Raw genomic sequence first — 54,356 nt, 5'->3', positions numbered from 1 at the left:
CCGACTGAACTACAGAGGAATCGTGTGAACGAGGCGAATAGTAGCGAGCCCGATCCCGCTTGTCAAAGCCGTACTGCACACTTCTGGTTTAAGTGCGCGCAAAAGCACCATTCTGCTGCTTTTCTGCCTGATATGGTGGCAAAGCAAACTGCCAACAGGATCTCACTTCAGAGGCATTTCCGCTGAGATGTTAGAGGCGTGTCAAATTTTTGCGGTTTGCTGATTTTAAAACAACCGTTTCAGTGCTTTTATGATGAAAATTTCATATGAAGCAAGTATGAAACAAATGAACTGCTTATCATCACGCCGGAAACTATTTTTTACCCGGCGGCGGTGACAGCAAAATTAACCTGTTGATAAGGAGCGCGTTCTTCAGAACAACATCAGCTGGCTTCAGCGCGAAAAGTGCAACTATCCAAAATCTGTACCCATAAATAACGCCAGCCGCGGTGCGCAAAGGCAAAAAATTTTTTTCATTTACCTGATGCATCATGCTGTGCGTGCGTTAACCAACAATAAGAAGGTAGAAGGTGCCCTATGAAATTTAAAAAAGCGTTAGTCACTTCCCTGTTGGCCTGCATGTTGCCCGCTGCGGTTATGGCGAAAGATCTGCAGGTTGGCGTCTCAATGGCGCTGTTTGACGACAATTTCCTGACCATTCTGCGCACGGCCATGCAGAAAGAGATGCAGAAAGATAACGTAAAAGGCCAGCTGGAAGATGCCAAAGGGGATGTGTCACAGCAGCTGCAGCAGGTACAGAACTTTATCGGACAGGGCGTGGACGCCATCATCGTCAACCCGGTGGATACCAACGCCGTGAAACCGATTATGGACGCGGCGAAAAAAGCCAACATTCCGCTGATCTTCGTTAACCGTAAACCTGCCGGTGAACTCACGGACAAGATGGCGTATGTCGGCTCAGACTCCGAGCTGGCGGGTCGCCTGCAGATGGAAGCGCTGGCTAAAGCGATGAACGGCAAAGGCAACGTGGCGATCCTGATGGGCGATTTAGCGAACGAATCAACGCGCGACCGCACCAAAGGGGTGGAAGCGGTGGTCGCGAAATATCCCGATATCAAAGTGGTGCAGAAACAGACCGCAAAATTCACCCGTAACGACGCGGTGGATGTGGTCAGCAACTGGATGACCGCCGGCGATGACATCCAGGCTATCGCCTCTAACAACGATGAAATGGCGATTGGCGCACTGCAGGCGCTGGGTAAAAACCCGAACCATATCCTGATCGCCGGCGTGGATGGCACCCCGGATGCGCTGCAGATGCTGAAAAACGGCAAAATGGTCGCCACGGTTTTCCAGGATGCCAGCGGGCAGGGTGCAGGCGCGGTGCGGGCTGCGGTGAGCCTCGCAAAAGGGGAGAAAGTTGAGAAAGTGATCAACATCCCTTACCAGCTGATCACCAAAGAGAACATGGCGCAGTTTGAGAATCGCAACCAGAAATAACCGCTCTCCCCTTAAGCCGTATGGAGGTGATGTATGACCGCTTTTGCGCTTGAAGCCGAAGGCATCAGCAAGTTCTTCCCCGGAGTGAAGGCGCTCGATAACGTCTCACTGCGAATCAGGCCGGGGTCGGTACATGCCCTGATGGGCGAGAATGGCGCAGGCAAATCCACGCTGATGAAATGCCTTATCGGGATTTACCGTCCCGATAAGGGCACTATTCGCATCAAAGGGGAACCCGTGCAGTTTCAGGACACCATGGACGCGCTGCGTTCCGGCATCTCGATGATCCATCAGGAGCTGAACCTGGTGCCGCATATGACCGTGGCGGAGAACATCTGGCTCGGGCGTGAACCGATGAAGTTTGGCTTCGTCGATCACGCCCTGCTAAACCGCCAGACGCAGGAGTTGCTCAACAAACTCAATATTCGCCTCAAAGCGGATCGCATGGTGGGCGAGCTGAGCATTGCGGCACAGCAGATGGTGGAGATTGCCAAAGCGGTATCGTGGAACTCTGACGTGGTGATCATGGATGAACCCACCTCCGCGCTGACCGAAACTGAAGTGGCGCACCTGTTCACTATCATTCGCGACCTGCGGGCGCAGGGCAAGGCGATTATCTATATCAGCCATAAGATGGATGAGATTTTTACCATTACCGATGAGATCAGCATCTTCCGCGACGGCACCTGGGTCGGCAGCAACGATACCAGCGCGTTTACGCGGCAGTCGCTGATCACCCAGATGGTAGGGCGTGAGCTGACCCAGCTGTTCCCTAAATTCAACGGCACCATCGGCGACGATGTGCTGACGGTGCGCGGCCTGAGCAGCAAAGAGCGCTTTAGCGATATCAGCTTCAGCGTGCGCAGGGGAGAAATTCTGGGCGTGGCCGGGCTGGTGGGCGCAGGGCGCAGTGAGGTGATGGAGAGCCTGTTTGGCATGGAGAGCTACGACAGCGGTGAAGTGCTGATTGACGGCGTGCCGGTCAGCATCGATTCGCCCTCCACGGCCATCGAGAAAGGCATGGCGTTTCTGACTGAGGATCGCAAGAAGTCAGGGCTGTTTCTGGTTCTCTCAGTAATGGAGAACATGAGCATCGTTAACATGCCCGGTTACACCGGCAAAAGCGGCTTTGTCAGCCATGTGAAAATGGCGCAGGACTGTATGGAGCAGATCCGCAAGCTCAATATCAAAACCCCGACCATGGATCAGATCATCAATAACCTCAGCGGCGGTAACCAGCAGAAAGTGCTGATTGCGCGCTGGCTGCTGGCACAGCCGAAGATCCTGATTCTGGACGAACCGACCCGCGGCATCGATGTGGGAGCCAAAGCAGAGATCTACCGCCTGATCAGCGAACTCGCTAATCGCGGCGTCGCTATCATCATGGTCTCCTCTGAGCTGCCGGAAATTCTCGGCATGAGTGACCGCATCATGGTGATGCACGGCGGGCGCATAACCGGCATCCTCAGTAAAGAAGAGGCCGATCAGGAAACCATTTTGTCGCTGGCATCTGAGTGAGGCTTGAGATCCCTATGAATAATGTAAAAGCTACGGCCCCGCAGGCCACTGAACAAAGCTCCTTCTTCAGTAATCTGCGCCACAAGCTGCCGAAAGATACCGGCATTTTTGTGGTGATGTTAGGCATTGCGCTGATCTTTGAAATTGCCGGCTGGTACGTACGCGACCAGTCTTTTCTGCTCAACACCAACCGTTTAGTTCTGATTGTGCTGCAGGTCGCCATCATCGGTATTATCGCGGTCGGCGTTACGCAGGTCATTATCACCACCGGTATCGATCTCTCCTCCGGCTCCGTTATCGCCCTGACGGCGGTGGTGGCGGCAAGCCTGGCGCAAACCTCAGAAAGCCTGTCGCCGATGTTTCCCTCGCTGGTTAACCTGCCTGCGGCTATCCCTATCGGCGCCGGTATTGGCGTCGGGCTGCTGTGCGGCGTCATCAACGGCGTGCTGATCACCCGCACCGGTATTCCGCCCTTTATCGCCACGCTGGGGATGATGGTGTCCGCGCGCGGTCTGGCGCAGTACTATACGCAGGGTAATCCGATCAGCTTTCTGTCAGACAGCTTTACCTCGATTGGTCAGGGCGCCATGCCGGTTATCATCTTCCTGGTGGTGGCGTTCCTGTTCCACATCGCGCTGAAACATACCCGCTACGGCAAATATGTCTATGCGATTGGCGGCAACATGACGTCAGCTAAAGTGTCCGGCATCAACGTTAACAAGTATCTGATCATTGTCTACACCATCGCCGGCGCGCTCTCGGGCCTGGCAGGCGTCGTACTGGCAGCACGCGTCAGCAGCGGCCAGTCAAGCATGGGGATGGCGTATGAGCTGGATGCTATCGCCGCAGCGGTTATCGGCGGCAGCAGCCTGATGGGTGGCGTGGGGCGTATCACCGGCACGCTGATCGGCGCCGTGATCCTGGGACTTATCAAAAGCGGCTTTACCTTCGTGGGCGTGGACGCCTATATACAGGACATCATCAAAGGCATGATCATTGTGGCTGCGGTTTCCATTGATATGCATCGCAACCGCAAAAAACGCTGAGTCACCTCGCTCTGCGACACGGCTGACCCCGGCATAACCGGGGTCAGGCCGGAGGCGGCACGGGACGCTACCACCTCTCCGTCATCACTTTTTTGCACGTCTGCCTTGCAGGTGTTGCACCAGCAGAGTGCATGCTATCCTCCGCTTTACCCGCCCGCTGCGGCATCAGCACGCTCTGTTTCCTTTCAGGTAATCACAAAAGCTTATTTTCCAGTCTCTTAATTACCACTGCCCGCCGTTTTTTTCCGCGATGAAATAACTGGCCTGCTTATTGCAAAACTCTGTTTATCGGCCAGCAGGCTAAGCGCCCTTCAGGGGTTAACCGGATTGACGGAGGCAACATGAACTTAAGACGGCTGAAATATTTTGTGAACATCGTCGATATCGGCAGCCTGACCCGCGCCGCCGAAGTGCTGCACATTGCGCAACCGGCGCTCAGTCAGCAGGTGGCAACGCTGGAGAGCGAGCTGGATCAGCAGCTGCTGATCCGCACCAAGCGCGGCGTAACGCCCACCGACGCGGGTAAAATCCTCTATGCGCATGCCCGCACTATATTGCGCCAGTGTGAACAGGCGCAGGCCGCCGTCAGCAAAGCGGGCCAGACGCTGAGCGGACAGGTTTCTATTGGTCTCGCACCCGGCACGGCCGCCTCTTCTCTGACCATGCCGCTGCTGCAGACCGTGCGCGAGCAGTATCCGGACGTGCTGGTGTATCTGCATGAAAACAGCGGCAGTTCGCTGAATGATAAAGTGCTGAACGGTCAGCTCGATATGGCCGTGCTCTACGATCGCTCGCCTGCGGCTGGCGTGACCAGCCTGCCGCTGCTGAAAGAGGAGCTCTATCTGGTCGGCGCCACCGCCTGTCCGGGATCGGCGGTGGATCTGGCCGACGTGGCGCAGATGAACCTGTTCCTGCCGCGCGACTACAGCGCGGTACGCAAGCGGGTAGACGAAGCGTTTTCACTGCGCCGCCTGAGCGCGCGCATCATCGGCGAAATTGAATCGATCGCCACCCTGACCGCCGCGGTCTCCAGCGGGCTGGGCGTAACCGTGCTGCCTGAATCCGCGGCCCGGGCGCTGGTCAGCTCAACGCACGCCTGGATGGCGCGCATTACCTCACCGTCGCTGACGCTGCCGCTGTCGCTGAATATGTCTGCGCAGCTGCCGCTCTCACCTGCGGCGCAGGCGGTCAAAACCATACTGCTGTCGCTGCTGAATAAGCCAGCGGTTGCCGATCGCGAGCTGATGCTGGTGGGCTAAAAACCACAGCATCGCGATAACGCTCCTTATTACTAAACCGCATAACAGGCGGTTTTTTATTATTTGTTGTATTGACGCCTGCTCCCTACCATGGCGAAAACCGTGCCAGAAGGGAGAGAGGGTGTGAATTTCCAGCAACTTAAAATTATTCGGGAAGCCGCCCGCTGCGACTTCAATCTGACTGAAGTCGCCAACACGCTGTTTACCTCGCAGTCCGGGGTCAGCCGGCATATCCGCGATCTGGAAGATGAGCTGGGCGTAGAGATATTTATCCGGCGCGGAAAACGTTTGCTGGGCATGACGGAGCCGGGCAAAGCGCTGCTGACCATAGCCGAACGCATTCTCGATGAGGCCGGCAAGGTGCGGCGTCTGGCCGATGTGTTTACCAATGAGACCAGCGGCGTGCTGACGATTGCCACCACCCATACCCAGGCGCGTTACAGCCTGCCGCGCGTCATCAAAGCGTTCCGTCAGCTCTATCCCAACGTGCGGCTGGAGCTGAATCAGGGCTCGCCGCAGGAGATTGTCGCCATGCTGCTGGCCGGCGAGGCGGATGTCGGTATCGCCTCCGAACAGCTGGTTAACCATGCCAGCCTGGCGGCTTTCCCCTGGTTCAGCTGGCATCACTCGCTGCTGGTGCCGCCCGGGCATGAACTGCTGCAGCAGCAGCCGGTGTCGCTTGAAAACCTGAGCGCCTGGCCGTTAATCACCTACCGGCAGGGGATCACCGGTCGTTCACGCGTGGATCGGGCGTTTCAGGCGGCCAGCCTGCGGCCCGATATTGTGCTGAGCGCGCAGGATTCTGACGTGGTGAAAACCTATGTTGAGCTGGGGCTGGGCGTTGGCGTACTCGCCGATCAGGCGTGTGATATCTATCAGGGCGAAAACCTGGTCAAGATTGATGCCCGTCACCTGTTTGAAGCTAACACCGTCTGGCTTGGTCTGAAGCGCGGACAGCTGCAGCGCAACTATGTCTGGCAGTTTCTGGAGCTCTGCAACGCTAATTTGTCGCTGGAGGAGATCAAACGACAGGCGCTCTCCTATGAGAGTGAAGAAGAGCCGGCGCTCGATTTTCAGATCTGAGGCTGTCAGGCGCGGCAGCGGTGTGGCACTCTTCTTCTGCATTCACTAAGGGAGAACCGCATGAGCATGACGTTGCGTGATATTACGGCGGCCGACGCCGCGGCGGGCCATGCCCTGACGCAGCAGGCGGGCTGGCCACACCGTCCTGAGGACTGGCAGCAGCTGATTGCGCTGGGTGAAGGCGTGGTGATGGAGGAGGCGGGACGACTCTCCGGCTGCGCGCTTGGCTGGCGCTGGGGAAGCAGCGCAGCCACCATCGGCCTGGTGGTGGTGGATCAGCAGGCGCGCGGACGCGGTATCGGCCGCAAGTTAATGCAGGCGCTGATTACGCGCTTCGCCGGCTGCACGCTGCGCCTGCATGCAACGGAAATGGGTAAAGGGCTTTATGCACAGCTGGGATTCAGGGAGTGCGGTCAGGTATGGCAGTACCAGACGGCGGCATTAGCCGCGCCTCCCGCTATAGCGCTGCCGCCTGCGCTAAGCCTGGAGCCGGCATGCAGCGCAGCCTGTGCGGAACTCTGCACGCCCGACTGGCAGGCGACCGGCCTGCAGCGTGCGCGTCTGCTGCAGCAGTTGCTGCCCGGTAGCGTGCTGGCACGCGATGCGCAGGGGATACAGGGTTTTGCCAGCCTGCGTCGCTTTGGTCGCGGCTGGACCATCGGCCCGGTTATCGCCCGGGACGGCAGCGTGGCGCAGGCGCTCGTTGCCACGCTGCTGCAGACGCTGACCGGTCAGTTTGTCCGGCTGGATACGCCCGACGCCGGGCTGGCGGAGTGGCTGGCAACGCTGGGTCTGCAGCAGGTCGATGCGCCGCACATTATGGTGCACGGCACCCCCTGGCGCCCGACAGAGGAGATGCACTGTTTTGCGCTGGTCTCCCCGGCGCTGGGTTAGGCAGCCAGCGGGCGCAGTCAGGCCATAATCCGGCAGATCCTCTGCACGCCCGTTTCTGTCAGCTACCCTTAAAAGCTGACAACAGCCTTTAAGGGAGCAGCGGGATGAGTAAAAAAACCAGCGATTTTTTTGTCGAGCGCCTGCAGGCGTGGGGCGTCACGCGCATTTATGGCTATCCGGGCGATGGCATCAACGGCGTGCTGGGCGCTATCCAGCGCGCCAATAAAGCGGGTGCCGGCATTGAGTTTATCCAGGTGCGGCATGAAGAGATGGCAGCATTTATGGCTGCCGGCCACGCCAAATTTACCGGTGAGCTTGGCGTCTGCCTCTCCACCGGCGGGCCGGGTGCCACCCACCTGCTGACCGGTCTTTACGATGCCAAAATGGATCATGCACCGGTGCTGGCGATCGCCGGACAGGCTGAAGTGACCGCGCGCGGCGCCAGCTATCAGCAGGAGATGAACCTCGATCGCGTGTTTGCTGATGTCGCTAATTTTGTTCAGGAAGCGGCCGCACCGGCGCAGATCCAGCATCTGGTCGATCGCGGCGTACGCATTGCGAAAGCGCAGAACGGCGTAGCGGTGCTGATCCTGCCAAAAGATATTCAGGATGAAACCTGGCAGCCACCGCAGCACGCACACGGCTTTACCCACTCCGGTCCTGGCTATCAGCGTCCGAAAATCGTGCCGTATGAGGCAGATCTGCAGCGTGCGGCAGAGGTTCTCAATGCCGGCAGCAAGGTGGCGATCCTGATTGGCGCAGGTGCGCGCGGCGCGGCAGTGGAAGTGGTGCAGGTCGCGAACCTGCTCGGCGCGGGCGTCGCCAAAGCGCTGCTGGGTAAAGATGTGCTGCCGGACGATGCGCCGTTTGTCACCGGATCAATCGGCCTGCTCGGCACTAAACCGTCGTGGGATCTGATGCAGGAGTGCGACACGCTGCTGATGATCGGCACCGGCTTCCCGTGGACCGAGTTTTTACCTGCCGAGGGCAAAGTGCGGGCGGTACAGATTGATATCGATCCGGCGATGCTGGGCCTGCGCTACCCCTGTGAAGTCAACCTGCACGGAGATAGCGCCGAAACGCTGCGGGCGCTGATCCCGCTGCTGCAGCACAAAAGCGATCGCCACTGGCAGGAGCAGATTGCGCTGCAGGTGCGCGACTGGTGGCAGCTGATGGAGGAGCGGGCGCTGGCGCCGGCTAATCCGGTTAATCCACAGCGGGTAGTGTGGGAGATGTCGCCGCAGCTGCCGGATAACGCTATTGTCACCTCAGATTCCGGCTCCTGCGCCAACTGGTTTGCGCGCGACTATCGCGTGAAGCAGGGGCAGCGCGCCACGCTCTCCGGCGGTCTTGCCTGTATGGGTGCCGCCGTACCGTTCGCTATCGCCGCTAAATTTGCTTATCCCGATAAACCGGTTGTGGCGCTGGTCGGAGACGGGGCGATGCAGATGAATAATATGGCTGAGCTGATCACTATTCAGAAATACTGGCAGCAGTGGGACGATCCACGGCTGATCGTCTGCGTGTTTAACAATCAGGATCTTAATCAGGTGACCTGGGAGCAGCGCGTGATGGAAGGCAATCCGCGCTTCGAGGCGTCACAGCAGCTGCCCGATGTACCCTACGCGCGTTTTGCCGAGAGTCTTGGCCTGCAGGGGATCGTGGTGGATAATCCGGATGAGTTAGCCGCCGCGTGGCAGCAGGCGCTGAGCGCAAACCGCCCGGTGGTGCTGGAGGTGAAAACCGATCCGGAAGTCGCACCGCTGCCGCCGCATATCACCTTTAAGCAGGCGAAATCCTTTATGGCCTCCATGGTTAAAGGCGATCGCGGCGTGGCACAGATTATCGGTGACACCGCCAGTCAGCTTATCCGCCCCAAACGCTGATTCCGTCGTAGGGGATGCATTCATGCGTCCCTGGCGTCATTTATGCGCCGTGCCCGATTGTTACCAGGGCGCCATAAATGGCGCCCCTACAGATTTATATTAGGGTACGATAAATAACGCATCCCCGTTGCCGCTGTAGGGGGCGCATTTATGCGCCCCTGACGTCATTAATGCGTCCCTGGCATCGTTTATGCGCCCCTGACATCATCTATTCACCCCCGCATCCTTTAAATGTCTCGTCTCTCCTCGTACAAACAACCGGTCCAGCTCCCACTTCAATGGATTCTCTGCAATATAACGGCGAACTGCAGACAGCTCCTGTTCCGAGCGGATAACGCGGTCATAAAAGCCACGCTGCCAGACAGGCGTTCCGAGCTGGCGGGAAATACCCGCTTTAAAGTGATTAATAATGGCTGATAAACAACAGATATTACCCGGCTGAAGCCAGATGATGCCGTGCAGGTGATTGGGCATCACAATAAATGTATCGGTTGCCAGCGTGTTATAACGGGCAGAAAGGCGCTCCCACTCTTCGGCAACACAAAGGCCGGACGGCGAAGCGTGCATACTGCCGGACAGGATCTCACCCAGCAGCAGCGCACGCTGTCGGGTGACCAGGGTAACGAAATAAGCGCCGGGCGTACGATAATCAAATTGCGTCAGGCGCGGATTTTTTCGGTTTCGCATTGTGCCTCCTTGCGCCTTTATTCTCTCTTTTCAGCGCAGAAAGGCGAGTCAGCCACGTTAACGATGCGAGATGTCGCGAAAAAGAAAACGGTGCCGGTTGTTACCAGGGCGCCATAAATGGCGCCCCTACAAAGTTGTGTTCGGGCGCGATAAATAACGCAGCCCCGGTGCCGGTAGGGGACGCATTTATGCGTCCCTGGATTCGTTTATGTGGACCTAACGTCGTTTATGTGCCGTGCCCGGTTGTTGCCAGGGCGCCATAAATGGCGCCCCTACGGGGTTTTATCCTGTCGTTTCCTATACCATTTTTTCAATCTCGGTCAGCGGGACGGCGTGGCTGAACAGATAGCCCTGCAGCTGGTTACAGCCGGCGTTGGCGAGGGCGTGCATCTGTCCTTCGGTTTCTACGCCTTCGGCGGTGACGGTCAGGCCCATGGCGTGCCCCAGCCGAACGACGGATTCAATAATCGCGGTTGAGTTATCTGCCACGCCGAGCGACTGGGTAAAAGAACGGTCGATTTTTATCTTATCGACCGGGAAACTGCTCAGATAGTTAAGGCTGGAGTAGCCGGTGCCAAAATCATCCAGCGCGATACGGAAGCCCGCTTCGCGCAGCGCAATGATAGAGCTGCGGGCCGCATGCTCATCCTCAATCAGCACGCCTTCGGTGATCTCCAGCTCCAGGCGCTGCGGATCGGCGCCTTCGCTCGCAACAATCTCCAGCAGCCGGGAGACAAAGCCGCTGCTGCGAAACTGCACCGGTGAAACGTTCACCGCCACCACCACCTGCGGCAGCTTCAGCGACGTCTTACACGCTTCGCGCAGCACCCACTCGCCCAGCGGCAGGATCAGCCCGGTCTCTTCGGCGATAGCGATAAAGTCAGCCGGTGAGATATCACCACGGGTCGGATGGTGCCAGCGCAGCAGCGCCTCAACGCCAACCACGCGTTCACCGTTAATCTCCATCAGCGGCTGATACCAGACGGCCAGCCCGGTAAAATTAACCAGCGCCTGACGCAGCTCTGCCGCCAGCTCCTGCCGGGTACGCAGCGACTCATCCATCGCTTTTTCGAACTGGCGAAACTGACCGCGCCCGTGATTTTTGGCGTCATACAGCGCGATATCCGCCTTACGCATCAGCTCCAGCCGGTCCACGCCATCTTTCGGTGCCAGCGCCAGGCCGATACTGACGCCAACCCACAGCTCATTGCCCAGCAGATGATAAGGAGCGCTGAGCGCGCTGATAATGCGCTGCGCCAGCGTATGCACCTGGCCGATAGTCTCCGTATCCGGCATCACGATAATAAACTCATCGCCGCCGATGCGTCCCACGGTATCGCTGGTGCGCACAATCTCGCTCAGGCGCCGCGCCACTTCGCGGATCAGTTCATCGCCAGCGTGATGGCCCCAGGTGTCATTGATATTTTTAAACCGATCAAGATCGAGCAGCAGCAGCGCCACGCGGCGATCGTGCCGCAGCGCCGCGGCCAGCGCCTGGGTCAGGCGATCTTCCACCAGCGCGCGGTTGGGCAGGCCGGTCAGCACGTCATGAAACGCAAGGTGCTGCGCCTGCGCCTCGCTGGCGCCCAGCCGGACCAGCGACTGCGACAGGCTGAGCGAGGAGGTCCAGATGCGCCGTACCATAAACAGGCAGAGCAGGGTGATAATCAGCACCGACAGCAGCGTTGAGGGCACGATCGTGCGCAGCATCTGCGCGCCGGGCTTATCGGGTTGCCAGCTCAGATAGCCTACCCGCTGGCCGCTCTGCGATGAGAGGGGCCAGAAAGCCATCTCCTTATCAGTGGGTGGCGCGTTGCTAAAGTGCAGCTGCGCCAGCTGGCTGCGATCGGAAAGGTGACGCAGATAGCCATCGTCAAGAAACGCGACGCTCACCAGGCTAAACCGGTTTGTCATGTCAGGCGCGCTAATTTCACCCACGGCCAGCGCGGCAGCGCGACCGGCAATGCGCACAAAATCGGCCCGATCTACTGCGCCAGCCGCGCTGGCTACCAGCGGCGTGGCGAGCAGATCGCGCAGCCACGGACCGACTACCTGCAGGCTGACCGGCTCACCGTTGCGCCAGGCGGCAACCGGCTGCTGCCTGCTGTCCAGCAGCAGAATCAGCTGATGGGCAAACATCTCATAAAGCCAGCTGCCGACGTTCTGATCCAGCCACGCCCGGTCGGCGTCACGCAGCGTCAGGTGGCTGGCGAGCGGCGACCAGCGCGTCAGGCTGCGCAGCTGGCGCAAATGCTCGCTGAGGCTCTGGTCGAATGAGGCGGCAATCATCCGCTGCTGCTGCTCACGCGCTTCACTGTTGGTCACGGATGTCCCCCAGTAAAGTCCGCTGCCGGCCCCGGCAAACGACAGCACCAGAATCGCGATCAGCGGCGCGACCACCTGACGCAAAAAACTGTGCCGGAATTGACGGGATGTTCTGATTGAATTCATTATTTTTTCTTCATATAAAAAGGCGGCCGTATTGAATAAGTTAGCAGAAAGACGGGTTTGTGCCTGGCGGAGAGCGGCGCGGCGCGAGATGCACTTATTAATCATCCTGATGCGTTAGCTGCTCATTGGCCGCGGCTGATTCATCGCGCCGTCACGCCATCGTCACCGCACTGTCATCTGCTGCGCGCATCCTGAGCGTTCATTAAAACGGGCGGGGCAGCCGGACACGGCGCTGAAAGCGCCCGGCTATTTATTGTTTATTCCGGTATCCGGAGAGGACCCATGACTTTACTGGCCAGTTTTCATTATTCCGTCGCGGATGCTCAGCAGGCGTCCCGCCGCGTCCGCAAAGCTATAAGCGAGCCAGGCGTTATCGTGTCGCTGCCGCTGATGCCAGGCCAGCGCGAACTCTCCTCTGCTGCCAGCGCGCTGCTGCTGACGCGGGAAGAGGGGGCAGATACGCTGTGGCTCGATCCGCAGATTGACAGTGCGGCGCTGCGCAGCACGCTGCATTTTTGTACCGGCATACCGCTTGTCTCCGCCTGCAACGCCTCGCTGGCCCTGAGTCACGCCCGTGCGAATCCCGATCCCGCTACTTTGATGGCCCGGCAGGCTGCCGCCGGGCATAACCGCACGCTGATTATTGAGCTGCCAGGTCTGAACGGCGGCCTGACGCTGCGTCTCAGCGGCGACGGGCTGCGTGAAACGCGCGCGGTTGCACCGCAGCTGCCGCCGGCGGTGCTCGCTTATCTGCGTGAGCATCCGCATCCCGGCCGGCAGCGGTCAGATCTCATTTTTACCTGCGGTGAAACGCTCATGGCGCTGCCGCATACTGTCCGGGTGGCGGTGTGCTGAGCGCAGGCTATCAGCGGGAAAGCGGTGTGGCAGCAGCCTGCCGCGCGCGGTTAAGCCGTGCGCTGCGCTGCCAGGCCCGCTCCAGCGCCTGAACCAGCTGCGCCTGCTGCCACGGCTTCGCCAGCCGTTCACACAGCGGTAACGTCACCTGCGACCGGCGCAGATCCTGCCCGCTGACCAGCAGCGTGGCGAGCTGCGGCCACTGCTGCTGCGCCTGGCGTATCACATCGGCGCCGTTGAGCGCACCGGGCAGCATCAGATCGCTGATCAGCAGATCGATATCGGGTGTCTGCTGCAGCAGCGCCAGCGCGCTGGCACCGTCGGCGCACTCCAGCGTCAGATAGCCAAGCTGATGCAGATGGTCACACAGCGTCTGCCGTACGGCGGGTTCATCATCCAGCACCAGCACCAGCCGATCGCGGCTCGTACCGGGCTGCGCGGGTGGAGGAGCCGCCACCGGCTGTACCGCCTCCGCCGCGCGCGGCAGCAGCAGGCGTACCGTGGTACCCTGGCCCGGTGCGGTCTCCAGCGCAATTTCACCGCCCGACTGCCGCACAAAGCCATACACCATCGATAGCCCCAGACCGCTGCCGCTGCCGGTGGGCTTGGTGGTGAAGAAGGGTTCAAACACCTGCTGACGCACCTCCGCTGACATGCCGCAGCCGCGATCGATCACCTCCACCACGACCCACTCGCGTTTACCCGCCGCGGACGCTTTGCGCTGGTTCCAGACGCGCAGCACTATCTCACCGGGCTGCTGCTGCAGCGCGTCGCGCGCGTTAACCACCAGGTTCATCAGCGCATTTTCAAGCTGACCGGCATCGATCCATGCCGGCCAGCCCGGGCGTGCTGCTTCTGTTACCAGCTGCTGACCGGGCAGCAGGGCGTGCTGCAGCAGCGAATGCAGATCCTCTACCAGATCCACGACCGCGACCGCCCGTGGATAGAGCGCCTGTTTACGGGAAAACGCGAGCAGTCGCTGGGTGAGCTGCGCGGCGCGGTCCGCCGCCTGGCGGGCGCGTTCGATACGGGTTGCCAGCGTGCCAGCCGGCAGCTGATCGGCGGTGAGCGCCAGGCTGCCGATGATCACCGCCAGCAGATTATTAAAATCGTGCGCCAGTCCGCCGGTCAGCTGGCCCACCGCTTTCATTTTCTGGCTGTGCAGCAGCGCCTCCTCCAGCGCTTTTCGCGAGGTGCGCTCCAGCACGGTGTTGACCATGCCGCGACGCGGCACCGGACTGAAGCGCAGCTCCAGCGTCCGCCCGTCCGGCAGCCGCACTTCCTGCGCATCCTGCAGGCTGAGCAGCTGCAGATCCAGCCGTGCCAGCAGCTGCTGATAGTGCAGGCCACGCTGCAGCTCATGCGGCGCAATACCGAGCAGCTGCGCATACTGCGCGTTCCAGACCACCAGCTGACCGCTGTTATCAAACAGCGCAAAGCCGTCGCGCATGGCGAGAAAGGTTGACTCCAGCTGGGTACTTTTCTCTTTCAGCAGTGAAGAGGTGTGCGCCAGTGAGGCGGTGTTGCGGGCAAAAACGTTAAACGCCCGCGCCAGATCGCCCAGTTCGTCGCGCCGCGTCTGGCCGGGTACGCTGACGCCTTTCTCCCCCTGCGCCAGCTGCGTCATCGCGCGGGCGATAGCGGTAAGGCCGGAGCCGAGATTGCGGTAGATGTAGTAGCCGGCGTAACCGGTGATCAGCAGCGCCAGCAGCATAAACAGCGCGATAAAACCAATGACCGAGTTGAGTTCACGGTGGGTGCTGGCGCTGCGCGCATCGCTCTGCTGCGCCACCTGCTGTACATAGCGGGTGATATCCTCATTGAGCATTGCCACCAGCGCCTTGATACGGTAGGTCGCGTAGGCGATGCCGGTATCGCTCTCCTCAAGCCCGGCGGCGACCGGCTCCAGCGCACGGAGGGCATGGACAAAGCGCGCCCGCTGCAGCGCCAGCACGCCTTCCAGCGGCAGGGCTGACCAGACCGGAAGAATGGATGAGAGCTGCTGCACCGCAGCCTGCGGCGCGGCAGAGCGGATCGCTACCGCCAGCAGGCTCTCGCTCTGCTGGCGCAGCGGCAGAAAAGCGGCGTCGCTCGCAAGCGCTGAGATCCGGTTCAGCAGCAGCTGCGCCTGCCACAGCCCGCTCAGCATGGTGTTGCGCTGCAGGTGGCGCTGATGCCCCCGCTGCAGCAGCAGCGTGATGCTCTGCTCCAGCATCTGGCTGCGCTCACGAATACGGCTGAGCAGGGCGGGCTGCTGCCTGGCCACGGGGGCCGCCGCCAGCTGCGTCAGCGCCTGCTGCAGCGCCTGCTGCGTCTGCTGCAGGCGGGCCGACTCACTCTGATACTCCAGCGCACCCACCACCTGCGACAGGCGTACCGCCGCCGTCGCCACGTTGGCCGTATCACGCGCCAGCGCCAGGCTGCCATTCATATCGGCCAGCGTCTGCGCCTGCGCCTGTTCCTGAATCGTGCCGGCGTGGCGGAATCCGGTAATCGCCACCAGGCTGACCGCCAGCGTCACGCCGACCACCAGCAGATTAAACAGCAGCAGGCGTCCACGGGCACCGGCATACCACGGCAGAGTCTGACTCATGCGCCACCCCTCGCAATGCGGAACGTCAGCCGAGTATAAAAGTGGCGCGCAGAGGCAATATGACAAATATGAACGGGCGCTGACATTTTCCATTTATGTTGCGCGGCGACACTGCTCAGCACTATCCGGCAGCAGGAGCGCGGCAATGACAGCACCGATACTGGAGATGCGCGGTATTACCCGGCGCTTCGGCAGCTTTTACGCCCTGAAGGGCGTGGATCTCACTATCTGGCCGGGCGAAGTACACGCGCTGATGGGCGAAAACGGGGCCGGTAAGAGCACCCTGATGAAAATCCTGGCCGGTGCCTACAGCGCCAGCAGCGGGGAGATCCTGATTGAGGGCAAGCCGTACGCCATCCGCGGCCCTAAAGAGGCGCTGGCGGCGGGCATTACGCTGATCTATCAGGAGATCAATCTGGCACCCAACCTCACGGTGGCAGAGAACATTTTTCTCGGCAGTGAGATTGCGCGCGGCGGGCTGGTGAAACGCCGGCAGATGGCGGAAGAGGCGCAGCAGGTGATTGCGCGGCTTGGCGCGCGCTTCAGCGCCACCGATCTGGTCGGCCGTCTGAGCATCGCCGAACAGCAGCAGGTGGAGATCGCCCGCGCGCTGCACCGCAACAGCCGCATTCTGGTGATGGATGAACCTACCGCCGCGCTCTCCAGCCGGGAAACAGAGCAGCTGTTTGCGCTGATCAAGCGGCTGCGCAGCGAAGGCATGGCGATTATCTACATCAGTCACCGCATGGCTGAAGTGTATGAGCTGTCAGATCGCGTCAGCGTGCTGCGCGACGGTGAGTATGTCGGCAGCCTGACGCGTGAGCAGCTCAACGCCAGCGAACTGGTGCGCATGATGGTCGGGCGTCCGCTCAGCGATCTGTTTAACAAAGCGCGCGACATTCCGTTTGGTGCTATCCGCCTGGCGGTCAATCACCTGACTGACCGCAACAAGGTCCACCCCAGCAGCCTGGCGGTACGCGCGGGCGAAATTGTCGGCCTCGCCGGCCTGGTGGGCGCCGGACGCAGCGAGCTGGCGCAGCTGATATTTGGCGTGCAGCAGCCCGCCGGCGGCGAAATCTGGATTGACGGAGAAAAAGTGCACATCCGCTCCCCGCGCGAGGCGATCGCGCGCGGCATCGGCTTTCTCACTGAAAACCGCAAAGAGCAGGGGCTGTTTCTGGAACTGGCCGCCCGGGAAAACATTGTGATGGCGACGCTGGAGCGCGACGCCAGCTACGGCCTGCTGAACCGGCGTAAGGGGCAGAAGATCGCCACTGACGCTATCGCCTCGCTCAATATTCGCGTGCCGCATGCGCAGGTTCGCGCGGGCGGGCTATCGGGCGGCAACCAGCAGAAGCTGCTGATCTCCCGCTGGGTATCTATTGCGCCGCGCATTCTGATTCTGGACGAACCGACGCGCGGTGTGGACGTCGGTGCGAAGAGTGAAATTTACCGCATGATGAATCAGCTGGCGCAGCAGGGCGTGGCGATTCTGATGATCTCCAGCGAACTGCCGGAGGTGGTGGGCATGAGCGATCGCGTCTACGTCATGCGTGAAGGCACCATTGCCGGCGAGCTGAGCGGTGACGCCATCAGCCAGGAAAATATCATGACACTGGCCACCGGCGCTCAGCCGGTTACAGCCTGAGGAGAAAGGAATGACCAGCGAAACCGCACGCGTAACCAGCCCGACGCTGAAACGGGCGTTAATGAGCGATCTGCTGCAGACGATCGGGATCCTGCCGATTCTGATCCTGATTGTGGCGGTGTTTGGCTTTATCGCACCTAACTTCTTCACCGAGGCGAACCTGCTGAACATTACCCGGCAGGCCTCTATCAATATCGTGCTGGCGGCGGGGATGACGTTTGTCATTCTGACCGGCGGTATCGATCTGTCTGTGGGCTCCATGCTCGGCACCACGGCAGTGGTCGCGATGGTGGTGTCGCTCGATCCCGCCTTTGCCGGCCTGACGATCCCTGCTGCACTGGGTGCCGGGCTGATCATGGGACTGTTCAACGGCATCCTGGTCGCCTGGGCCGGGCTGCCGCCGTTTATCGTCACGCTTGGCACCTATACCGCCCTGCGCGGGGCCGCCTATCTGCTGGCTGACGGCACAACGGTCATTAACTCCAGCATCAATTTTGAGTGGATAGGCAACGGCTATCTCGGGCCGGTGCCGTGGCTGATCATCATCGCCTTTGCGGTTATCGCGCTCTGCTGGTTCATTCTGCGCCGTACCACTTTAGGCATCCATATCTATGCGGTGGGCGGCAATATGCAGGCGGCCCGTCTGACCGGGATCAAAGTCGGCGCGGTGCTGATTTTTGTCTACGCGATGAGCGGCCTGCTCTCCGGGCTGGGAGGGCTGATGAGCGCCTCACGACTCTACAGCGCCAACGGCAACCTTGGCGTGGGCTATGAGCTGGATGCGATTGCTGCGGTGATCCTCGGCGGCACCAGCTTTGTCGGCGGTATCGGCACCATCACCGGCACGCTGATTGGCGCACTGATTATCGCCACGCTCAACAACGGCATGACGCTGATGGGCGTCTCCTACTTCTGGCAGCTGGTGATCAAAGGCGGCGTGATCATCGTCGCCGTGTTAATCGATAAATACCGTACCCGTCATCACGTCAGCTGAAGGCCGGCAGAACATTTCCAGGTGGCGATCCCGCGGACCGCTGACAATAAAAAAAGCAGGAGAACATCAACTATGCGTTTTAATCCAATTGTAACCGGACTGCTGGCCGCCACGCTGCTGAGCGCGCCGCTGGTACAGGCAAAAGAGCTGAAATCGATAGGGGTGACCGTAGGCGATCTGGCCAACCCGTTCTTTGTGCAGATCACCAAAGGTGCCGAGCTGAAAGCCCGCGAGCTGGCAGGTGACAAGGTCAACGTGACGCTGGTCTCCAGCGGCTACGATCTCGGTCAGCAGGTGGGACAGATCGATAACTTTATCGCCGCCAAAGTCGATATGATCATTCTCAACGCCGCCGACTCCAAAGGCATTGCGCCAGCGGTGAAGCGGGCGCGCGACGCCGGCATCGTCGTGGTGGCGGTGGACGTGGCCGCAGATGGCGCTAACGCCACCATTACCTCGGATAACACCCAGGCAGGCGCGATGGCGTGTAAATATATCTCTGACCGGCTGAAGGCGAAGGGCAACGTGGTGATCATCAACGGACCGCCGGTTTCGGCGGTGCAGAACCGTGTCGAAGGCTGCATGAGCGAGCTGAAGACGCACCCCGATATTAAGCTGCTCTCTTACAACCAGAACGCTAAAGGCAGCCGCGAAGGCGGGCTGGAGGTAATGACCGGTCTGCTCTCCGCTAATCCGAAAATCGACGCCGTGTTTGCTATCAACGATCCGACCGCAATCGGCGCTGACCTGGCGGCCAAACAGGCGCAGCGCAGCGAATTCTTTATTGTAGGGGTCGATGGTTCACCGGACGGGGAAGAGGCGCTGAAGCGTAAAGGCTCGCTGTTTGTGGCGACCCCGGCGCAGGACCCGCAGGTGATGGCGGAGAAAGCGGTGGAAATTGGTTACAACATACTGCAAGGCAAGTCTGCTCCCGACAAACCGGTGCTGATTCCGGTGACGATGATCGATCGCGACAACGTGAGCAGTTACAAAGGCTGGACAGTGAAATAACGCGGCAGATTTTCCGGTCGTCATCCCTTTCCTGCCTGCAGGAGAGGGCTGCGGCGGCAGGTATGTTGCCTGGCCGCCGCAGCCTCCATTACCCCTCACGTGACGGGAGCACTTCATGGCACTGATATCTCTGGCGCAGGGGCTGGCCCATGCGCAGCAGCACGGCTACGCGCTGGGCGCATTTAACGTCCTCGATACCCACTTTCTGCGCGCGCTGTTTCAGGCAGCGGAGCAGCAGCGTTCACCCTTTATCATCAACCTTGCAGAGGTGCACTTTAAGTATGTCAGCCTCGATCACCTGGTCGCGGCGATTCGCTGCGAGGCGGCGCGGCACGCGATTCCGGTGGTGCTCAATCTCGATCATGGTCTGCATTTCGAGGCGGTGGTGCAGGCGGTGCGCCTGGGCTTTACCTCGGTGATGTTTGACGGCTCCGGGCTGAGCTATGACGAGAATGTGCGTCAAACGCAGGAGGTCGTAAAACTCTGTCATGCGGTGGGCGTCTCGGTCGAAGCGGAGCTAGGCGCGGTGGGAGGCGACGAGGGCGGGGCGCTGGCCGGTGAAGCGGACAGCGCAAAATTTACCGATCCGGCGCTGGCGGCTGACTTTGTGCAGAGTACCGGCATCGACTGCCTGGCGGTGGCGATCGGTAACGCACACGGTAAATATAAAGGCGAACCGCGCCTCGATTTTGACCGGCTGGCAGCGATCCGCAGCGCGGCAGATATTCCGCTGGTGCTGCACGGCGGCTCAGGGATTAGCGACGCCGATTTCCGCCGCGCCATTACGCTCGGCATTCATAAAATCAACTTCTACACCGGCATGTCCCAGGCGGCGCTGGACGCAATAGAAACGCAGATGGATCAGCGCGACGCCCGCTATGACAGCTTTGCTGAGCTGCTTATGGCGGTGGAGCGCAATATCAGCCGCGTGGTCGCGCAGCAGATGCAGATTTTCGGCAGCAGCGGACGCGCCTGAGATGACGGCACGCAGCGGCATTCTGGCCGCCGGTACTCTGCTGGTCGATCATGTCCAGCGCATTACGCACTGGCCGGATCAGGGCTGGCTGACCGAAATCGTGGCGCGCGAGCGCTGCAGCGGCGGCGCGGTGCCGAATGTGCTCCTGACGCTGGCGCGCATGCAGTCAGGTTTACCGCTGGCGGCTGCCGGTATCACGGGCGAGGATGCGGACGGTGACTATCTGCTGCAGCGACTGCGCGAGGAGGGGGTGGATTGCCGCGGCGTAACGCGCACCCGCGCGGCGGCCACTGCCATGACGCAGGTAATGACCGCGCCGGATGGTCAGCGCACCTTTTTTCACGCGCGCGGCGCCAGCGCGCTACTTGATGTGGCGCATTTCCGCGACCTCACTACTCCGCACCGCATTTTTCACCTCGGCTATCTGCTGCTGCTCGACCAGCTTGACCGGCCCGACGCGCAGTTCGGCACGCGCAGCGCGCGGCTGCTGGCGCAGATGCAGCAGCGCGGCTATCTGACCTCGCTCGATCTGGTCTCGCGCGCCGGCGATCACCGCAGCCTGGTGCTGCCGGCGCTGCGCTGGCTCGACTATTTAATCATTAATGAGCTGGAGGCGGCGGCGCTGACCGGTATCCCGCTGCGGCACGGCGCCGGGCTGGCATCGCCGGAGACGTTTGCTGCCGCGGGCGCGTGGCTGCTGCAGCAGGGGGTGCGTCAGCGCGTGGTGATCCACGCGCCGGAAGGGGCGTGGGGGACAGAAAGGGGCGGAGAGGCGTGCTGGCAGCCGGCGTGGCGGCTGAATGCCAGCGACATTGTCGGCAGCGTGGGAGCGGGTGACGCTTTCTGCGCCGGCGTGCTGTACGCCAGCCACGAGGGCTTTACGCTGTCAGCCACGCTGCAGCTGGCGCACACCTGCGCCTGCTTTAACCTGCGCGCGGCGAACGCGCTGGATGGGATCCGGCCGCTGCCGGAGATGCAGCGCTGGATGGATCAGGCGATCTGCGATACGCGCGCTGCCGGACGCATCACGTCAGCTGAAAATACATAGCCGAGGCCGCGAATGGTGCGGATAAGGTTTGGCTGATGCGGATTAGCTTCGATTTTGCGCCGCAGCCGCATGATCAGCACGTCGATAGTACGGTCAAAGACATCCAGCGTTTCGCTGTGCGTCAGCTCCAGCAGCTGGTCGCGGGTTAACACTTTGCGGGCGTGTGCGACCAGCGCGCGCAGCAGCGTATATTCCCCCTGCGTCAGCGGCACGCTTTCACGCTGCGGATTCAGCAGCTGGCAGCGCACCTCATCCAGCTGCCAGCCGTTGAACTGCCAGCCCGCAGGGATAACAGCGTCTGGTTCATCCTGCCTGCCGCTGCGGCGCAGTGCGGCGCGCGCCCGCGCCACGACCACGCGCGGATTAAAGGGTTTAGCGATATAGTCATCGGCACCCATTTCCAGGCCCACCACCATCTCCGCTTCCGAGCCCATTCCGGTCAGCATGATCACCAGCACATCCGGCCGCTCACGCTGGATCTGCTGCAGAACCAGCAGCCCGTTCGTATCCGGCAGCATCATATCGAGCATCACCAGCGAAATATCCGGATGCTGCGTCAGCAGCGCCTGAACATCGCGCCCGAGGTGGCAGCGATACACGGCGGAAACGTGCTCACTTAAGACATCGTGCAGCAGTTCGCAGATGGCACGATCATCGTCAACGATCAGTATCGCGGGCTTCATGGCGCGGCCTCGTTATCATGCAGAGAGTAAAGGCACTATAACCTGCTGTTTTTAGCTTGCTGAATCGTGCAGCAGAAACGTGAGCGATATCGCCAGGCAGAACGCGAAAGCGTGCGGCACCGCAAAATTATCGCGCTTTATAGGGCAGCAAGGAAAACGATTGCGCAGCAGCGGGGCAATGCACCATAATCGCGCCTCTTTCTGGTTCAGACTTTTCTTAACCGGATGCGCAACGGAAAACGTAAACGATTGCGCGGGAGATGGCACAGCAATTGCTATCAGGACAGGGGAAAGCGGAGGGGGCACCTCACGTCCGGCAGGCTCGCTTTCAGCAACAACGATCAGCTGTTAACCACTTTGGCCAGTGAGAACGCGCAGCCGCTGCGTCTCCGCTCATGAGAGAAAATGATGTTAGAGAAACTGTTTAAGCTTAAAGCGCACAACACCACCGTGCGCACGGAGATCGTGGCGGGGATCACCACTTTCCTCGCCATGGCCTATATCCTGTTTGTTAACCCCTCTATTCTGGGCGCGACCGGCATGGATAAAGGGGCGGTGTTTGTGGCGACCTGCCTGGCGGCGGCGATCGGCTCAATTCTGATGGGACTGATTGCTAACTATCCGATTGCGCTGGCACCCGGCATGGGGCTGAACGCGTTCTTTACCTACACCGTGGTGCTGCATATGGGCTACACCTGGCAGATTGCGCTGGGCGCGGTGTTTCTGTCGGCGGTGATCTTCTTTGCGCTCTCGATTTTTAAAATCCGCGAGTGGATTATTGCCAGCATCCCCCTGCCGCTGCGCGCCGGCATCGCCGCCGGTATCGGCCTGTTCCTGGCGCTGATTGCGCTGGAAGGGGCCGGCATTGTGGTGGATAACCCGGCGACGCTGGTCGGGCTGGGCGATCTGACCAAACCAGGGCCACTGCTGGCGCTGCTCGGCTTTTTTATCATCGTGGTACTGGAAGCGCGCCGCGTGACCGGCGCGGTGCTGATTGGCATACTGGTGGTGACCTTTATCTCTATGGGCATCGGCCTGACGCCGTTTGGCGGCGTCTTCTCCGCGCCGCCTTCAATCGCACCGACCTTTATGCAGCTCGATATTGCCGGCGCCTTTAATGTGGGGCTGGTAAGCGTAATTTTTGCCTTTCTGTTTGTTGATGTGTTTGATAATACCGGCACCCTGCTGGGCGTAACTAAGCGCGCAGGTCTGGCGGATGAGCAGGGCAACGTGCCAAAAATGGGACGTGCACTGATTGCTGACAGCGCGGCTGCGCTGTTTGGCTCACTGCTCGGTACCTCAACCACCACCAGCTATGTGGAATCTGCGGCTGGCGTCAGCGCCGGCGGACGCACCGGCCTGACGGCCATTGTGGTGGCCGCGCTGTTTCTGCTGAGCCTGTTCTTCTCGCCGCTGGCGGGTAGCGTACCGGTCTGGGCCACCGCCCCGGCGCTGCTGTTCGTCGCCGTGCTGATGGCATCGGGGCTGGCGGAAATCGACTGGAAAGATGTGACGACGGCGGCACCGGTAACGGTAACGGCGCTGACCATGCCGCTGACCTACTCAATTGCGAACGGCATCGCCTTCGGTTTCATTACCTGGACCGTTGTTAAGCTGCTGAGCGGCCGCGCCCGTGAAGTGAATAGCGCACTGGTGATCCTCTCGCTGCTGTTTGTCATCAAGCTGGGCTGGCTCAGCGCCTGATGAAAAAAGGGAAGCCCGGACGGGCTTCCCTGCTGATAATGGCTGGCCGGTGCGTTAGCGGAACGGCGGCTCATTAAAGGTGCGCAGCTTGCGGGAGTGCAGCTTATCGCCCTCGGCGCGCAGCAGCTCTACCGCACAGATGCCAATCTGCAGATGCTCAGAGATGGCCCCTTCATAAAAGCGATTCGCCTGACCCGGCAGCTTGATCTCACCGTGCAGCGGTTTATCTGATACGCACAGCAGCGTGCCGTAAGGCACGCGGAAACGGTAGCCCTGCGCCGCGATGGTCGCGCTCTCCATATCCACCGCCACGGCGCGGCTCAAATTAAAACGCAGCGCGGAAGCGGCGTAGCGCAGCTCCCAGTTACGATCGTCCGTGGTCACCACCGTACCGGTACGCAGCCGCTGTTTAACCTCTTCACCCGGCATACCGCTCACTGACTTGGTTGCGTCATAGAGCGCACGCTGCACTTCGGCGATGCTGGGTACCGGAATATCCGGCGGCAGCACGCTGTCGAGCACATGGTCATCACGCAGGTAGGCGTGCGCCAGCACATAGTCGCCGATATTCTGACTTTCGCGCAGGCCGCCGCAGTGGCCAATCATCAGCCAGGCGTGCGGACGCGTTACCGCCAGGTGATCGCAGATCGTTTTAGCATTGGAGGGGCCCACACCAATATTGACCAGCGTAATCCCGCGTCGGTTAGGCGAGGTAAGATGCCAGGCGGGCATCTGGTGCTTTTTCCACGCCAGATCGGACATCATCGCCGCCGGATCGGCCGTTTCCGCCGTGATCACGACATCGCCGGCGCAGGCGAGGCTGTCATACGGCGTGGCGGGATCCTGCACCTGTTCTATCGCCCAGCGCACAAACTCATCGACGTACCGGGTGTAGTTGGTAAACAGCACGAAAGGCTGGAAGTGTTCCACTGCCGTACCGGTGTAGTGGCGCAGACGCGCCAGCGAGAAGTCGGTGCGCAGCGCGTCAAAGTGGGAGAGCGGGAAGCGGGCATCGGCGTTGAACAGGCCATCAGCGGTTTCATCGCCAATCTGCGACAGCTCGGTAGTCGGAAAGTGGCGGGCAATACTGGCGCTCATTGAGCGGTCCAGCGACAGATCCGAGCCGTCAATCACGTAAGGGTAGGGGATCTCCTGCTGCGACGGCCCCACTTCAATCAGCACCTCATACTCTTTCTCAATCATCTGCAGCTGCTCGCTGAGATAGTGGCGCAGCAGCGCAGGACGGGTGATGGTGGTGCTGTAGCGGCCGGTATGGGTAAAGCGGCCCCAGGCGCGGGTGCGGTTCTGCTGCGGACCCTCTCCCTGCCAGGTCAGGCGCAGCTCCGGATAGACAAACAGCCCCTGCTGCCGCTGCTCTGCGTCGGGCAGCGTACCCTGTTCAGTGAAGTCGCGGATAGCGTTGCGCAGCGCCTCAACCGCCGCATCGTAGCAGCGCTCCAGTTCATCCAGTGCCTGATGGGCAGTCAATCCGTTCCGTTGTGTTTGCATAGATTCTCCTTCAGGAAAATGGATCAGGTTGAGCAGAGCATAGCGGATAAAGCGGCTGATATAATTAAGAATCTGTGACGCTCTGTCAGCGGAATGATTGCAGGCAGAAATTAACGCGGCTGCGCAAAGCGGGCAGAAATAAAAAGTTTGTAATAATGATTAAATGGCCGCTGCAAAGACTTTGCATAATCGCCGGGCGCCTATCATCATTACCTCTCCTCTCTTATCCAAAGTGATTTGGTACTCTCTTGCAAAATCCCGGTGTGGCAGTAATGCGGGCGGTGCGTAATACGGCGTGGTATCCGCAGCGCCGGATGTACCGCACGCTGTTGTGGCGTGAGATCGCGCCGCTGGCGATCCCTATCTTTATTGAAAACCTCTGCGTGATGCTGATGGGCGTGCTGAGCACGTTTCTGGTCAGCTGGCTGGGCAAAGAGGCGATGGCGGGTGTCGGGCTGGCAGACAGCTTCAACATGGTGATCATCTCCTTTTTTGCCGCTATCGATCTTGGCACCACGGTGGTGGTGGCGTTTAGCCTGGCGCGCCGTAACGGTAAACGCGCCCGCGCCGCCACCCGGCAGTCGCTGGGGCTGATGACCGTGCTGGCGCTGGTACTGGCGCTGGCGATAGAGTTCTGGGGACACCTGATTATCGACGTTATCGCCGGCAGCGCCGATCCGCAGGTCAAACAGCTGGCGCTGAGCTACCTGCAGACCTCCGCCTGGAGCTACCCGGCGGCGGCGATTGCGCTGATCGGCAGCGGCGCCCTGCGCGGGGCGGGCAACACCAAAATCCCGATGCTGATCAACGGCGGCATGAATATCCTGAACATCATGATCAGTAGCGTGCTGATTTATGGCGCGCTGGGCTGGGAAGGGATGGGCTTCGTCGGGGCGGGCCTCGGGCTGACGATTTCGCGCTATATCGGGGCGCTGGCGGTGCTCTATGCGCTCTGGCGCGGTATCAGCCCGGCGCTGAAGCTTACGCTCAGCAGCTACTTCCGCCGCTGGGATCGCGCCATTCTGATGGAGGTGCTGGGCATCGGGGTGCCGGCGAGTATTGAGTCCGTGCTGTTTAACGGCGGTAAGCTGCTGACGCAGATCTTTGTCGCCGGTATGGGCACCAATGAAATCGCCGGCAACTTTATCGCCTTTTCTATCGCCACGCTGATTAACCTGCCGGGCAACGCGCTGGGTTCGGCCTCTACCATTATTACCGGCAAGCGTCTGGGCCGGAATCAGGTGATGCAGGCGGAGCGGCAGATCAGGCATGTGTTCTGGCTGGCGATGATCGGGCTCTGTACGCTGGCGCTGATCACCGTGCCGCTGGCGGGTACGCTGGCGCGCTTCTATACCCGCGACCCGGAAGTGATTGAAGTCACGAAACATCTGATCTGGCTCAACGCCGCGTTTATGCCGATCTGGACCGCCTCCTGGGTGCTGCCTGCCGGACTGAAAGGCGCCCGCGATGCGCGCTATACCATGTTTGTATCAATGTTCAGCATGTGGGGCGCTCGCGTGGTGGCAGGCTACCTGCTGGGCATCGAACTGGGCATGGGGGTGATCGGCGTGTGGCTTGGCATGTTCCTGGACTGGACGGTGCGCGGTCTCTGCTTCTGGTGGCGGCTCAATAGCGGCAAGTGGCTGCATAACTACCGGCGTATGGTGGCAAAAGCGGCTGGCTCAGCACCATAACTCACGCAAAGGCGTCTGCGGCGGAAAATGGTGGGCACACTGCGCCTGCAGCAGCTCGGCACAGCCCAGCGCATCCGTCAGCGCGTTATGGGCCGGGTAGTGCGGCAGATGATAGCGCGCCCGGCTCTCCGGCAGGCAGAGCGAGGGGCGTGACCTGCCGCGCCAGAGTCTCTTCAGCCGGCTGAGCGGCGCGTGCTGACAGAGCAGCCCCTCCAGCGCCAGCGTGTCGATACAGGGGAAAATAATGCCCTCTCCGATGCGCCGCTGCAGCGCCGCGTTCAGAAAATGCTGCTCAATGCCGCGATGGTGCACCACCATGACGCGACCCGCCATCATCGTCAGCAGCTTCAGCAGCCGCTCGCTCAGGTCGGGCGCCTGCGCGACCGTCGCGTGGGTGATGCCGTGGATCACCACTGATTCATGGCGCAAGTCGGCCCGCGGGTTGAGGATCCAGTGTGCGCTTTCACTCAGCCGGATACGCGTCAGGCTGAAAGGGATAAGGCCGATACTGACAATATCGTCGCGCCGGGTATTCAGCCCGGTGGTTTCAAAATCCATTGCCAGCAGCGGCACCTCGCCGATCGGTGTCGCCGCGTCCGGTACGCCCGCCCGGTAGTAGTGCTGCAGCGCCGGATGGCGTGCCGTCGCGGCCTGCTGCGCCAGCAGCGCGGGCCACGCGGGCGCGACTCCCGCATGCGGCGCGGGCGCGGGGGCGGAACGCAGCAGCTGTTTACTGATGTGCAGCATGTTTACCTCACACTTTCCGGCCTGGCTGATAGCGGTATTTGAGAAATTTTTGTGCGTTGCTCAGGATCTGAAACGCATCTTTAAGATTTTTGCGTTCGAACTCAGAAAGATTAAGCGGTTCAATGCGGTTATCCGGCTCCTGACCGCTCTCCACGTCCTGCGCCTGATGGCGGATACGCACCATCGAGATAAACTCCAGCGCATCGCGCAGATCCTGACCGCGTCCGTGCGGCAGCAGGTCGGTTTGCATAATATCCTGCAGCCGATCAAACGAGTTGCGAGCGGCTGAACCGGCCGCCAGCGCGTGCACGCGGATCAGATCCGCCAGCGGCGCGGTGCCGCGCCGTTTCATATCGATAGACTGCGTATGCTGACCGGAAGGCTCCATGACAAAATTTTTAAAGAACCCCAGCGGCGGTTTGCGCAGCAGCGCGTTGCGCGCCATGCAGGCGAGAAAGCGCGAGTTGTGCCGGACTTTATGCGTAATGCGTTTATTCAGCTGTTCGCCCCACGCCAGCTGGCCCCAGACGGCATCAAGATCGAAGAAGATTGCGCTGTCGAGCAATGTCTGCGGGGAAGGGGTGTCGATCCACTCATCAAAGTATCCTTCCCAGACGGCCAGCGGCTGCCGCCAGCGGCCATTAGTGGCCATGATGTTGCCGCTGCAGTAGTGATAGCCGCACGCCGCCAGGCCGTCACAGACGCGGCGCGCCAGCGCCATAAAATAGGCTTCATGGCGGGATGCATCATACCGGTTGTCGAGGATCAGTGCGTTATCCTGGTCGGTGACCAGCAGCTGCTCCTGGCGCGCCATCGACCCCAGCGTGATAAAGCAGTAGGGCACCGGCGGCGGCCCCAGCTCCGCTTCAGCCAGCGCCAGCAGCCGCTGCGTAAAACTGCGTCCAATCACCGCCATGGCGCGGCCCGTCATCTGCGAATTGGCGTCTTCACGCACGATGCGGTTAAAGCAGGCGCGTACCTCATTTTTCAGCGTGCTCAGCTCACTGATGCTGTTGCAGTGAAAAATGCGGCTGACGAGAAACAGGCTGTTTTGTGACTCATAGCGGATAATATCTGACTGGGAAATCACTCCTACCGGCAGATCCTGCTTCAGCACCGGCAGATGATGTATGTTGTGCTGCATCATGATGAGCATCGCTTCAAACACCAGCTGGTGGTGACTGACGTGGGTCAGCTGCCCGGTCATAATTGTCGCGACTGGCGTATCGAAGCTCAGGCCGCGGGCAATTACCCGGTCGCGCAGATCTTTATCCGTGACGATCCCAGCCAGCGTTTGGGAACGCTCCCCATCCGCCTCCGGGGTCACAATCAGCAGGGATGAGACGCCCTCTTTACTCATTTTCTGTGCGGCTTCACACACCGTGGCGCGGCTGTCGATGGTCACCGGTGGCCGGCTGATTAGCGCCTCGATGCGCGACGTCATCAGGCCGCTCGCCTCTTCGGTACGCGCCACGGTCTGCCGCAGCCGGGTGCGATCTTCCACCTCTACCAGGTCGGCAAACTCTTCATATTTGCTGAACAGCTCATTAAAAATCGGGGCGGGAATCAGATAGGTCAGCGTATCTTCCAGGGCGGTAACCGGAAAGCGCACGCTGTTCTCGCGCAATAAGCCGAACTCACCAAAATAGCCGCCGGCGCTGAGGCGATTATAGAGGTCGCCGTTGCGGCGATAGATCTCCACTGCGCCGCTGCGGATGAGATACCAGGCGTCAACCTGCTGACCAAAGGTGAGGATCGGCGTGCCGGCTTTGTAATAGCTCACTTCAAGGGTGGCTGCGATCCGCGCCAGCGCCGTCAGCGGCAGGGTGTTAAACGGCGGGTAGCGCTGAATAAAATCGATGATTTCCTGATGTCCGGCCTGCATAGCGATCTCCCTTCCTGCACCTGCAGCGGCGGATAGCCTGGCCGGCTATCCGCCTGCGTGCGTGCTATTGATTGCGCACAGCGGGAGCCGGGCGCGTCGGGCGCGGCTCAGAGAGCAATCCCTTTACAACGGCGACCGATGCGACCAGCAGCACCAGTGCAAAAGGCAATCCGGTGGAGACCACCATTGCCTGCAGGGCATCCAGCCCGCCGCCGAGGATCAGTACGATGGCGACCAGCGCTTCAAACACGCACCAGAATACGCGCTGCGCAGTCGGGGATTCAATTTTACCGCCGGAGGCGATGATATCGATCACCAGCGTGCCGGAGTCAGCTGAGGTGACAAAGAACACCACCACCAGAATGATGGCGACCACGCAGGTGATTTTGGCCAGCGGCAGCGTGTCGAGCATGGTAAAGAGCTGCAGCGGCAGAATGGCATCAGCAATACTCTGATATCCCTCAGTAAAATATTGATGGATAGTGGTGCCGCCCAGTACCGTCATCCATAGTACACACGCCAGTGACGGGACCAGCAGCACGGAGATGATAAACTCCCGTACCGTGCGACCACGTGAAATACGCGCGATAAACATGCCGACAAACGGTGACCAGGAGATCCACCACGCCCAGTAGAAGGAGGTCCAGCCGGCGGCAAAATTGCTGTCTGGACGGGAGACCGGATTGGAGAGCGCGGGCAGGAACTCAATATAGGAGACGAGGTTAGAGAAAAAGCCGCTAAACAGCAGCATGGTCGGGCCGACCACGATAATAAACAGCAGCAGCAGACCGGCGAGGATCATGTTCGCTTCTGATAAGCGCCGGACCCCGGCGTCCAGCCCGGCGACCACAGAAAAGGTGGCGATAGCGGTAATCGCGATCACCAGTACAATCTGCGTGGTTTGTCCCAGCGGTACATCAAACAGGAAATTGAGTCCGGACGCCGCCTGCGAGGCACCCAGCCCGAGCGAGGTAGCGAGGCCAAACAGCGTGGCCAGCACGGCAAGGATATCGATCAGATGACCGGGCCAGCCCCATACGGCGTCACCCAGCAGCGGATAAAAGAGTGACCGGATAGTCAGCGGCAGGCCTTTGTTAAAGGTGAAGAGGGCCAGTCCCAGGGCAAGAACCGCATAGATCGCCCACGGATGGAGCGCCCAGTGGAAAATCGTAGCCGCCATGGCCAGCCGCGTAGCCTCTTCTGCTGATCCACTCGCACCGCCCAGCGGCGCCCAGTCGGTACGCACGCCATTTTCAGTGGCCGTGCCGCCTATCGCGCTGGAGAAATGCGACAGCGGCTCAGAGACGCCGTAAAACATCAGGCCGATGCCCATACCGGCGGCAAACAGCATCGAAAACCAGGTGACATAGTTGTAATCGGGTCGGGCGAGGGTGCCGCCGAGACGCACCTTGCCCAGCGGGGAGAAAACCAGACCCAGGCAGATGATCACGAAGACATTACCGGCAGAAAGAAAGAACCAGTCGAGTTTGCTGGTAAGCCAGTTAAGCATACCTTTAAACAGCGGGGCAACGTCACTCTGAAACACCAGCGTTAATATAACGAATACGATTACGGCAATGCCGGATATCGCAAATACCCGGTTGTGAATATCCAGACCAAATGGCCCGACGTTCACGATAATATTATCCTGGCCTACCTGATAGTCAGTATCATAGGGTGATACTTCGCCATCAGGCGTCATCGGATCTCTGGAATCCGCCATAGTGATTTCCTCGCGACTTACGTGTTGTTGTTAAAAACCTGCCGCTGATGTCAGGACAGGTTCTGTTTTATTTAACGCTGAAGGTCGTGATCAATCCCTGATTACCCTGTTTTCCGAAAAAAGATAAAAACGTGCAGCCTGCTGGTGCATGTGCTGCACATTTATATTCAACACTGCACCGGCTAACTAAATACCACCGTGCGCTTGCCGCTTAAAAATACGCGTTTCTCAACGTGATAACGCACCGCGTTAAATAGCGTGACGCGTTCAATATCCTGGCCGCGGCTGATAAGATCGTCGGGATAGAGCGCGTGATCCACGCTCTGAATACCCTGCGTAATAATCGGTCCCTCATCCAGATCATTATTAACGTAGTGCGCCGTGGCACCGACCATTTTGACTCCTTTCTCCCACGCCTGATGATAAGGACGCGCGCCTTTAAATCCCGGCAGCAGAGAGTGATGAATATTAATGGCTTTACCGTCGAGCTTTTCACACATCCGCGGTGAAAGAACTTGCATGTAACGTGCCAGAACCACCAGGTCGATATTATATTGTTCCAGCAGAGCGAGAATCTGCGCTTCCTGTTCTGCGCGATTCGCATTATTTACCGGCAGGTGGTACCAGGGGATGCCGTGCCATTCCGCCAGGGAGCAGAGATCGGGATGGTTGGAAATAATCAGCGGCACATCAATAGATAATTGTCCGGTGCGATGCCGGAATAACAGATCGTTCAGGCAGTGATCAAATTTAGAGACCAGAATAGCCACGCGTTCACGATGCTGCGGCGGGGTAAGCTGCCACTGCATCTCAAACGGAGTGACGCGCGGCGTAAAATTATCGCGAAATATATCGGTACTGAAGTGCGCGGCTGGTGAGAAAGCGACGCGGATAAAAAAGTGGTGGCTGACGCGGTCGTCGAACGAATGGATCTCATTAATATAGTGACCCGATTCCGCCATAAACCGGGTCACGACATCCACCGTGCCTAATTTACTCGGGCAGCTGGCGGTAAAAATCCATGAATCGGGCAGCACGCTCATGGGCGACTCCTGATAATAAGGGAAAGGCGTGCCGGCGGAGAGAGAGCCGGCACGGCCGGATATTACGCGGTGATCTTCAGCCCATATTCGCGGCTGGCATCCCGCAGCCAGAGCCAGATGTACTCTGCAAAGCTGCGGCGGATCACCAGCTCCCAGCTTTCCGGACCGGTGCGGCGGATCAGCGCGCTGCTCTTCGCAAACACCGATCCGGCAACTTTGCCGACCGGAAACTGTGACGGATGCAGGTCAAGCACCGTGCTCTTTTTCAGTACATCGACCGCGTGTTTACCGGAGAGCGCCAGAATGGTCTGTCCGCCGCTGACGTTCACCACCGAAAAGTGACCAGTAATTTCAGCGCGCAGCGCTTTCTCCACCGGGAACAGCTGATCCATCGGCAGTACCACCAGCCACTCATCGGGGCTCAGCCAGCGCACGGAGATATCGCCATCTTCGGCGGAGGTCAGCGGCGCGGTGGGCAGCGGCAGGCCTAATACCGTCAGGCAGCCCTGCATAAAGCTCGCGCTGTTTTGCGAACCGCGCAGCACCAGATGCCCGCGCAGCGCCAGCTCACGCAGTTCAAGGCCCGCCTGCTGCGACTGGCTGGCAGTGACGTTACCGCGATCGGCATGGTGCAGCGGCGATTCAGCGCGTACCTGCGGCGCACTCTGGTTCATTACCGCGACCTGTCTGACGGCCTCTGCGGGTTTGGTTTCAGGTAAGAGGGTTTCAGACATGTTGACGTTCTCCTTTCGGATCGATAAAGACCGGGCTGCAGATTTCCGCTTCCACCACGCGGCCATCTGCCAGCGGATAAAACACGGTTTCGCCCATACGCTGCAGTCCGCCTTTGATAAAGCCCATTGCGATACTGCGGTTCAGATTGGCGCTCCAGTAGCTGGAGCTGACGTGGCCCAGCAGATCCATCGGCACCGGCTGCTGCGGATTGGCTACCGCCTGCGCGCCTTCCGGCAGGACCACCAGCGGATCGCGCGTTTTCAGGCCGACCAGCTGTTTACGCTGCTCGCGCACGCAGTCTGCCCGCGCCATACCGCGCTTGCCGATATAGCTGAACGGCTTTGAATCGGCGACGCACCAGCCCATATTGAGATCGTGCGGCGTCACCGAGCCATCCGTATCCTGACCGGCAATAATAAAACCTTTCTCCGCCCGCAGAATGTGCATGGTCTCCGTGCCGTACGGCGTCAGATCATATTTCGCGCCGTGCTCAAACAGCTTCTCCCAGACCGCAAGGCCGTAGTTTGCCTGCACGTTGATCTCAAACGAGAGCTCACCGGTAAACGAGATGCGGAAGATACGCGCCGGTACGCCAGCGACCGTGCCTTCCTGCCAGTCCATGAACTTAAAGGTCTCTTTATCCAGCGACACATCGCTGCAGAGTTCCGCCAGCAGGTTGCGGCTCTCCGGACCGGAAATGGTCATGGTCGCCCAGTGATCGGTTACGCTGGTGAAGAACACCTCCAGCTCCGGCCACTCGGTCTGGTGGTAGAGTTCCAGCCACTCCATAACGTGCGCCGCGCCGCCGGTGGTGGTGGTCATCAGAAAGTGGTTCTCTGCGAGACAGGAGGTTACGCCGTCATCAAACACCATGCCGCTTTCACCGCACATCAGGCCGTAGCGGCACTTGCCGACGCCGAGTTTAGCCCAGGCGTTGGTATAGACGCGGCTGATGAATTCGCGCGCATCTTTACCCTGAATATCAATTTTACCGAGGGTAGAGGCATCGAGGATGCCGACGCCACAGCGCACCGCGCGGCATTCGCGATCCAGCGACTGCTGCATGGTTTCACCCGGACGCGGGTAGTACCACGGGCGCTTCCACTGGCCGACATCTTCAAATTTCGCCCCCTGCTGCACGTGCCACTTATGCATCGCGGTAAAGCGTTTGGGATCGAACAGCTCGCCGCAGTTACGCCCCGCGATAGCGCCAAAAGCGATCGGGGTATAGTTCGGACGGAACACCGTGGTCCCGGTCTCGGGAATGGTTTTGCCCGTTACTTTGGCGGCAATCGCCATACCGTTGATGTTGCCGAGCTTTCCCTGATCGGTACCAAACCCCATCGCCGTATAGCGCTTGATATGCTCAATCGCCTCAAATCCTTCGCGCGTTGCCAGCGCAATGCCGGCCGCCGTGACATCATTCTGATAGTCGACAAACTGCTTTGGCGCGCGGCTGATCGGTTTGGTGTGCGGAATATGAAACAGCGCGGCGGGCGGATGCTCAATCCACTTTTTCACCTCGGGCAGAGCGACCTCAACCGGCGTCAGGCCGAGTTGCAGTACGGCATCCTGACCCGCTTTGATCCCTTCCTGCAGCACATTGTCGAGCGCGTAGCGGCCGTTGATGCCGCCCGCCGTCAGCTGCTGCTGCGCGGTCGGGCCGGGCAGAAAGCCAATCACTTCATTGTTCCAGACCGGACGGCTGCCGGTATGTCCGGCGAGGTGGATCACCGGGCTCCAGCCACCGGAGCTGGCGACGGTATCGCAGGAGAGGGTAAAGGGTTTGCCGGTGAGGGCGTCGCCTTTTTTATCGATGGCGGCAATGGTGACGCCGCTGACGCGCTTTTTACCCTGCACGTCGATCACCGCGCTGCCGCTGATCACCCGAATGCCGCGGCGGCGCACGGCGGCGGCCAGCTCGCCTTTGGTGGCGGCACGGGTATCCACTACGGCCACCACTTCGCGCCCGGCATCGGCCCAGTCCAGCGCGGTCTGATAGGCGCTGTCGTTCGTGGTCATCAGCACCAGCTGATTGCCGGGCACCACGCCGTAGCGGTTGATATAGACGGAGATGGCGGAGGGGATCATGCAGCCGGGCACATCGTTATGGCTGAAGACCAGCGGGCGCTCCTGCGCGCCGGTGGCAAGCACCACCCAGTGCGCCCGCACGCGGTGCATTCGCTGGCGTACCTGTCCGGCCGCCGCGCGGTCGCCGTGGTAATCGGTGCGGTTCTCATTAATGGTGAGGAAATTATGATCGTGATAGCCGTTCACCGTCGCGCGCATCAGCAGCGTCACTTCCGGCATGGTGGCCAGCTCAGCCACCACCTCAGCCACCCAGTCGGCGGCCGGCTTGCCCTCGATCAATTCGCGGCTGGCGAGCAGGTGTCCGCCCGGTTCGCTTTGCTCATCCGCGAGGATCACGCGTGCGCCGCTGCGGCCGGCGGTCAGCGCCGCCATCAGGCCCGCCGGACCGGCGCCCACGATCATCACATCGCAGTGCTGATTCATGGCATCGTAAATGTCAGGGTCTTTTTCGCGCGGCGCGCGTCCCAGCCCGGCGGCCTTACGGATAAATTTCTCGTAAGTCGGCCACATTGACTGCGGATACATAAAGGTTTTGTAGTAAAAGCCGGGCGGCATCACTTTGCCGCCGAGGTTACCCACCAGCCCCATCAGGTCAGATTCCACATTAGGCCAGCCGTTGGTGGCCGAGCAGACCAGGCCCTCATAGAGCGTCTGCTGCGTGGCGCGCACGTTGGGCACCTGCGTCGCCTCTGAGGCGCCCAGCTGCAGCACCGCATTAGGCTCTTCCGCGCCCGCGGCAACGATGCCGCGCGGGCGGCTGTATTTAAAACTGCGTCCGACAATATCGATACCGTTGGCGAGCAGGGCAGAGGCGACGGTATCGCCTTCGTAGCCCTGATACTGACGGCCGTTCCAGGTAAAGTTCAGCGTGGTGGAACGGTTGATTCTGCCGCCGGACGGCAGGCGATTTTTCTGGCTCATGCTCTGCGCTCCTTACCCTTGCTCGCCGGCTTCAGGCTGTTCATCGAGGGTGTATACCCGTTTGATCTCATACGTCTGTGTGTCACGCGTCAGGTTGAAAAACTTGCGGCAACCGGCGCTGTGCACCCAGAGTTCGTTATGCATGCCGCGCGGGTTTTTACGAAAGTAGAGAAAGGTTCCCCACTCCTCGTCGCTGCAGGCATCCGGACTGGCGGGCCGGGCGATATGCGCCTGACCGCGCGGATGAAACTCTTCTTCTTCGCGATACTCACCGCAGTGAGGACAGTAAATGTGCAGCATGCTAAAAGTCCTTAGTGGGCCACGCCCGCAGCGCCATGTTCGTCAACCAGAGCCCCGGTATAAAAGCGGGAGAGGGCAAAAGGTTCAGCGATTGGATGCGGCGTGCCGTGCGCCAGCTGGTGGGCAAACAGGTTGCCGGAGCCGGGGGTGCCTTTGAAGCCGCCGGTGCCCCAGCCGCAGTTGAAAAACAGATTGCGTACCGGGGTCGCTGAAAGAATGGGGCTGGCGTCAGGACAGGTATCGACAATGCCGCCCCACTGACGGTTCATGCGTACGCGGCTGGTGCAGGGGAAAAGCTCAACAATCGCCTGGATCGTGTGCTCAATCACGCTGTAGGAGCCGCGCTGACCATAACCGACCCAGCCATCGATGCCGGCGCCAATCACCAGATCGCCTTTATCAGACTGGCTCATGTAGCCGTGTACGTGGTTGGACATCACAACCGTATCGAGAAAGGGTTTAATCGGCTCGGAGACCAGCGCCTGCAGCGGATGCGACTCCACCGGCAGTTCAAAGCCCGCCATTTTCGCCATCACGCCGGAGTTGCCGGCGGTGACGCAGCCCACGCGATCGGCTTTGATCACGCCGTGGTTGCGGGTTTTTACGCCAGTGATCTTGCCGTCGCTGATCTCCATATCGATCACTTCACAGTTCTGGATCAGATCCACGCCCAGGCTGTCGGCGGCGCGGGCATAGCCCCAGGCCACCGCATCGTGGCGGGCGTTGCCGCCGCGGCGCTGCACCGAGGCGCCCAGCACCGGATAGCGCGCATCTTTACTGCAGTCGAGCGCCGGGATCTCGCGCTGCAGCTGGTCGCCATAGACCATTTCGTTATCGACGCCCTGTAGGCGGTTGGCGTTCGCCAGCCGCTCATTGGTGCGCAGATCCTGCAGCGTGTGGCAGGTGTGGTAGACGCCGCGCTGCGAGAACATCTGGTTGTAGTTCAGCTCCTGCGACAGGCCTTCCCACAGCTTCATGGAGTGCTCATAGAGCGCGGCGGACTCATCCCACAGGTAGTTGGAGCGGACGATGGTGGTGTTGCGGCAGATATTGCCGCCGCCGAGATGGCCCTTTTCCAGCACCGCCACATTGGTGATGCCGTGCTCCTTCGCCAGATAGTAAGCGGTGGCCAGACCGTGACCGCCGCCGCCGATAATAATCACGTCATAGCGTTTCTGCGGTGTCGGATTGCGCCAGACCTTCTGCCAGTTCTCATGAAAGCTCAGACTGTGTCTGAGCAGGCCAAATCCTGAATAGCGTTGCATGTTTATCTACTCCCGTAACGATACCGCGTGTGCGAATGGACAGAGGGTAAGACGGCGCCCCGCGGCAGGCCGGGGGCGTTCTGGCTTAGCGGTAAACCGGGAAATCTGCACACAGCGACAGCACCTGCTGCTTCACCTGCGCAATTTTCACTTCCAGCTGCTCCTCGTTGTGCATGACGTCGAGGATGTCTGCGATCCAGCCTGCCAGCGTGCGGCAGTTTTCCTCGCTAAAGCCGCGCGTGGTGATCACCGGTGCACCGATGCGCAGGCCGGAGGTCACAAACGGCGACTGCGGATCGCCCGGTACAGCATTTTTATTGACGGTGATATTGGCGCGGCCCAGCGCGGCGTCCGCCGCTTTGCCGGTCAGGCCCTGTTTGATCAGGCTCAGCAGAAACAGGTGGTTATCGGTACCGCCCGAGACCACATCGTACTGACGCGCAATAAAGACCTCCGCCATCGCCTGCGCATTTTTCACTACCTGGCGCTGATAGTTTGCGTAGTCAGGCTGCATCGCCTCTTTAAAGGCTACCGCTTTGGCGGCGATAACATGCATCAGCGGACCGCCCTGGCCGCCGGGGAATACGGCGGCATTCAGTTTCTTCTCCAGCTCCGGATTGGCTTTCGCCAGGATCAGACCGCCGCGCGGACCGCGCAGGGTTTTATGCGTGGTGGTGGTGACCACGTCAGCGAACGGCAGCGGATTAGGATAGATACCGGCGGCGACGAGGCCCGCGACGTGTGCCATATCGACAAACAGCCACGCGCCCGTTTTATCGGCGATAGCGCGAAAGCGCGCCCAGTCAACCACGCGTGAATAGGCGGAGAAGCCAGCCACAATCATTTTTGGCTTATGCTCCAGCGCCAGCGCTTCCACCTGGTCGTAGTCGATCTCGCCCGTTGCTTCGTTCAGGCCATACTGCACGGCGTGATAGATCTTGCCGGAGAAATTGACGTGTGCGCCGTGCGTCAGATGGCCGCCGTGCGCCAGACTCATGCCCAGCACAGTGTCACCCGGCTGGCACAGTGCCATATAAACCGCCGCGTTAGCCTGCGAGCCGGAGTGCGGCTGCACGTTGGCGTAATCGGCGCCGAACAGCGCACAGGCGCGTTCAATCGCCAGTTTCTCCACGATGTCGACATATTCGCAGCCGCCGTAGTAGCGTTTGGCCGGATAGCCCTCCGCATATTTATTGGTCAGTACCGTGCCCTGCGCCTGCATAACGCGCGGGCTGGTGTAGTTCTCTGAAGCGATAAGCTCAATGTGCTCTTCCTGACGCACTGCTTCCTGCTCTATCGCCTGCCACAGTTCACTGTCAAAGCTCTGAATGGTGTCGCTTTTCGCAAACATGCTCTCTCCTTGCCCGGATAATCGCGCGGCGCCTGCTCCGGAACTGAGCCATTCAGGGCAGCGATGAATTGAGTGTGAGTTGATAATACCCAGCGCCACTGCGGCCAGGATGTTTGGTAACGCCGGGGCTATGTCAATTTGCGACATAGGGCGCTACCCGCCACCGTGCGGCAGGGTAAGGCGGCTACGCCGGGCGGAAAATGGCGAGTTCACGGTGAAATGCGTCGTTCTCCGGCATCCATCGATTTTTTACGCCATCGATAATGCGGCAGGTAAACACTACATGGCCGTGAGCCCGGGAGAGCAGAATGAGTATTAGCGTCTTCGATTTATTTAAGGTCGGAATTGGCCCCTCCAGTTCGCACACCGTCGGGCCCATGCGCGCGGCGCAGCGCTTTGTTGAGCAGCTGAGCCAGAGTGCCAGGCGGCAGGCGCTCTGCCGCATTAAAATTGAACTGTTTGGCTCGCTGAGCGCAACCGGACGCGGGCACAGCACGGACAAAGCGGTGCTGCTCGGGCTGATGGGGGCCTCACCGGATACCATCGATCCGCACATCATTGACGCCACGGTACAGGCGATCTGTGAAACCGGTTCAGTGACGCTGCCGTGGGGGGAAAACATTGAATTTGACTGGCATCAGGATCTGCTGTTTGTGGATGACGTGCTCGCTTATCACCCGAACGCCATGCGGCTGAACGCCTATTTCCGCACCGGCGACAGCCTCTCGGTGGTCTATTACTCCATCGGCGGCGGCTTTGTGCTGGATGAAGAGGAGGCCACGGCCACTGCACATCTGGTGCCGCAGTGCACGCTGCCCTATGACTTTAACAGCGGAGCGGAGCTGCTGGCCCACTGCCGCGAAAAGGGGCTGCGTATCAGCGCGCTGATGCTGGAAAATGAAAAGGTATGGCGTGACGAAGCGGCGATCCGCAGCGGGCTGGCGCAGATCTGGCAGGTGATGCAGCAGTGTATCGCTAACGGGCTGGCCCAGGAGGGTATCCTGCCGGGCGGCCTGCAGGTGCGCCGCCGTGCGCCAGCGCTCTATCAGTCTCTGCGCCGCGCCTCAGCGGAGAATGTCATCAGCTCGACGCTCTCCGCTATGGACTGGATCAATCTCTATGCGCTGGCGGTCAATGAAGAGAATGCCGCGGGCGGGCGGATGGTGACGGCACCGACCAACGGCGCCGCCGGAATTGTCCCGGCCGTGCTGATGTACTACATGCAGTTTGAACCCCGCGCGCGCGAAGAGGATGTGGTGGACTTTCTGCTGGCGGCGGCCGCGGTCGGGGCGCTGTGCAAAAAGAATGCGTCTATATCCGGCGCTGAGGTGGGCTGTCAGGGCGAGGTCGGCTCCGCCTGTGCCATGGCGGCGGCTGGCCTCACGGACGTGCTGGGCGGCACGCCGGAACAGGTTGAGAACGCGGCGGAAATTGCGCTGGAACACAATCTTGGCCTGACCTGCGATCCGGTGGGCGGGCTGGTGCAGGTGCCCTGTATTGAACGCAACGCGATTGCGGCAATGAAAGCGATTAATGCCGCGCAGATGGCGCTGCGCGGCGATGGTCAGCACTTTATTTCGCTGGATAAAGTGATCCGTACCATGCGCGATACCGGCCGCGATATGCAGGATAAATATAAAGAGACGTCGAAAGGGGGTCTGGCAGTCAACGCGATTGAATGTTAATTCTGTGTAACTAATTGGTTACGACAGCTTATGCGGATCGCCATACGGACAGGCAGTGGACAGTGATGTAAAAGAGTGCAAAATGCGCTGACTTAACCAAAACGGGTCAGCGTCTGCACTGTTTTGAGGCTAAAGCGAGCAGTTCGTGCAGCAATGATCAAATCTGTGAAGCTGAACAAACATTTGTTTCGCTTATGTTAACTGTGTGTCATTTTCCGCAGGGCCATCCTGGTGACGAATGGCATGTCTGTTGCTTACTCTATAGGTGATGGAAAGCGATTGGGGGAGATGCCCCCGGGTAATGTTTCTGTTTAGCCTAATAGAGGTCAGCGCACATGTTCGACACAGACGCAATTTTGAAAAGTCCCTCTACTGATATTAAAAAGCGCAGCGTAGGCTTTTTACTGGTCAATAATTTCACCATGATGGCTCTGGCAACCGCAGTTGAACCTTTACGCATGGCGAACCAGCTAAGCGGCAAGGAACTGTATAGCTGGTGTACCGTCAGTGAAGAGGGTGCGCCCGTTGTGGCAAGTGATGGTATTTCAATTACGCCCGATCATTCGATGGCTAACGTGGCAGCACTGGATGTGCTGATCGTGGTCGGGGGTGTCAACATTACCCGCAGTTATACCAGCCGTCAGGTGAGCTGGCTGCAGAGCATGGCGCGCCGCAAAATCCTGATTGGCGGCATCTGTACCGGACCCTATCTGCTGGCGGAAGCCGGGCTGCTGGATGGGTATCACTGCAGCGCGCACTGGGAGTGCATTGCGTCCATGCAGGAGGCGTACCCCAAAGTCATCTGTACCAACCAGCTGTTTGTGATTGAGCACGATCGCATGACCAGCAGCGGCGGCACCGTGCCGATGGATATGATGCTGACCATGATCCAGCGCCACTTTGGCCACCAGCTCACCGCCGGCATTTCAGAGATGTTTATCTGCGACCGCGTACGCAATGAATCAGACTATCAGCGTATCCCGCTGCGTCACGTGCTCGGCACGGCGCAGCCAAGCCTGGTGGAGGCAGTATCGCTGATGGAGGCCAACATTGAGGAGGCGATCGATCTGGATGAGCTGGCAGGTTACGTCGGCCTGTCGCGCCGTCAGCTGGAGCGGCTGTTTCAGAAATACCTGCGCTGCTCGCCCTCACGTTACTATCTGAAGCTGCGGCTGTTCCGCGCCCGCCAGCTGCTGAAGCAGACCTCCATGTCGATTATTGAAATCGCCCTGGCGTGCGGCTTTGTCTCTACGCCGCACTTCAGCAAATGCTATCGCGAACATCTTGGCGTGCCGCCGCGCGAAGAGCGGCGGGGCGTACACAGTCAGGGAGGCGGCAAGACGCTGACGCAGTTCTTTATGGCGGAAATGCCCGGCCTGACAAACTGGCAGCAGGAGAGCACGGTATCCGCCTCTCTGCGCATCCTGAATGAGGCGCGCTTTGAGCCAACTTTTGGCTCAGTGGCACTGTCAACGGATCTCTGACGCCACCCGCCACCTGTGATGCGTGCCGGCTGAAAACGCTGCCTTCAGGGCAGCTTTTTTATGTCCGCTCATCGGTTTAAACCATCCGTTCACTTTCCGGGGCTGCGCCAGCTGTCAGGCAAGTGACGTTTTCAGAACAATTCATCCGCAGCGTAAACCCTATTCTGTTTTCATTCGGCCGCACCCGGTTATGAATCAAACCAGAGAGGAAGATATGAACGCTACTGAATTGCACGATTCTGCGATTGTCATCGATGGGCTGGTAATTGCGAAATGGGACAGAGAGCTGTTTGAGGATATGCGCCGCGGCGGGCTGACGGCTGCCAACTGCACGGTCTCCGTCTGGGAAGGGTTTCAGGGCACGGTTAATAATATCGTGGAAATGAATAACCTGATTGCGCAGAACGCCGATCTGGTCACCAAAGTAACCAACACCCGCGATATCCGGCGCGCCAAAGATGAAGGCAAAACCGGCATCCTGATGGGCTTCCAGAACGCGCACGCGTTTGAAGATCAGCTGGGCTACATTCAGGTGTTCAAAGAGCTGGGCGTGGGCGTGGTGCAGATGGCCTATAACACGCAGAATCTGGTCGGCACCGGCTGCTATGAGCGTGATGGCGGCCTCTCCGGTTATGGTCATGAAGTCGTGGCGGAGATGAACCGCGTCGGCATGCTGTGCGACCTTTCGCACGTGGGCGCGCAGACCTCAAAAGAGGTGATCCTCGCGTCGAAAAAACCGGTCTGTTACTCCCACTGCCTTCCCTCTGGCCTGAAAGATCACCCGCGTAATAAATCTGATGAAGAGCTGAAATTTATTGCGGACCACGGCGGATTTGTGGGCGTCACCATGTTTACCCCGTTCCTGAAAAATGGCATTCACTCCACGATTGAAGATTACGTGGAAGCGATCGACTACATCTTCAACCTGGTGGGTGAAGATCAGATCGGCATCGGCACCGACTTCACGCAGGGCCACGGTCAGGCATTTTTCGAGTGGCTGACGCACGACAAGGGCTACGCCCGCCAGCTCACCGACTTCGGCAAAATCATCAACCCGGAAGGCATTCGCACGCTGGGTGAATTCCCGAACTTAACGGCTGCACTGCTGCGCCACGGCTTTACCGAGAAGCAGGTGCGCAAATTTATGGGCGAGAACTGGCTCAACCTGCTGGCAAATGTCTGGCACGAGTGATCGTCTGGCCTGTTCACACCACTAAGCGAGGTAAACCATGGCACATGCGCCTGAAATGCCCATCAGCGTCGATGATGAAACCGGCGTCTGGACCACCGATGCGTTACCGATGTTGTACGTACCCCGGCACTTCTTCGTGAACAACCATATGGGCATTGAAGAGGAGATTGGCGCTGAACGCTACGCCGCCATTCTCTACAAAGCGGGCTATAAATCAGCCTGGCACTGGTGCGAAAAAGAGGCTGCGCTGCACGGCCTCTCCGGTGACGCCGTATTTGAGCACTACATGAAGCGTCTTTCTCAGCGCGGCTGGGGCTTCTTTTCCACCGAAGCGCTCGATCTGAAACAGGGCACGGCGCGGGTCCGGCTCGATCACTCTGCGTTCGTCTATCAGTACGGCAAGGTCAACCGCAAGGTGGACTACATGTTTACCGGCTGGTTTGCCGGCGCGATGGATCAGATTGCGCAGAGCCTCGGCTACAGCGTGAAAACCCGGGCGGTGCAGACGCAGAGCGCGGCCGAAGAGGGATGTGATTACGGCATTTTTACCGTTTCGCCAGTATAAAACCGGGTACGCAGCGCCGGCTGCGTACCCCGCACAACAACTGAACCGCAGGCTGGCGGGCCGGATATCAGAACGGAATTAAGGTGAAGCTATGTCACAGTTTGATCTGCTGTTTGAGCCATTGAAGATAAATAAACTGACTATCCGCAACCGTATTGTCAGCACCGCCCACGCCGAGGTGTATGCCACTGACGGCGGGATGACCAGCGATCGCTATGTGCGCTATTACGAAGAGAAAGCCAAAGGCGGCTGCGGGCTCTGTATCTGCGGCGGCTCAAGCGTGGTATCGATCGACAGTCCCCAGAGCTGGTGGAGTTCGGTTAACCTGAGTACCGACCGGATTATTCCCCACTTTCAGAATCTCGCCGATGCCGTGCACCAGCACGGCGGCAAAATCATGATCCAGATCTCCCACATGGGGCGACGCTCGCGCTGGGATGGAGAGAACTGGCCCAACCTGATGTCACCCTCCGGCATCCGTGAGCCGGTGCACCGCGCCACCTGCAAAACCATTGAGGAAGAGGAGATCTGGCGCGTTATCGGCGACTTCGCCAAAGCGGCGCAGCGCGCCAAAGCGGGTGGCCTCGACGGCGTGGAGCTCTCCGCCGTGCATCAGCATATGATCGATCAGTTCTGGTCACCGCGCGTCAATAAGCGCACCGATGCGTGGGGCGGCAGTTTTGAAAAGCGGATGCGCTTTGGCATTGAGGTGCTGAAAGCGGTGCGTGACGCGGTCGGCCCCGATTTTGTCGTCGGCATGCGCATCACCGGTGATGAGTTCCATCCCGACGGGCTCAGCCATGAAGATATGCGGCAGATCGCCGCCTACTACGATAAAACCGGCATGGTCGATTATTTTGGCGTGGTCGGCTCCGGCTGCGACACCCATAACACGCTGGCGAACGTTATTCCGAATATGAGCTATCCGCCTGAGCCGTTTCTGCATCTGGCGGCGGGTATCAAAGAGGTGGTCACGGTGCCGGTGATCCACGCGCAGAATATTAAAGATCCCAACCAGGCGCAGCGTATCCTCGAAGCGGGCTACGTCGATTTTGTCGGGATGACGCGCGCGCATATCGCCGATCCGCACCTGATCGCCAAGATCAAAATGAATCAGGTCGATCAGATCCGCCAGTGCGTCGGCGCCAACTACTGCATAGACCGGCAATATATGGGGCTGGATGTGCTGTGCATTCAGAACGCGGCCACCTCGCGCGAATATATGGGCCTGCCGCATATCATCACCAAAACCGAAGGGCCGGTGCGCAATGTCGTGGTGATTGGCGGCGGACCGGGCGGGCTGGAGGCAGCGCGCGTGGCGGCAGAGCGCGGGCATAAGGTCACGCTGCTTGAGCGCGCCAGCGAGCTGGGCGGGCAGGTTACGATTGCGGCAAAAGCGCCGCAGCGCGATCAGATGGCCGGTATCACGCGCTGGCTGGCGATGGAGATTGAGCGCCTCGGCGTGAAGGTGCTGACTAATACCACGGCGGATATGGCGATGATCCGCGATCTCACCCCCGACGTCTGCATCCTGGCTACCGGCGGAGAGCCCTTCCTGGAGCAGAACCCGGAGTGGGGGGCGGCGGAAGGGCTGGTGGTCTCCAGCTGGGACGTGCTGAACGGCGTGGTGGAGCCCGGCAAAAACGTGCTGGTGTATGACTCTATCTGTGAATTTTCCGGGATGTCCGTCTCCGATTTCCTCGCCGCGCGCGGTGCGCTGGTGGAGCTGGTAACCGGCGATATCAAACCCGGCGTGGGCATTGGCGGCACCACCTTCCCGACCTACTATCGCAGTCTGTATGAAAAAGCGGTGGTGATGACCTCCGATCTGGCGCTGGAGAAGGTCTATCGCGAAGGCGAGAAGCTGGTGGCGGTGCTGGAAAATGAATACACCGGGCAGAAAGAGGAGCGGGTGGTGGATCAGATTGTGGTGGAAAACGGCACCCGTCCTAATGAGGAGCTCTACTACGCGCTGAAAGCGGAATCGCGCAACAAGGGGCAGATTGACGTGGAAGCGCTGTTTGATATCCGGCCACAGCCGGTGCTGGCGCAGGCGGGCAGCGGCATGATCCTGTGGCGGCTCGGCGACTGCGTCTCGCAGCGTAACGTTCACGCCGCGATCTACGACGCGCTGCGCCTCTGCAAGGACCTGTAGCTTCGCCGTCGCTGACGTAAAGCGTGCGGTATCCGGAAGCGGTACCGCACGCCGCATCTAACAGAAATTGTCTGGAAAGGGCACATCATGGTACTTGATCGGATACTCCCCTGGTTACTTCTTGGCGCGGTGATTCTGGCCATCGTGGGTATGGTCAGGCGCGTCCTGCTCTGGCGGCGCGGACAACCGGAACAGGTTGCGCTGCTGAGCGGCCTGATGGCGATGCCCCGCCGCTATCTGGTTGACCTGCATCACGTGGTGGCGCGTGATAAATATATGTCGCGCAGCCATGTGGCCACCGCCGGCGGCTTTGTGCTGTCGATGCTGCTGATCCTCGTGGTCCATCTGGCGGGCGTCAGCGGCACGCTGGTGGATGGCGTGCTGGCGGGCGCGCTGCTGGTGATGTTCAGCGGCGCGCTGTTTATCTGGTATCGCCGTCGCAATCCGCCAGCCCGTCTTTCACGCGGGCCGTGGATGCGGCTGCCAAAGAGCCTGCTGGTCTTTGCGGCGACGTTCTTTATCACCACGCTGCCGGTCTCCGAGCTGTTTGGTGAAGCGGGGCGCTGGGTGATGGCGGCACTGCTGCTGGCAGGCATCTGCTGGGGTCTGGGCGAGATGGTATTTGGCATGGCGTGGGGCGGGCCGATGAAACATGCGTTCGCCGGTGCGCTGCATCTTGCCTTTCATCGTCGTCCTGCCCGCTTTGGCGGCGGCCGATCCGTGGGCCTGAAGCCGGTGGATCTGGCTGCCCCAACGCTCGGCGTTGAAAAACCGGCCGATTTCAAATGGAACCAGCTGCTGGGCTTTGACGCCTGCGTGCAGTGCGGCAAGTGTGAAGCGATGTGCCCGGCGTTTGCGGCGGGTCAGCCGCTCAATCCCAAAAAGCTGATTCAGGATATGGTCATCGGGATGGCGGGCGGCAGCGACGCGCGCTTTGCCGGCAGCCCCTATCCGGGCGTGCCGGTGGGCGAAGCGTGCGGCGCGCCGCATCAGCCGATTGTCGGAGGGCTGATCAAAGAAGAGACGCTCTGGTCCTGTACCACCTGCCGCGCCTGCGTGGAGGAGTGTCCGATGATGATTGAGCATGTCGACGCAATTGTGGACATGCGCCGCTTTATGACGCTGGAGAAGGGGCAGACGCCCGGCAAAGGCGCGGAGGTGCTGGATAACCTCAGCCAGACGGATAATCCTGGCGGCTTTAATCCGCGCAGCCGCACGCACTGGTCAGCCGATCAGAACCTGCCGCTGATGCGGGATGTCGGGCAGGCCGACGTGCTGTTCTGGGTCTCCGACGGAGCGTTTGATATGCGCAGCCAGCGTATTCTGCGCGCGTTTGTCAAAGTGCTCAGGGCCGCCGGCGTGAATTTTGCGGTGCTGGGCGATGAGGAGCTCGATAGCGGAGACGTGGCACGACGCCTGGGCGATGACGCCACGTTTCAGCGGCTGGCGCGCAGCAATATCGCCACGCTGCAAAAATATCGCTTCAACCGCATCGTGACCACCGATCCGCACGCCTTTCACTGCCTGAAAAATGAGTATCCCGATTTCTACCCGGCAGACACGCAGCCTGACTATGAGGTGCTGCATCACACCACCTTCATTAATGAGCTGGTTAAGGCGCAGCTGCTGGATCTGAAAGATTACAAAGGCGGCAGCGTGACCTGGCACGATCCCTGCTACCTTGGCCGCTACAACGGTGAATATGCATCACCGCGTGAACTGCTGGCGGAGCTGGGGATCAAACTCAGCGAAATGGACCGCTCCGGTTTCCGCTCACGCTGCTGCGGCGGCGGCGGCGGCGCGCCGATTACGGATATTCCGGGGGAGCGGCGCATCGCTGACATGCGGATGGAGGATGCAAAACAGACCGGCGCAGAGCTGATTGCCGTTGGCTGCCAGCAGTGTACCGCGATGCTGGAAGGTGTCGTCGGGCCGCGTCCGGAGGTCAAAGATATCGCTGAACTGGTGGCGGAAGCCCTCAGCGAACCGAAAAAACCGCTGCCGGCGAAGCTGCGCGAGCGCCAAATTGCTGTGGAGGTGATCTGATGGAAACCCCTGTACGCCGCGATCCGCGTCTTGAGTGGATTGCCCGCAACCGGCTGCATCCGCAGCATGCAGAGCTGATGCAGCCGGTGCAGGAGAGCCGCGGCCCGTCCGGGCTGCTGCGTAAAAATCCGCACGCCGTCGGCTTTACCGGACCCAACGGACTGAAGCGCATCGATCGCGAGAACGTTAACGCGTTTTCCCAGCTCTCCGGCCGGCGCAGCGCCGGCACGCCGCACGTCGCTGAGCTGCCGCTGCACCGCGTGGCGCAGCCGGATTACTGCGTGGCGGCGGTGCTGGATATGACCGGCGGCCGCCTGACCAGCCACGATCGCGACGTGCTGGGGCAGGCGCACCAGCTGGTGCGTGATGCTGGCGGTGCAGGCGTGGTCGTGGCCGTGGTATTTGGTGAGCATCGTGAAGAGAGCTTTGCCACCGCGGGCGCTGACCGGCTGCTCCACTTCAGCGGCGAACGCTATGAGGGTTACAGCCCGGAGCAGCGCATCCATGCGCTGATGGCGGCAGAAAACGAACTGGCACCGCGCTTCTGGCTGTTTCCGGACAGTGTTGCCGGAGGCTTTGAGCTGGGCTGTCGCTTTGCCGCACGCTGCGGGGAGCGACCCGCCACGCAGGTGTGGCGCATAGAGGGCGACAGCTGTATCAGCCGGGCGGCGGGCGGCAGCGCCGATATTACGCGTCCGGTTGCGCGCGTCATGCTGCTGACCGCAGAGTGCGCCGATCCGGTGGATGAGACCCGCCATGAAGCGCTGCCGGTGAGCGTCGGGCTGCGAAGCATTGGCGCTGCGCGCATTACCGACTGCGGACTGATGCCGGTCGATCCGGCAGCGGTGCCGCTGGGCGAGGCGGAGTTTATTTTGTCTGCCGGTAACGGCGTCAGCGACTGGGCGCAGTTTCACGCTACCGCAGAGAGTCTGGGAGCGACCGAAGGCGCCAGCCGCGTGGCCGTGGATAATGGCCATATGCCGCGTTTCCGGCAGGTGGGTGCTACCGGCACCTGGGTGACGGCGCGGGTCTATCTGGCGGTGGGCATCTCCGGCGCGGTGCAGCATCTGCAGGGGATTGCGCAGTGCGACCGGGTGATCGCCATTAATACCGATCCCGGCTGCGATATGGTCAGCCGCGCGTCGCTGAGCGTGATTGGCGACAGCGATGCGATCCTGGCTGAACTGGCGCGTCTGGCGCGCGCCTGGCGTAATAAGGAGCTTAACCATGCAGCATAAAGCACACCACAGCGGCTGCCGCATTACGGCGCTGATATCCGTCGGACTCCATCCCGAGTCGGGCAGGGCACGCCGCGCCGGGCAGGATGCGCGTGCGGTAGAGATGGGGCTGGCGCTGGCTTCCGGCGATCTGGAGCTTCTTCACGCCGGCGATCCGCACAACGCGGCGCTGCGCAGCTATGCGGGCATGGGCGTTGAGACGCTGCGCGTGCTGCCGATGACGGAGCAGGGCGATGCGGTGGCGGTGCTGAGTCACTATCTTAAGCAGGATCACCCGGATGTGATCCTCACCGGCGGCCGGGCGGAGCGCGGCGAGTCATCCGGTATGCTGCCTTTTCTGCTGGCAGAAGCGCTGGAGATCCCGGTTGTGGTCGGCGTGGCGGAGATTGTCAGCCTGAACGGCACCGATGCTGAAGTGCTGCAGGCGCTGCCGCGCGGTCAGCGGCGTCTGCTGCGTGTGGCGCTGCCGTTTATCGCCAGCGTGGACATGGCCGCCGCCGCGCCGCGCCAGAGCGCGTTTGGCCCGGCAAACCGGGCAGAGATCACCACCGCTGCGGGTGTGGACGTGCCGGATACAGCGATGGCAGCCTGGGAGATAGCGCCGGCGCGTAAGCGGCCGAAGCGCCTGAAAAAAGTAAAAGCGAAAACGGCGGCGGATCGCTTTAAAGCGGCCACGGCGAAGTCACAGAATGAAGGTGGCAAAGTGCTGCAGAATAAACCGGTGAATGAGATGGCGCAGGCGGTCTTTGATCTGCTGCTGGAGGAGGGCGTGATCCGCTAGCTGCGTGCCTGAACGATAAAAAACCCGGCTGGCGGTTAACGACGCCAGCCGGGTTTTCTGTTATCAGGTCAGCCTTTTACGTTTTTAAGCACGGTTTCACTGTACCAGTCGATAAAATTAATCACGCCAAACTCATAGGTTTCTGAATAGGGGCCTGGCTGATAGCCAATGGAGTTGATGCCGCGCTGATTCTCTTCGCCCAGAACGCGATCCTGCTCGTTGGTGGCGTCCCAGACGGTGCGCAGACGCTCCGGATCGTAATCGATACCGGCCACCGCGTCTTTATGCACAAACCATTTTGTCGTTACCATCGTCTCCTGCGCGGAGATTGGCAGCACGCGGAACACGATAAAGTGATCGCTTTGCATATGGTTCCACGAGTTGGGCAGGTGCAGAATACGCATCGATCCCTGATAGTGGCTGGTAAAACGGCCCAGCAGCCGGGTGCAGCCCTCACGACCATCAATGGTCATGACTTTGGTGCCCTCTTTCAGCGGCATACGCACAATCCGGTTGCGCAGACCAAAGCTCTGATGGCGATGCGGAATACCCTGCTCATCCCACAGCGCCGCCTGCTTGTTGTAGTAGTCATGGAAACTCTGCGGCGCGCGCGGATCGTTGGTGTCATCCCACTCCAGCAGGCTGTTCAGCAGTTCCGGATGGCTGCCGGCGCAGTGGTAGCACTCGCGGTTATTCTCCAGCACCAGTTTCCAGTTGGCTTTTTCATACATATGGGACTCTGCCGCCAGCTTGGTGTTGTCCACATCATAGGGTTCCATATACTCCGCCAGCGTGGCCAGAAACTCATCGAAGTCAGACTCCGGCGGCGTCTCTGCGAGGCAGATAAAGATAAACCCGCCGGCGGTTTTACAGTGCGCTTTTTTCAGGCCGTGCTGCTTCATGTCAAATGACTGATTCATCTCTGAACCGGCGAAGAGCAGGTTGCCCTTTAAATCGTACGTCCACTGGTGGTAGGGACAGACCAGATTGGCCACCTTGCCGCGCTCCTTTGAGCAGAGGCGCGAGCCGCGATGGCGACAGGTGTTGTGAAACGCGTTGATGTTGCCCTCTGCATCGCGCAGAACCAGCACCGGGTTCTGTCCGACCTCAAGCGTAAAGTAGTCACCCTTTTTCGGGATTTCGCTGCTCATGCCGGCAAACAGCCACTCTTTCTGAAACACCTCCTCCATATCAATGCGAAACAGAGTCGGGTCATTATAGAGCGCCTGCGGCAGCGAATAGTTGGGCTGGCGTTTTTCGAGCAGATCCTGCATGCGGTCGCTCGCATCGACAAGGCTTGTACAGGTGATATTCAGCAGATCGTTGTGGCTCATAATGTTGCTCTTCTCGCGCAGTTGAAAAGGGAGTGGTTCGCGCCCGACAGGCGCAGCCGGATATCAACAAAACCGGACTTCCGCGTTACCGGAAGCCCATAAGATCGCTACGGATTACAGACATGCTGCACCGGTCCGGCGCCCGTCAATGTTCTGCCAGCGACATAAATCCCCTCTATTAAAGACGCGCGTGCAGAATTTCCTGCGGATGTGGTTTTTTCAGGCATTTCCGTGTCGCGCATAACTAAATGCTGTGGCGGGGTTACACGGAGAATCGCAGTTTCTGGCTCAAAAGCCTGTGGTTATCCATGCGTCGATACAGGCAATTGATCACTCCAATCCTGACGGGAATGAAATGTATGACAGAGAGAAATATCACGGTACTGAATACCAATGCTTTTGAGCCTGTCACCACGCAGACCTGGACCAATGGCCGTCATGCGGTGCGGTGCGTTAAGGTCATACAGGAAACCTGGGACGTGAAAACCTTCTGCTTTATGGCGGAGCAGCCGGTGATGTTCTTCTTTAAGCCGGGGCAGTTTGTCACGCTGGAGCTGATGATTGAGGAGCAGACCGTGTTTCGCTCCTACACCATCTCCAGCTCTCCCTCGGTGCCGTATAGCTTTTCGATCACGGTAAAACAGGTGCCGGGCGGCGTGGTATCTAACTGGCTGCACGCGAATATGCGCGAAGGCATGGATCTGGCGGTGCACGGCCCGGTAGGGCAGTTTAACTGCATCGATTATCCCGGCGATAAGGCGCTGTTTCTCTCCGGCGGCGTTGGCATTACGCCGATGATGTCGATGGCGCGCTGGTATTTTGACACTAACGCTGATGTAGACATGGTGTTTGTGCACAGCGCCCGCACGCCGGAAGATATTATTTTCCGCCGCGATCTGGAGAATATGACGGCGCGTATTCCTAACTTCAAACTGAGCATCATCTGCGAACGCTATGAATCAGGACAATACTGGGCAGGCTTTCGCGGCTTTCTGAACCACGCCATGCTGCAGATGATCGCGCCTGATTTTATGAAGCGGGAGATCTTCTGCTGCGGACCGACGCCCTATATGCGCGCGGTGAAAGCGATTCTGGAAAACGTCGGCTACGATATGGCGCACTACCATGAAGAGTCGTTTGGTGCCACGCCGGAGGTGGTACAGGAGCAGGTGGTGCAGGAGGCGGAAGAGGCGGCCGAACTGGCCGACGCACTCTGCAGTTCCGAGCTGCTGACCGTGGCGTTTACGCAGAGTGATAAGAGCGTAAAAATTGCGCCGGGTGAAACCGTTCACGCCGCCGCTGCCAAGCTGGGCCTGCATATCCCGAAAGCGTGCGGCATGGGGATCTGCGGCACCTGCAAGGTGAAGTGCCTGGAAGGTGAGGTTGAGATGAACCACAACGGCGGCATTACCGACGAGGATGCCGAAGAGGGCTATATCCTCTCCTGCTGCAGCGTGCCGAAAGGCAATGTGGTCGTGGAATTCTGACCCGCCGCGCACCGCCGGAAAGCAAAAAGCCAGATGTCAGCTGACATCTGGCTTTTTTAATCTGGCTCCTCTGACTGGACTCGAACCAGTGACATACGGATTAACAGTCCGCCGTTCTACCGACTGAACTACAGAGGAATTGTGTTTCGGCGCGCATAATAATCAACTCTCCGGCGGCTGTCAAAACGTGATTTAGCGCCTGCCGGTTGTTTGCTGCTTCCTGCAGCAACCTGCTGATTTTGTCAGCATCTGCCGCTGCCTGACACCCTGCGAAAAGGCCGTTTTTTGCAGAAATAGACTTATCTCTCAAGCCGTTACGCTTATCACTCCGCCTTGCATTCTGGTTATGGCTGCTACACTTGATGCTGTTCACCTGAGCCAGATTACCCCTTCGCTGAAAAAGGAGCGCGTTATGACCGATCGTCCAGAAAATCCGCAGCAGGCGCAGCAGCAGCAGTGGCCCGGCAGCTTTCGCGAGATGCAGCCGGTGCCCGATCACGGCGAAACCAGCTATCAGGGCAGCGGCCGGCTGAAAGGCAAAACCGCGATTATCACCGGCGGCGACTCCGGTATTGGCCGCGCAGTGGCCATCGCTTACGCCCGTGAAGGCGCCGACGTGGTCATCTCCTACCTGGATGAACACGAAGATGCAAAAGATACCGCGCAGCTGGTGGAAGCTGCCGGGCAGCAGGCGCTGCTGATCGCCGGTGATATTATGCAGGCGGAACACTGCCGCAGCATCGTGGCGCAGACGGCGGACCGTTTTGGCAAAATTGATATTGTGGTCAACAACGCCGCTTTCCAGATGACGCGCGACTCGCTGGATGAGATTGATGATGATGAGTTTGACCGCACGATGAAAACCAATCTCTATGCGATGTTCTACATCTGTAAAGCCGCGGTACCGCATATGCCAGCCGGCAGCTCCATTATTAACACCGCGTCAGTCAACGCCGATCAGCCAAAACCAAAACTGATTGCCTACTCGGCCACCAAAGCCGCCATCATTAACTTTTCCGGCAGCCTTGCCGCGCTGCTGGCGGATAAGGGCATTCGTGCCAACGCGGTCGCACCGGGACCTATCTGGACGCCGCTGATCCCGGCCACTATGCCGCCGCAGCAGGTCGAAAGTTTTGGCAGCCAGGTGCCGCTGCAGCGTATGGGGCAGCCCGCTGAGCTGGCCTCTTCTTATGTCATGCTGGCCAGCGACGAAGCCAGCTATATCTCAGGGGCAACCATTGCCGTAACCGGCGGGGTAGCGGTGATTTAACGCCGGCGCAGACAGCAAAAAGCCCGCTCAGGTTTCCCTGAGCGGGCTTTTCTAATTC

40 protein-coding genes and 1 tRNA gene are annotated in these 54,356 nt (G+C 59.9%); 25 read left to right on the top strand and 16 right to left on the bottom strand.

What is annotated here, in order from left to right:
- Positions 1–537 precede the first annotated feature (537 nt).
- From DBY66_RS16335 to DBY66_RS16305, 7 genes are all read left to right on the top strand, one after another.
- The gene (locus tag DBY66_RS16335; RefSeq protein ID WP_039385265.1) at positions 538–1,461 is read left to right on the top strand and encodes a sugar ABC transporter substrate-binding protein; all 924 of its coding nucleotides are present in this window, start codon (positions 538–540) and stop codon (positions 1,459–1,461) included.
- Positions 1,462–1,494: 33 nt separating this feature from the next.
- Positions 1,495–2,979: a sugar ABC transporter ATP-binding protein gene (locus tag DBY66_RS16330; RefSeq protein WP_039385263.1), complete on the top strand. Its 1,485-nt coding sequence runs from the start codon at positions 1,495–1,497 to the stop codon at positions 2,977–2,979.
- A gap of 14 nt (positions 2,980–2,993) precedes the next feature.
- Positions 2,994–4,025, top strand: a complete 1,032-nt coding sequence (locus DBY66_RS16325; protein WP_104085164.1) for an ABC transporter permease — start codon at positions 2,994–2,996, stop codon at positions 4,023–4,025.
- A gap of 341 nt (positions 4,026–4,366) precedes the next feature.
- Positions 4,367–5,284 (top strand): nitrogen assimilation transcriptional regulator NAC, encoded by a 918-nt coding sequence (nac, locus tag DBY66_RS16320; protein WP_108569555.1) that lies wholly within the window; start codon positions 4,367–4,369, stop codon positions 5,282–5,284.
- Between the two features lie 123 nt (positions 5,285–5,407).
- Entirely contained in the window at positions 5,408–6,367 is a 960-nt protein-coding gene (gene cbl, locus DBY66_RS16315) for an HTH-type transcriptional regulator Cbl (protein WP_108569556.1), read from the top strand.
- 60 nt (positions 6,368–6,427) lie between these two features.
- Positions 6,428–7,261 carry a GNAT family N-acetyltransferase gene (locus DBY66_RS16310; RefSeq protein WP_104085163.1) on the top strand — a complete coding sequence of 278 codons (834 nt, stop codon included), beginning with the start codon at positions 6,428–6,430 and terminating at the stop codon, positions 7,259–7,261.
- Positions 7,262–7,365: 104 nt separating this feature from the next.
- On the top strand, positions 7,366–9,147 hold the full coding sequence (locus tag DBY66_RS16305) for a thiamine pyrophosphate-requiring protein (protein WP_039385251.1): 1,782 nt from the start codon (positions 7,366–7,368) through the stop codon (positions 9,145–9,147).
- 204 nt (positions 9,148–9,351) lie between these two features.
- Here DBY66_RS16305 and DBY66_RS16300 read toward each other — a convergent pair whose 3' ends face one another.
- Together DBY66_RS16300 and DBY66_RS16295 are read right to left on the bottom strand one after the other, a co-directional pair.
- Positions 9,352–9,834, bottom strand: a complete 483-nt coding sequence (locus DBY66_RS16300) for a transposase (protein WP_104085161.1) — start codon at positions 9,832–9,834, stop codon at positions 9,352–9,354.
- 297 nt (positions 9,835–10,131) lie between these two features.
- Positions 10,132–12,288 carry an EAL domain-containing protein gene (locus DBY66_RS16295; protein WP_108569610.1) on the bottom strand — a complete coding sequence of 719 codons (2,157 nt, stop codon included), beginning with the start codon at positions 12,286–12,288 and terminating at the stop codon, positions 10,132–10,134.
- Positions 12,289–12,567: 279 nt separating this feature from the next.
- On the opposite strand from DBY66_RS16295, the gene DBY66_RS16290 reads away from it, so the two are divergent.
- Positions 12,568–13,140: a phosphonate C-P lyase system protein PhnH gene (locus DBY66_RS16290; protein ID WP_108569557.1), complete on the top strand. Its 573-nt coding sequence runs from the start codon at positions 12,568–12,570 to the stop codon at positions 13,138–13,140.
- 10 nt (positions 13,141–13,150) lie between these two features.
- Here the strand turns inward: DBY66_RS16290 and DBY66_RS16285 are convergent, their stop codons facing one another.
- Positions 13,151–15,733 (bottom strand): ATP-binding protein, encoded by a 2,583-nt coding sequence (locus DBY66_RS16285; RefSeq protein WP_108569558.1) that lies wholly within the window; start codon positions 15,731–15,733, stop codon positions 13,151–13,153.
- Positions 15,734–15,878: 145 nt separating this feature from the next.
- Between DBY66_RS16285 and DBY66_RS16280 the strand changes: the two genes are divergently transcribed.
- The 5 genes from DBY66_RS16280 (at position 15,879) to DBY66_RS16260 (ending at position 21,410) form a co-directional block, all read left to right on the top strand.
- Positions 15,879–17,381, top strand: coding sequence for a sugar ABC transporter ATP-binding protein (locus DBY66_RS16280; protein WP_039385247.1), 1,503 nt, complete (start codon positions 15,879–15,881; stop codon positions 17,379–17,381).
- A gap of 10 nt (positions 17,382–17,391) precedes the next feature.
- Positions 17,392–18,375 carry a ribose ABC transporter permease gene (locus DBY66_RS16275; RefSeq protein ID WP_108569559.1) on the top strand — a complete coding sequence of 328 codons (984 nt, stop codon included), beginning with the start codon at positions 17,392–17,394 and terminating at the stop codon, positions 18,373–18,375.
- A gap of 72 nt (positions 18,376–18,447) precedes the next feature.
- Positions 18,448–19,386, top strand: a complete 939-nt coding sequence (locus tag DBY66_RS16270; RefSeq protein ID WP_039385245.1) for an ABC transporter substrate-binding protein — start codon at positions 18,448–18,450, stop codon at positions 19,384–19,386.
- A gap of 115 nt (positions 19,387–19,501) precedes the next feature.
- Complete coding sequence (locus DBY66_RS16265; protein ID WP_108569560.1) at positions 19,502–20,362, top strand: ketose 1,6-bisphosphate aldolase; 861 nt, start codon at positions 19,502–19,504, stop codon at positions 20,360–20,362.
- Between the two features lies 1 nt (position 20,363).
- Entirely contained in the window at positions 20,364–21,410 is a 1,047-nt protein-coding gene (locus tag DBY66_RS16260; RefSeq protein WP_108569561.1) for a carbohydrate kinase family protein, read from the top strand.
- Here DBY66_RS16260 and DBY66_RS16255 read toward each other — a convergent pair.
- Positions 21,353–22,093, bottom strand: a complete 741-nt coding sequence (locus DBY66_RS16255; RefSeq protein ID WP_108569562.1) for a response regulator transcription factor — start codon at positions 22,091–22,093, stop codon at positions 21,353–21,355. The two genes, DBY66_RS16260 and DBY66_RS16255, sit on opposite strands and share 58 nt — an antisense overlap.
- A gap of 405 nt (positions 22,094–22,498) precedes the next feature.
- On the opposite strand from DBY66_RS16255, the gene DBY66_RS16250 reads away from it, so the two are divergent.
- Positions 22,499–23,797 (top strand): NCS2 family permease, encoded by a 1,299-nt coding sequence (locus DBY66_RS16250; RefSeq protein WP_217647492.1) that lies wholly within the window; start codon positions 22,499–22,501, stop codon positions 23,795–23,797.
- Between the two features lie 54 nt (positions 23,798–23,851).
- On the opposite strand, the gene DBY66_RS16245 is transcribed toward DBY66_RS16250, so the two are convergent.
- Positions 23,852–25,306 (bottom strand): AMP nucleosidase, encoded by a 1,455-nt coding sequence (locus tag DBY66_RS16245; RefSeq protein ID WP_039385239.1) that lies wholly within the window; start codon positions 25,304–25,306, stop codon positions 23,852–23,854.
- Between the two features lie 272 nt (positions 25,307–25,578).
- Between DBY66_RS16245 and DBY66_RS16240 the strand changes: the two genes are divergently transcribed.
- Positions 25,579–27,000, top strand: a complete 1,422-nt coding sequence (locus DBY66_RS16240) for an EmmdR/YeeO family multidrug/toxin efflux MATE transporter (RefSeq protein ID WP_108569563.1) — start codon at positions 25,579–25,581, stop codon at positions 26,998–27,000.
- Here DBY66_RS16240 and DBY66_RS16235 read toward each other — a convergent pair.
- The 9 genes from DBY66_RS16235 to glyA all read right to left on the bottom strand — a co-directional run bounded on the left by DBY66_RS16235 (position 26,989) and on the right by glyA (position 39,061).
- Complete coding sequence (locus tag DBY66_RS16235) at positions 26,989–27,747, bottom strand: 3'-5' exonuclease (protein WP_039385234.1); 759 nt, start codon at positions 27,745–27,747, stop codon at positions 26,989–26,991. The two genes, DBY66_RS16240 and DBY66_RS16235, sit on opposite strands and share 12 nt — an antisense overlap.
- 7 nt (positions 27,748–27,754) lie before the next feature.
- The gene (locus tag DBY66_RS16230) at positions 27,755–29,632 is read right to left on the bottom strand and encodes a DUF294 nucleotidyltransferase-like domain-containing protein (RefSeq protein ID WP_108569564.1); all 1,878 of its coding nucleotides are present in this window, start codon (positions 29,630–29,632) and stop codon (positions 27,755–27,757) included.
- Between the two features lie 64 nt (positions 29,633–29,696).
- Positions 29,697–31,355, bottom strand: a complete 1,659-nt coding sequence (locus DBY66_RS16225) for a BCCT family transporter (protein ID WP_108569565.1) — start codon at positions 31,353–31,355, stop codon at positions 29,697–29,699.
- A gap of 182 nt (positions 31,356–31,537) precedes the next feature.
- Complete coding sequence (purU, locus tag DBY66_RS16220; RefSeq protein WP_039385228.1) at positions 31,538–32,398, bottom strand: formyltetrahydrofolate deformylase; 861 nt, start codon at positions 32,396–32,398, stop codon at positions 31,538–31,540.
- A 62-nt stretch (positions 32,399–32,460) separates the two neighbouring features.
- Positions 32,461–33,132 (bottom strand): sarcosine oxidase subunit gamma family protein, encoded by a 672-nt coding sequence (locus DBY66_RS16215; protein WP_108569566.1) that lies wholly within the window; start codon positions 33,130–33,132, stop codon positions 32,461–32,463.
- On the bottom strand, positions 33,125–36,145 hold the full coding sequence (locus DBY66_RS16210) for a sarcosine oxidase subunit alpha (RefSeq protein ID WP_108569567.1): 3,021 nt from the start codon (positions 36,143–36,145) through the stop codon (positions 33,125–33,127). Before DBY66_RS16210 ends, DBY66_RS16215 begins: the two co-directional genes overlap by 8 nt.
- Before the next feature lie 12 nt (positions 36,146–36,157).
- Positions 36,158–36,445 (bottom strand): sarcosine oxidase subunit delta, encoded by a 288-nt coding sequence (locus tag DBY66_RS16205; protein WP_108569568.1) that lies wholly within the window; start codon positions 36,443–36,445, stop codon positions 36,158–36,160.
- An 11-nt stretch (positions 36,446–36,456) separates the two neighbouring features.
- The gene (locus DBY66_RS16200; protein WP_039385222.1) at positions 36,457–37,710 is read right to left on the bottom strand and encodes a sarcosine oxidase subunit beta family protein; all 1,254 of its coding nucleotides are present in this window, start codon (positions 37,708–37,710) and stop codon (positions 36,457–36,459) included.
- An 85-nt stretch (positions 37,711–37,795) separates the two neighbouring features.
- Positions 37,796–39,061: a serine hydroxymethyltransferase gene (gene glyA, locus DBY66_RS16195; RefSeq protein WP_104085149.1), complete on the bottom strand. Its 1,266-nt coding sequence runs from the start codon at positions 39,059–39,061 to the stop codon at positions 37,796–37,798.
- Between the two features lie 308 nt (positions 39,062–39,369).
- On the opposite strand from glyA, the gene DBY66_RS16190 reads away from it, so the two are divergent.
- From DBY66_RS16190 to DBY66_RS16155, 8 genes are all read left to right on the top strand, one after another.
- Positions 39,370–40,746, top strand: coding sequence for an L-serine ammonia-lyase (locus DBY66_RS16190; protein ID WP_039385216.1), 1,377 nt, complete (start codon positions 39,370–39,372; stop codon positions 40,744–40,746).
- A gap of 335 nt (positions 40,747–41,081) precedes the next feature.
- Positions 41,082–42,230, top strand: a complete 1,149-nt coding sequence (locus DBY66_RS16185; protein ID WP_039385214.1) for a GlxA family transcriptional regulator — start codon at positions 41,082–41,084, stop codon at positions 42,228–42,230.
- Between the two features lie 214 nt (positions 42,231–42,444).
- On the top strand, positions 42,445–43,422 hold the full coding sequence (locus tag DBY66_RS16180; RefSeq protein WP_039385212.1) for a dipeptidase: 978 nt from the start codon (positions 42,445–42,447) through the stop codon (positions 43,420–43,422).
- A gap of 37 nt (positions 43,423–43,459) precedes the next feature.
- Complete coding sequence (locus DBY66_RS16175) at positions 43,460–43,987, top strand: DUF5943 domain-containing protein (RefSeq protein WP_108569569.1); 528 nt, start codon at positions 43,460–43,462, stop codon at positions 43,985–43,987.
- A 91-nt stretch (positions 43,988–44,078) separates the two neighbouring features.
- Complete coding sequence (gene dgcA / locus DBY66_RS16170) at positions 44,079–46,142, top strand: dimethylglycine demethylation protein DgcA (RefSeq protein WP_108569570.1); 2,064 nt, start codon at positions 44,079–44,081, stop codon at positions 46,140–46,142.
- 87 nt (positions 46,143–46,229) lie between these two features.
- Entirely contained in the window at positions 46,230–48,188 is a 1,959-nt protein-coding gene (locus tag DBY66_RS16165) for a (Fe-S)-binding protein (protein WP_108569571.1), read from the top strand.
- Complete coding sequence (locus DBY66_RS16160) at positions 48,188–49,426, top strand: electron transfer flavoprotein subunit alpha/FixB family protein (RefSeq protein WP_104085147.1); 1,239 nt, start codon at positions 48,188–48,190, stop codon at positions 49,424–49,426. The genes DBY66_RS16165 and DBY66_RS16160 overlap by 1 nt, the downstream gene beginning before the upstream one ends.
- Complete coding sequence (locus DBY66_RS16155) at positions 49,416–50,207, top strand: electron transfer flavoprotein subunit beta (protein ID WP_104085146.1); 792 nt, start codon at positions 49,416–49,418, stop codon at positions 50,205–50,207. The genes DBY66_RS16160 and DBY66_RS16155 overlap by 11 nt, the downstream gene beginning before the upstream one ends.
- Positions 50,208–50,275: 68 nt before the next feature.
- On the opposite strand, the gene DBY66_RS16150 is transcribed toward DBY66_RS16155, so the two are convergent.
- Positions 50,276–51,541 (bottom strand): aromatic ring-hydroxylating dioxygenase subunit alpha, encoded by a 1,266-nt coding sequence (locus tag DBY66_RS16150; RefSeq protein WP_094111323.1) that lies wholly within the window; start codon positions 51,539–51,541, stop codon positions 50,276–50,278.
- A 359-nt stretch (positions 51,542–51,900) separates the two neighbouring features.
- Between DBY66_RS16150 and DBY66_RS16145 the strand changes: the two genes are divergently transcribed.
- Positions 51,901–53,028: a hybrid-cluster NAD(P)-dependent oxidoreductase gene (locus DBY66_RS16145; protein WP_304598656.1), complete on the top strand. Its 1,128-nt coding sequence runs from the start codon at positions 51,901–51,903 to the stop codon at positions 53,026–53,028.
- Positions 53,029–53,090: 62 nt separating this feature from the next.
- Here the strand turns inward: DBY66_RS16145 and DBY66_RS16140 are convergent.
- A tRNA-Asn gene (locus DBY66_RS16140) sits at positions 53,091–53,166 on the bottom strand.
- A 274-nt stretch (positions 53,167–53,440) separates the two neighbouring features.
- Here DBY66_RS16140 and DBY66_RS16135 point away from each other — a divergent pair.
- Positions 53,441–54,298, top strand: a complete 858-nt coding sequence (locus tag DBY66_RS16135; RefSeq protein WP_071667965.1) for a glucose 1-dehydrogenase — start codon at positions 53,441–53,443, stop codon at positions 54,296–54,298.
- Positions 54,299–54,356: the final 58 nt, after the last annotated feature.

The sequence above is a fragment of the Pantoea sp. RIT413 genome (assembly GCF_003057675.2).
Classification (GTDB): Bacteria; Pseudomonadota; Gammaproteobacteria; order Enterobacterales; family Enterobacteriaceae; genus Pantoea; species Pantoea eucrina.
Note: the sequence above shows the minus strand (reverse complement) of the source record. Positions and strands in the feature narration are given on the sequence as shown.

Coding starts and splice junctions, on each gene's coding strand:
- DBY66_RS16255 (WP_108569562.1), bottom strand. CDS start 22,093: ATGAAGCCCGCGATACTGATCGTTGACGATGATCGTGCCATCTGCGAA.
- DBY66_RS16145 (WP_304598656.1), top strand. CDS start 51,901: ATGACAGAGAGAAATATCACGGTACTGAATACCAATGCTTTTGAGCCT.
- DBY66_RS16330 (WP_039385263.1), top strand. CDS start 1,495: ATGACCGCTTTTGCGCTTGAAGCCGAAGGCATCAGCAAGTTCTTCCCC.
- DBY66_RS16185 (WP_039385214.1), top strand. CDS start 41,082: ATGTTCGACACAGACGCAATTTTGAAAAGTCCCTCTACTGATATTAAA.
- DBY66_RS16135 (WP_071667965.1), top strand. CDS start 53,441: ATGACCGATCGTCCAGAAAATCCGCAGCAGGCGCAGCAGCAGCAGTGG.
- dgcA (WP_108569570.1), top strand. CDS start 44,079: ATGTCACAGTTTGATCTGCTGTTTGAGCCATTGAAGATAAATAAACTG.
- DBY66_RS16250 (WP_217647492.1), top strand. CDS start 22,499: ATGATGTTAGAGAAACTGTTTAAGCTTAAAGCGCACAACACCACCGTG.
- DBY66_RS16300 (WP_104085161.1), bottom strand. CDS start 9,834: ATGCGAAACCGAAAAAATCCGCGCCTGACGCAATTTGATTATCGTACG.
- DBY66_RS16180 (WP_039385212.1), top strand. CDS start 42,445: ATGAACGCTACTGAATTGCACGATTCTGCGATTGTCATCGATGGGCTG.
- DBY66_RS16245 (WP_039385239.1), bottom strand. CDS start 25,306: ATGCAAACACAACGGAACGGATTGACTGCCCATCAGGCACTGGATGAA.
- DBY66_RS16270 (WP_039385245.1), top strand. CDS start 18,448: ATGCGTTTTAATCCAATTGTAACCGGACTGCTGGCCGCCACGCTGCTG.
- DBY66_RS16225 (WP_108569565.1), bottom strand. CDS start 31,355: ATGGCGGATTCCAGAGATCCGATGACGCCTGATGGCGAAGTATCACCC.
- DBY66_RS16260 (WP_108569561.1), top strand. CDS start 20,364: ATGACGGCACGCAGCGGCATTCTGGCCGCCGGTACTCTGCTGGTCGAT.
- DBY66_RS16290 (WP_108569557.1), top strand. CDS start 12,568: ATGACTTTACTGGCCAGTTTTCATTATTCCGTCGCGGATGCTCAGCAG.
- DBY66_RS16310 (WP_104085163.1), top strand. CDS start 6,428: ATGAGCATGACGTTGCGTGATATTACGGCGGCCGACGCCGCGGCGGGC.
- nac (WP_108569555.1), top strand. CDS start 4,367: ATGAACTTAAGACGGCTGAAATATTTTGTGAACATCGTCGATATCGGC.
- DBY66_RS16175 (WP_108569569.1), top strand. CDS start 43,460: ATGGCACATGCGCCTGAAATGCCCATCAGCGTCGATGATGAAACCGGC.
- DBY66_RS16200 (WP_039385222.1), bottom strand. CDS start 37,710: ATGCAACGCTATTCAGGATTTGGCCTGCTCAGACACAGTCTGAGCTTT.
- DBY66_RS16205 (WP_108569568.1), bottom strand. CDS start 36,445: ATGCTGCACATTTACTGTCCTCACTGCGGTGAGTATCGCGAAGAAGAA.
- DBY66_RS16235 (WP_039385234.1), bottom strand. CDS start 27,747: ATGCTGCACATCAGTAAACAGCTGCTGCGTTCCGCCCCCGCGCCCGCG.
- DBY66_RS16325 (WP_104085164.1), top strand. CDS start 2,994: ATGAATAATGTAAAAGCTACGGCCCCGCAGGCCACTGAACAAAGCTCC.
- DBY66_RS16305 (WP_039385251.1), top strand. CDS start 7,366: ATGAGTAAAAAAACCAGCGATTTTTTTGTCGAGCGCCTGCAGGCGTGG.
- DBY66_RS16230 (WP_108569564.1), bottom strand. CDS start 29,632: ATGCAGGCCGGACATCAGGAAATCATCGATTTTATTCAGCGCTACCCG.
- DBY66_RS16210 (WP_108569567.1), bottom strand. CDS start 36,145: ATGAGCCAGAAAAATCGCCTGCCGTCCGGCGGCAGAATCAACCGTTCC.
- DBY66_RS16265 (WP_108569560.1), top strand. CDS start 19,502: ATGGCACTGATATCTCTGGCGCAGGGGCTGGCCCATGCGCAGCAGCAC.
- DBY66_RS16150 (WP_094111323.1), bottom strand. CDS start 51,541: ATGAGCCACAACGATCTGCTGAATATCACCTGTACAAGCCTTGTCGAT.
- DBY66_RS16160 (WP_104085147.1), top strand. CDS start 48,188: ATGGAAACCCCTGTACGCCGCGATCCGCGTCTTGAGTGGATTGCCCGC.
- glyA (WP_104085149.1), bottom strand. CDS start 39,061: ATGTTTGCGAAAAGCGACACCATTCAGAGCTTTGACAGTGAACTGTGG.
- DBY66_RS16165 (WP_108569571.1), top strand. CDS start 46,230: ATGGTACTTGATCGGATACTCCCCTGGTTACTTCTTGGCGCGGTGATT.
- purU (WP_039385228.1), bottom strand. CDS start 32,398: ATGAGCGTGCTGCCCGATTCATGGATTTTTACCGCCAGCTGCCCGAGT.
- DBY66_RS16335 (WP_039385265.1), top strand. CDS start 538: ATGAAATTTAAAAAAGCGTTAGTCACTTCCCTGTTGGCCTGCATGTTG.
- DBY66_RS16240 (WP_108569563.1), top strand. CDS start 25,579: ATGCGGGCGGTGCGTAATACGGCGTGGTATCCGCAGCGCCGGATGTAC.
- DBY66_RS16190 (WP_039385216.1), top strand. CDS start 39,370: ATGAGTATTAGCGTCTTCGATTTATTTAAGGTCGGAATTGGCCCCTCC.
- DBY66_RS16155 (WP_104085146.1), top strand. CDS start 49,416: ATGCAGCATAAAGCACACCACAGCGGCTGCCGCATTACGGCGCTGATA.
- DBY66_RS16280 (WP_039385247.1), top strand. CDS start 15,879: ATGACAGCACCGATACTGGAGATGCGCGGTATTACCCGGCGCTTCGGC.
- DBY66_RS16285 (WP_108569558.1), bottom strand. CDS start 15,733: ATGAGTCAGACTCTGCCGTGGTATGCCGGTGCCCGTGGACGCCTGCTG.
- DBY66_RS16275 (WP_108569559.1), top strand. CDS start 17,392: ATGACCAGCGAAACCGCACGCGTAACCAGCCCGACGCTGAAACGGGCG.
- DBY66_RS16215 (WP_108569566.1), bottom strand. CDS start 33,132: ATGTCTGAAACCCTCTTACCTGAAACCAAACCCGCAGAGGCCGTCAGA.